The organism is Koromonas soli, assembly GCF_059726265.1.
The window spans coordinates 3,218,380-3,276,050 of record NZ_AP040872.1; the positions used below are offsets into that span (position 1 = coordinate 3,218,380).

46 protein-coding genes (2 of these 46 only partly in view) are annotated in these 57,671 nt (G+C 57.4%); 23 read left to right on the forward strand and 23 right to left on the reverse strand.

All coding sequences use genetic code 11. The annotated features are described in order from the left end of the window. Nucleotides 1-5,254, reverse strand: partial view of a YDG domain-containing protein gene (locus AC6IY8_RS13975; RefSeq protein WP_497775137.1) — the 5' portion only. 5,171 nt of this gene lie to the left of the window's left edge; only the first 5,254 of its 10,425 coding nucleotides appear in the window; its start codon is at nucleotides 5,252-5,254; the stop codon falls past the left edge of the window. Nucleotides 5,255-5,913: 659 nt separating this feature from the next. Here AC6IY8_RS13975 and AC6IY8_RS13980 point away from each other — a divergent pair. Beyond that, nucleotides 5,914-7,578 (forward strand): OmpA family protein, encoded by a 1,665-nt coding sequence (locus tag AC6IY8_RS13980; protein WP_497775138.1) that lies wholly within the window; start codon nucleotides 5,914-5,916, stop codon nucleotides 7,576-7,578. Between the two features lie 77 nt (nucleotides 7,579-7,655). On the opposite strand, the gene AC6IY8_RS13985 is transcribed toward AC6IY8_RS13980, so the two are convergent. From AC6IY8_RS13985 to ggt, 3 genes are all read right to left on the reverse strand, one after another. After that, nucleotides 7,656-8,348, reverse strand: a complete 693-nt coding sequence (locus AC6IY8_RS13985; RefSeq protein WP_497775139.1) for a tetratricopeptide repeat protein — start codon at nucleotides 8,346-8,348, stop codon at nucleotides 7,656-7,658. 302 nt (nucleotides 8,349-8,650) lie between these two features. Then, on the reverse strand, nucleotides 8,651-9,487 hold the full coding sequence (locus AC6IY8_RS13990; protein WP_497775140.1) for a sugar phosphate isomerase/epimerase family protein: 837 nt from the start codon (nucleotides 9,485-9,487) through the stop codon (nucleotides 8,651-8,653). A 78-nt stretch (nucleotides 9,488-9,565) separates the two neighbouring features. Continuing rightward, nucleotides 9,566-11,350, reverse strand: a complete 1,785-nt coding sequence (gene ggt / locus AC6IY8_RS13995; protein WP_497775141.1) for a gamma-glutamyltransferase — start codon at nucleotides 11,348-11,350, stop codon at nucleotides 9,566-9,568. Between the two features lie 214 nt (nucleotides 11,351-11,564). Between ggt and AC6IY8_RS14000 the strand changes: the two genes are divergently transcribed. From AC6IY8_RS14000 to AC6IY8_RS14035, 8 genes are all read left to right on the forward strand, one after another. Continuing rightward, nucleotides 11,565-13,418, forward strand: a complete 1,854-nt coding sequence (locus tag AC6IY8_RS14000) for a PAS domain S-box protein (protein ID WP_497775142.1) — start codon at nucleotides 11,565-11,567, stop codon at nucleotides 13,416-13,418. Further along, a complete protein-coding gene (locus tag AC6IY8_RS14005; protein WP_497775143.1) occupies nucleotides 13,316-13,660 on the forward strand; it encodes a sensor histidine kinase in 345 nt (114 codons plus the stop codon). Before AC6IY8_RS14000 ends, AC6IY8_RS14005 begins: the two co-directional genes overlap by 103 nt. A gap of 223 nt (nucleotides 13,661-13,883) precedes the next feature. Next, the gene (locus tag AC6IY8_RS14010; protein ID WP_497775144.1) at nucleotides 13,884-14,777 is read left to right on the forward strand and encodes an N-acetylneuraminate synthase family protein; all 894 of its coding nucleotides are present in this window, start codon (nucleotides 13,884-13,886) and stop codon (nucleotides 14,775-14,777) included. Beyond that, nucleotides 14,767-15,258, forward strand: coding sequence for a KdsC family phosphatase (locus AC6IY8_RS14015; RefSeq protein WP_497775145.1), 492 nt, complete (start codon nucleotides 14,767-14,769; stop codon nucleotides 15,256-15,258). Before AC6IY8_RS14010 ends, AC6IY8_RS14015 begins: the two co-directional genes overlap by 11 nt. 34 nt (nucleotides 15,259-15,292) lie before the next feature. After that, entirely contained in the window at nucleotides 15,293-16,177 is an 885-nt protein-coding gene (locus tag AC6IY8_RS14020; RefSeq protein WP_497775146.1) for an NAD-dependent epimerase/dehydratase family protein, read from the forward strand. A 4-nt stretch (nucleotides 16,178-16,181) separates the two neighbouring features. After that, nucleotides 16,182-17,171 carry a glycosyltransferase family 2 protein gene (locus AC6IY8_RS14025; protein WP_497775147.1) on the forward strand — a complete coding sequence of 330 codons (990 nt, stop codon included), beginning with the start codon at nucleotides 16,182-16,184 and terminating at the stop codon, nucleotides 17,169-17,171. Between the two features lie 173 nt (nucleotides 17,172-17,344). Further along, nucleotides 17,345-18,448, forward strand: a complete 1,104-nt coding sequence (locus tag AC6IY8_RS14030; protein WP_497775148.1) for a glycosyltransferase family 4 protein — start codon at nucleotides 17,345-17,347, stop codon at nucleotides 18,446-18,448. Then, entirely contained in the window at nucleotides 18,445-19,479 is a 1,035-nt protein-coding gene (locus AC6IY8_RS14035) for a glycosyltransferase family 2 protein (RefSeq protein ID WP_497775149.1), read from the forward strand. The genes AC6IY8_RS14030 and AC6IY8_RS14035 overlap by 4 nt, the downstream gene beginning before the upstream one ends. Nucleotides 19,480-19,519: 40 nt before the next feature. Here the strand turns inward: AC6IY8_RS14035 and AC6IY8_RS14040 are convergent, their stop codons facing one another. The 7 genes from AC6IY8_RS14040 to AC6IY8_RS14070 all read right to left on the reverse strand — a co-directional run bounded on the left by AC6IY8_RS14040 (nucleotide 19,520) and on the right by AC6IY8_RS14070 (nucleotide 26,881). After that, on the reverse strand, nucleotides 19,520-21,052 hold the full coding sequence (locus AC6IY8_RS14040; protein ID WP_497775150.1) for an MATE family efflux transporter: 1,533 nt from the start codon (nucleotides 21,050-21,052) through the stop codon (nucleotides 19,520-19,522). Then, nucleotides 21,042-21,998, reverse strand: coding sequence for an NAD-dependent epimerase/dehydratase family protein (locus AC6IY8_RS14045; RefSeq protein WP_497775151.1), 957 nt, complete (start codon nucleotides 21,996-21,998; stop codon nucleotides 21,042-21,044). Before AC6IY8_RS14045 ends, AC6IY8_RS14040 begins: the two co-directional genes overlap by 11 nt. Continuing rightward, nucleotides 21,995-22,597: a dTDP-4-dehydrorhamnose 3,5-epimerase family protein gene (locus tag AC6IY8_RS14050; protein WP_497775152.1), complete on the reverse strand. Its 603-nt coding sequence runs from the start codon at nucleotides 22,595-22,597 to the stop codon at nucleotides 21,995-21,997. The genes AC6IY8_RS14045 and AC6IY8_RS14050 overlap by 4 nt, the downstream gene beginning before the upstream one ends. 116 nt (nucleotides 22,598-22,713) lie before the next feature. Then, on the reverse strand, nucleotides 22,714-23,715 hold the full coding sequence (locus tag AC6IY8_RS14055; RefSeq protein ID WP_497775153.1) for a glycosyltransferase family 2 protein: 1,002 nt from the start codon (nucleotides 23,713-23,715) through the stop codon (nucleotides 22,714-22,716). 10 nt (nucleotides 23,716-23,725) lie between these two features. Further along, nucleotides 23,726-24,316, reverse strand: coding sequence for a D-sedoheptulose-7-phosphate isomerase (locus AC6IY8_RS14060; protein WP_497775154.1), 591 nt, complete (start codon nucleotides 24,314-24,316; stop codon nucleotides 23,726-23,728). A gap of 382 nt (nucleotides 24,317-24,698) precedes the next feature. Next, on the reverse strand, nucleotides 24,699-25,847 hold the full coding sequence (locus AC6IY8_RS14065; protein WP_497775155.1) for a S1C family serine protease: 1,149 nt from the start codon (nucleotides 25,845-25,847) through the stop codon (nucleotides 24,699-24,701). Nucleotides 25,848-25,939: 92 nt separating this feature from the next. Next, entirely contained in the window at nucleotides 25,940-26,881 is a 942-nt protein-coding gene (locus tag AC6IY8_RS14070) for a bifunctional 5,10-methylenetetrahydrofolate dehydrogenase/5,10-methenyltetrahydrofolate cyclohydrolase (RefSeq protein WP_497775156.1), read from the reverse strand. An 89-nt stretch (nucleotides 26,882-26,970) separates the two neighbouring features. On the opposite strand from AC6IY8_RS14070, the gene AC6IY8_RS14075 reads away from it, so the two are divergent. Further along, nucleotides 26,971-27,138, forward strand: a complete 168-nt coding sequence (locus AC6IY8_RS14075; RefSeq protein ID WP_497775157.1) for a Trm112 family protein — start codon at nucleotides 26,971-26,973, stop codon at nucleotides 27,136-27,138. A 712-nt stretch (nucleotides 27,139-27,850) separates the two neighbouring features. Beyond that, nucleotides 27,851-28,354 (forward strand): hypothetical protein, encoded by a 504-nt coding sequence (locus AC6IY8_RS14080; protein WP_497775158.1) that lies wholly within the window; start codon nucleotides 27,851-27,853, stop codon nucleotides 28,352-28,354. A 415-nt stretch (nucleotides 28,355-28,769) separates the two neighbouring features. Here the strand turns inward: AC6IY8_RS14080 and AC6IY8_RS14085 are convergent, their stop codons facing one another. Next, complete coding sequence (locus tag AC6IY8_RS14085; protein WP_497775159.1) at nucleotides 28,770-31,049, reverse strand: fused MFS/spermidine synthase; 2,280 nt, start codon at nucleotides 31,047-31,049, stop codon at nucleotides 28,770-28,772. Nucleotides 31,050-31,393: 344 nt separating this feature from the next. Between AC6IY8_RS14085 and AC6IY8_RS14090 the strand changes: the two genes are divergently transcribed. Then, nucleotides 31,394-31,624 (forward strand): hypothetical protein, encoded by a 231-nt coding sequence (locus AC6IY8_RS14090; protein ID WP_497775160.1) that lies wholly within the window; start codon nucleotides 31,394-31,396, stop codon nucleotides 31,622-31,624. 74 nt (nucleotides 31,625-31,698) lie between these two features. On the opposite strand, the gene AC6IY8_RS14095 is transcribed toward AC6IY8_RS14090, so the two are convergent. The 4 genes from AC6IY8_RS14095 to queD are packed head-to-tail and all read right to left on the reverse strand — an operon-like array spanning nucleotide 31,699 to nucleotide 34,603. Continuing rightward, nucleotides 31,699-32,757: a tetratricopeptide repeat protein gene (locus tag AC6IY8_RS14095; RefSeq protein WP_497775161.1), complete on the reverse strand. Its 1,059-nt coding sequence runs from the start codon at nucleotides 32,755-32,757 to the stop codon at nucleotides 31,699-31,701. A 58-nt stretch (nucleotides 32,758-32,815) separates the two neighbouring features. After that, nucleotides 32,816-33,505, reverse strand: coding sequence for a 7-cyano-7-deazaguanine synthase QueC (queC, locus tag AC6IY8_RS14100; RefSeq protein ID WP_497775162.1), 690 nt, complete (start codon nucleotides 33,503-33,505; stop codon nucleotides 32,816-32,818). 23 nt (nucleotides 33,506-33,528) lie between these two features. Beyond that, nucleotides 33,529-34,206 (reverse strand): radical SAM protein, encoded by a 678-nt coding sequence (locus AC6IY8_RS14105; RefSeq protein WP_497775163.1) that lies wholly within the window; start codon nucleotides 34,204-34,206, stop codon nucleotides 33,529-33,531. A gap of 19 nt (nucleotides 34,207-34,225) precedes the next feature. Beyond that, a complete protein-coding gene (gene queD / locus AC6IY8_RS14110; RefSeq protein ID WP_497775164.1) occupies nucleotides 34,226-34,603 on the reverse strand; it encodes a 6-carboxytetrahydropterin synthase QueD in 378 nt (125 codons plus the stop codon). Nucleotides 34,604-34,856: 253 nt separating this feature from the next. On the opposite strand from queD, the gene AC6IY8_RS14115 reads away from it, so the two are divergent. Genes AC6IY8_RS14115 through AC6IY8_RS14125 form a run of 3 tightly spaced genes read left to right on the forward strand, consistent with a single transcriptional unit; the run spans nucleotide 34,857 to nucleotide 38,074 of the window. Further along, complete coding sequence (locus AC6IY8_RS14115; RefSeq protein WP_497775165.1) at nucleotides 34,857-36,665, forward strand: thiamine pyrophosphate-binding protein; 1,809 nt, start codon at nucleotides 34,857-34,859, stop codon at nucleotides 36,663-36,665. Between the two features lie 3 nt (nucleotides 36,666-36,668). Next, the gene (locus AC6IY8_RS14120; RefSeq protein WP_497775166.1) at nucleotides 36,669-37,424 is read left to right on the forward strand and encodes an N-acetylneuraminate synthase family protein; all 756 of its coding nucleotides are present in this window, start codon (nucleotides 36,669-36,671) and stop codon (nucleotides 37,422-37,424) included. After that, on the forward strand, nucleotides 37,421-38,074 hold the full coding sequence (locus AC6IY8_RS14125) for an SDR family oxidoreductase (RefSeq protein ID WP_497775167.1): 654 nt from the start codon (nucleotides 37,421-37,423) through the stop codon (nucleotides 38,072-38,074). The genes AC6IY8_RS14120 and AC6IY8_RS14125 overlap by 4 nt, the downstream gene beginning before the upstream one ends. Here AC6IY8_RS14125 and AC6IY8_RS14130 read toward each other — a convergent pair. Further along, nucleotides 38,071-38,547, reverse strand: a complete 477-nt coding sequence (locus AC6IY8_RS14130; RefSeq protein WP_497775168.1) for a GNAT family N-acetyltransferase — start codon at nucleotides 38,545-38,547, stop codon at nucleotides 38,071-38,073. The two genes, AC6IY8_RS14125 and AC6IY8_RS14130, sit on opposite strands and share 4 nt — an antisense overlap. Before the next feature lie 122 nt (nucleotides 38,548-38,669). Between AC6IY8_RS14130 and AC6IY8_RS14135 the strand changes: the two genes are divergently transcribed. From AC6IY8_RS14135 to AC6IY8_RS14145, 3 genes are all read left to right on the forward strand, one after another. Next, on the forward strand, nucleotides 38,670-39,233 hold the full coding sequence (locus AC6IY8_RS14135) for a hypothetical protein (RefSeq protein ID WP_497775169.1): 564 nt from the start codon (nucleotides 38,670-38,672) through the stop codon (nucleotides 39,231-39,233). Nucleotides 39,234-39,335: 102 nt separating this feature from the next. Continuing rightward, nucleotides 39,336-41,186 carry a M3 family oligoendopeptidase gene (locus tag AC6IY8_RS14140; RefSeq protein ID WP_497775170.1) on the forward strand — a complete coding sequence of 617 codons (1,851 nt, stop codon included), beginning with the start codon at nucleotides 39,336-39,338 and terminating at the stop codon, nucleotides 41,184-41,186. 143 nt (nucleotides 41,187-41,329) lie between these two features. Beyond that, on the forward strand, nucleotides 41,330-42,481 hold the full coding sequence (locus AC6IY8_RS14145) for a lactonase family protein (protein WP_497775171.1): 1,152 nt from the start codon (nucleotides 41,330-41,332) through the stop codon (nucleotides 42,479-42,481). Here the strand turns inward: AC6IY8_RS14145 and yoaA are convergent. Beyond that, on the reverse strand, nucleotides 42,478-44,577 hold the full coding sequence (gene yoaA, locus AC6IY8_RS14150) for a DNA repair helicase YoaA (protein WP_497775172.1): 2,100 nt from the start codon (nucleotides 44,575-44,577) through the stop codon (nucleotides 42,478-42,480). The two genes, AC6IY8_RS14145 and yoaA, sit on opposite strands and share 4 nt — an antisense overlap. 210 nt (nucleotides 44,578-44,787) lie before the next feature. Here yoaA and der point away from each other — a divergent pair, with 210 nt between their 5' ends. After that, complete coding sequence (der, locus tag AC6IY8_RS14155) at nucleotides 44,788-46,248, forward strand: ribosome biogenesis GTPase Der (RefSeq protein ID WP_497778636.1); 1,461 nt, start codon at nucleotides 44,788-44,790, stop codon at nucleotides 46,246-46,248. Nucleotides 46,249-46,474: 226 nt separating this feature from the next. Here the strand turns inward: der and AC6IY8_RS14160 are convergent, their stop codons facing one another. The 4 genes from AC6IY8_RS14160 to AC6IY8_RS14175 all read right to left on the reverse strand — a co-directional run bounded on the left by AC6IY8_RS14160 (nucleotide 46,475) and on the right by AC6IY8_RS14175 (nucleotide 51,084). Then, entirely contained in the window at nucleotides 46,475-47,734 is a 1,260-nt protein-coding gene (locus AC6IY8_RS14160) for an ABC transporter permease (RefSeq protein WP_497775173.1), read from the reverse strand. 2 nt (nucleotides 47,735-47,736) lie between these two features. After that, a complete protein-coding gene (locus AC6IY8_RS14165) occupies nucleotides 47,737-48,993 on the reverse strand; it encodes an ABC transporter permease (protein WP_497775174.1) in 1,257 nt (418 codons plus the stop codon). 86 nt (nucleotides 48,994-49,079) lie between these two features. Continuing rightward, complete coding sequence (gene trmFO, locus AC6IY8_RS14170; protein ID WP_497778637.1) at nucleotides 49,080-50,420, reverse strand: methylenetetrahydrofolate--tRNA-(uracil(54)-C(5))-methyltransferase (FADH(2)-oxidizing) TrmFO; 1,341 nt, start codon at nucleotides 50,418-50,420, stop codon at nucleotides 49,080-49,082. Nucleotides 50,421-50,427: 7 nt separating this feature from the next. Continuing rightward, nucleotides 50,428-51,084, reverse strand: a complete 657-nt coding sequence (locus AC6IY8_RS14175; RefSeq protein WP_497775175.1) for a YqaA family protein — start codon at nucleotides 51,082-51,084, stop codon at nucleotides 50,428-50,430. A 215-nt stretch (nucleotides 51,085-51,299) separates the two neighbouring features. Between AC6IY8_RS14175 and ligA the strand changes: the two genes are divergently transcribed. Both ligA and AC6IY8_RS14185 read left to right on the forward strand, forming a co-directional pair. Then, entirely contained in the window at nucleotides 51,300-53,339 is a 2,040-nt protein-coding gene (ligA, locus tag AC6IY8_RS14180) for an NAD-dependent DNA ligase LigA (protein WP_497775176.1), read from the forward strand. A gap of 6 nt (nucleotides 53,340-53,345) precedes the next feature. Continuing rightward, nucleotides 53,346-53,978, forward strand: coding sequence for a 3'-5' exonuclease (locus tag AC6IY8_RS14185; protein WP_497775177.1), 633 nt, complete (start codon nucleotides 53,346-53,348; stop codon nucleotides 53,976-53,978). On the opposite strand, the gene AC6IY8_RS14190 is transcribed toward AC6IY8_RS14185, so the two are convergent. Next, nucleotides 53,975-54,484, reverse strand: coding sequence for an HIT family protein (locus AC6IY8_RS14190; RefSeq protein WP_497775178.1), 510 nt, complete (start codon nucleotides 54,482-54,484; stop codon nucleotides 53,975-53,977). The two genes, AC6IY8_RS14185 and AC6IY8_RS14190, sit on opposite strands and share 4 nt — an antisense overlap. A 368-nt stretch (nucleotides 54,485-54,852) precedes the next feature. Here AC6IY8_RS14190 and AC6IY8_RS14195 point away from each other — a divergent pair, with 368 nt between their 5' ends. Continuing rightward, nucleotides 54,853-56,694: a 30S ribosomal protein S1 gene (locus tag AC6IY8_RS14195; RefSeq protein WP_497775179.1), complete on the forward strand. Its 1,842-nt coding sequence runs from the start codon at nucleotides 54,853-54,855 to the stop codon at nucleotides 56,692-56,694. A gap of 268 nt (nucleotides 56,695-56,962) precedes the next feature. Continuing rightward, nucleotides 56,963-57,671, forward strand: partial view of a carbohydrate binding family 9 domain-containing protein gene (locus AC6IY8_RS14200; protein WP_497775180.1) — the start only. 1,451 nt of this gene lie beyond the right edge of the window; the window shows 709 of its 2,160 coding nt (coding positions 1-709); its start codon is at nucleotides 56,963-56,965; the stop codon falls past the right edge of the window.

Consider the following 57,671-nt stretch of genomic DNA (forward strand, 5'->3'; position numbering starts at 1 on the left):
CATTCCTGTCCGCAAACGTCGCGCTCGCGTAACTTGTGGTTAGCGTGTCACCCGCCTTGCGATTATCACTCAAGGTGACGGTGGCCGTTGCTGTGCCGTCATATGCCTTGTTCACGCCGGCCGCACTCACGCTAAGTGTTGCGGCAGAGATGTTCGCGGTCGTTGTGGCAGAAGTATTGGCCACGTAGTTGGCGGCATCGGTTCCGCTGAGGGTAATACCAGTGACACTTACCTGCTTCGCTGTGCCCACATTCTTATCGGCGAATGTGGCAGTTGAGTACGCCGTCGTCAGCGTATCGCCCGCAAGGCGGTTGTCGCTCAACGTGACACTCGCAGCCGTAGTGCCGTCGTAGGTCTTGTTCGCGGTAGTCGCAGTAATCGCCAGCGCTCGACCGGTAATTACGCCGGTGTTGTTGCTCGCAAACGTTACGCTGTAGTTGCTGCCTCCATTCCCATCGCTCACCGACCCCGTGGGCGTCAGGGTCTTGCCCACACTCACCGCCTTCGTTGCGAAGGTCTGGACGAAGCTGCCGGTGTCGCCGCTCATGAGGCTGCCGCTTGTGATCGTGGGCACGCCCGAAGAGGCCGTTGTTCCATCATATTGCTTGGTGTCTGTCGCTGCCGTAACTGTGATGGCACGTGCCGTGATCACGCCGGTGTTACTGGCAAAAGTTAAGACGTAGTTCGCACCGCCATTCCCGTCAGAGATTGTCCCAGCCGGAGTCAGAGTCTTCGCTCCGACATTCTTGTTATTAAATGTCTGAGTGAAGCTCGCCGCATCGCTTCCCACCAGCGCCGGGCTAACCGTCGGGATGCCCGTCGAAGCTACCGTCCCGTCATACTGCTTTGTATCCGCCGCAGCCGTTACCGTGATCGGCAACGCCGTAATCACACCGGTCGATATCGTCGCCTTCGTAACCGTATAGTTGTTGCCGCTATTCCCGTCACTGATCGTTCCGGCTGGAGTCAAGACATGCGTAGTGCCGACGTTCTTGGTGTCGTACGTTTCCGTCCACGTTGCCGTGTCGCCCGACACTAGCGATCCAGAAGTGATTGTCGGAATGACTGTTGATAGCACGCCGCCGTCATAAGTCTTCGTCGACGCTGCAGCTGTCACCGTGATAGGACGTGCCGTAATCACGCCAGTCGTATTGTTCGCGAACGTGACAGAGTAGTTCGCGCCACCGTTCCCGTCGCTCACAGAACCTGCCGCAGTCAGTGTAAGGTTCGAGCCTACATTCTTGCTTGCATACGTCTCGGTAAAGCTCGCAGTGTCCCCCGAGACCAGACTGCCAGAAGTGATCGTCGGAACCGAAGCGGCCGACGTCGTACCGTCATAAGCCTTCGTGTTCGCAGATGCCGCGACCGTAATCGCACGCGAAGTGATCACGCCGGTGTTGCTGGACACGAAAGTGATTGCGTAGTTCGCACCACCATTCCCGTCCGAAACCAAACCCGCCGGAGTCAGCGTAAGACTCGTGCCCACATTTTTGCTTGAATAGGTTTCAGTGAAACTCGCAGTGTCGCCCGAGACCAGCGCCCCCGATGTGATGCTCGGCACGGCGACTGCCGAGGTCGTACCGTCATAAGGTTTAGTGTTCGCGGAAGCTGTCACCGTGATCGGCAACGCCGTGATTACGCCTGTTGCGATCGCGGCCTTTGTAATGGCATAGTTGTTCCCGTCGTTACCGTCGTTGATCGTTCCCGTCGGCGTCAACACATGAGTCGTACCGAGATTCTTGTTATCGTATGTCTCGGACCATGTTGCAGTGTCACCGGAGGCCAGTGATCCAGAAGTGATCGTTGGTATAGCGGTTGATGTCACGCCGCCGTCATAAGTCTTCGTCGACGCCGCAGCCGTCACCGTGACAGGACGTGCGGTGATCACGCCGGTCGTACTGTTCGCGAACGTAACTGAGTAGTTCGCGCCGCCATTTCCATCTGAAATCGAACCTGCCGGAGTTAGCGTGAGGTTCGTACCTACATTTTTGCTGGCATACGTCTCGACAAAGTTCGCCGTCTCACCAGAGACAAGACTGCCGGAGGTGATTGTCGGAATTGCAGCGGCCGATGTCGTACCGTCATAAGCCTTCGTGTTCGTCGATGCAGTGACCGTAATCGCACGCGCTGTGATCACGCCGGCCGTACTGTTCACGAACGTGACCGAGTAGTTCGCGCCACTGTTCCCATCCGAAACAGAACCTGCCGGAACGAGCGTGAGGTTCGTACCTACGTTTTTGCTGGCATACGTCTCGGTGAAGTTCGCCGTGTCACCAGAAACCAGACTGCCGGAAGTGATCGTCGGAGCAGTTGCTGCAGAAGTTGTTCCGTCATAGGCTTTGGTATTCGCTGCAGCGGTCACAGTGACAGGACGTGCCGTAATGACGCCAGTCGTATTGTTCGCAAAGGTGACCGAGTAGTTCGCACCATTGTTCCCATCCGAAACAGAACCTGCCGGAACGAGCGTGAGATTCGTGCCCACATTCTTGCTTGCATAGCTCTCGGTGAAGGTGGCGCTGTCGCCTGAGATCAGACTTCCCGACGTGATTGTCGGAACCGAAGCCGCCGACGTTGTTCCGTCATATACCTTGCTATTCGCCGCCGCAGTGACGGTAATGGCGCGAGTGGTGATTACACCAGTGCTGATCGTTGCCTTCGTAACCGCGTAATTGTTTCCGCCATTGCCGTCAGTGATCGTGCCTGACGGCGTCAAAACATGGGCCGTACCAACGTTCTTGTTGTCATACGTTTCCGTCCAGGTCGCCGTATCACCTGAAACCAAAGATCCAGAAGTGATGCTCGGAACCGCAGCGGCTGAAGTCGTACCGTCGTATGCTTTGGAGTTTGTAGCCGCGGTAACCGTGATCGGACGAGCCGTGATCTGGCCGGTCGTATTGTTCACGAATGTAACGACGTAGTTATTGCCGCTGTTTCCATCCGAAACAGAGCCGGTAGGCGTCAGCGTCAGGTTCGTGCCCGCGTTCTTTGTTGAATAGGCTTCGGACCACGTTGCCGTATCGCCTGTAGCCAGTGAACCTGAAGTAATCGTCGGCACCGCGCTCGCCGTGGTGGTGCCATCGTAAGCTTTCGTATTCGCTGCTGCGGTAACTGTGATCGATCGAGCTGTGATGTTAGACGAAGCAGTTGGCTCAGTTAGGGTGTAGTTCGCAGAATTGGTGCCGGTGAGTGACTGGCCGGAGATGGACACCGAAATCCCAGTGCCCACATTCTTGCTGGCGAGGGTTCCTGCTGCTGTGCCCGTCAGAGTCACCGTATCGCCAGTGACTACTCCCACGAGCGTTCCAGGCGTCCCCGTAAGTGTCGCGGTTGTCGTTCCGTCGTATGTCTTGTTGCTGGCCGTAATTCCCGAAACCGTCAGCGCCTTCTGATTCACCGTAAGCGCAACTGCCGTGGACGTGCTGCCGTTATAGTCCGCATCACCACCAAATACAGCCGTGATCGAGTGACTGCCGGCAGTCAATTGACGCGCCGTTGTCGTATAAGCAGCGCTGCCGCCGCTAAGCGCTCCTGTACCCAGCGTCGTGGAGCCGTCCATAAAGGTGACCGCGCCCGTGACAGTGCTGGGCGAAACCGTCGCCGTAAACGTCACCAAGTCTCCGTAAGTAGCCGGGCTTTCTGATGGCGAGACCGAGACGGTAGTAGCAGCGCTCCCAGCAATGGTGATCGTGACCGTCTGCGACGTGTTGTCCATCGTGAACTGACAAGTGTTTACCCCTGCGGCACATCCGGAGTTGATCGTGTAGGTGCCTACACTCCAAGCCGTGATCCGGGAGTTCGTTCCCGGGACAACACTCAATGTCACCTGCGTCGTGTTTCCCATGGCCGACGTGCACGTGCCGCTCGCTGTACCCGCGCTGTCTGTACATGAGATTGATCCTGGATTGCTCGTCACAGATGCGCTTCCCGTCCCCGAAAATGCCACGGTCAAACTCTTGTTATCGGTGAACGTATTCTGTGCCTGTGCTCCAGAGGTGGTGCCTACTGCCGTTAGATAGAACCGTGCACCAAGGTCCGTTGAGTCCGGAGCCCACATTCCATACATCACATTGCCGCCCGAATCGGCGACCGTCGTCTGCAATGGCGATACGTTCGCGGTGGACGGAATCACCTGCATATATAGGTTGACTGTTTCATCCGGCTTCCACCCTGTGCCGGTCATAATCACCGGTGTTCCCGGAGCATAGTCGGCCTGATCCGTCTTGATCGTGGCAAATCCGTACAACTCGGCTGTTTTCTGATTGCTTCCGCCAGCGACGAGGAGCTGACCATCAGCCATGGGAAATAGGGCCGCGCCCGTGGCACTTGAGCGCGCGTACGTCATCGTTCCCGTGGCCGCAAACTTCCCACTCCACGGCGTGTACAGCTCAGCAGTTGCCGTATCGGCCCCGTTGAATCGACCACCGACCAGCAGCACCATGTTGTTATTAGGTAGCAGAAACGCCTGATTCCTGGCTCGTGCGTTCACCATGGAGGCAGAGACCGGATTGATTGTTCCTGTTGCCGGATCGAATATCTCAGCCGATCGCAACTCCGCGATGCCGCCATTTGTCGCAGCACCCTCTGGATAACTGCCTCCTGCGATCAGAACCGTTCCGTCCAACAGGGTTGTCGCTGTGGCATTGGCTCGGGGTGTCCCCAGATTCGGTCCTGCGTAGATCGTGCCAACCGCGGGATCATAGATTGCCGTCGAGGCCAAGGTATTTCCGTCTGCATCGGTACCACCTACTAGCAGCACACGCCCATCATGTAGTGCTGCCGCAGCATGAGCTTTCCGTGCAGGCTGCAACGCGCCACCGAATGCGAACTGTCCGCCCGAAAGGCTGAACAACTCCGCAGAGGACAGTACGCCATAGGAGTTTGCGCCTCCGGCTACCAGCACCGAATCTCCGGTCAAGGCTGCGGGGTGCCCCGTTCGAGCTTCGCTCATGGGCACCGTCGCTGACCAAGTGTCCGTGGACGGGTCATATATCTCGGCCGATGACAGTACTACCCCGTTGGCCCCTGTTCCGCCGGTCACAAGTACATATCCACCGGCGCCGCTCACGTTCTTTAAGAACGTCGCCGTGTGGCCACTTCGCGCCTCATTCATCGGGGCGACTGACTTGAACGTGCCGTCCGGAGAGTAGATTTCAGCGCTCGCCAAAACTGAGCCGGCAGCATCCACGCCGCCAGCAACAAGCACCCTTCCATCGCTCAGCGAGGCAGCAGCCGCACCGGTGCGTGCTGCAGACATAGCTCTAGTCTGAGTCCAACGTCCCGTCGCGCTGGGGGTTAGGATGAGCGACTGCGCTTTCGACATCACAGCCAAACTCAAGAACATTATCGCGACAGTGATCAGACCAGACTTGCGCATTCTTAATCCTCCAGATCGAGCAACTTGGGACAGCTAATCGGGCACACTTGGGGCGCGCACTTCTCCTCCGCGCTTCTCACGCGAAAAAGCGAGAGCGACAACAAAAACGACTGATTTTGGGGGAGGAAATCTCTCCGGAACTATTCAGTATTCCTGGTCAGAGACTTACATGTGCAAGTATTACAAGCCTCTAATAAACGGACAACTATCCTTCGGGTGTTACTCGAGGTCATCGAACGCGTTACCTAATGATTCCTGATTCGTTGATCGACACGAATGCTATTCCCATTCGCTCGCGCGTGAGCAGACGCCAAGTTCTCTTGGGCATCACCCATCCTTGAATCGCTAGGCCTGAATATTTCTATGTATCAATTTGATTAAGTCCCGAACCGCCCATTCATGTTGCGTTTTGCGCTGATTCTGAGACAACATAGATTTTCGGCTTACAAGTAAAGCGTCTCTGCCTTAACAGGCACCGCTCAAGCTTGTGCATCCAGAGCTGATTTCTGAGTCCATCGCCATTTCTTGCGGAGATTCCTGTGTCCTTGCGTCGCTTGCTGTCCCTGTTCGTCCTCTCGGTTTTCGCTTCATCCGTTTTGGCTCAGGACGCTAAGCTACCCGAGCGAGTTCAAGTGTTCGCTGGGTACTCTGGCTACAAGCCAGGTGGAAGCATTAGTGGAACCAAGGTGCCAGATTTCAAGTCGGGATGGGCGGGACAGATTGACTTCAATTGCAATCGTTGGGTTCGACTTGCTGTCGATCTCAATGGGCACTACAACAGCTTCGGCTCGGCACACGACTTTGCAGTAGGACCACAATTTGTGTTTCGTTGGAAGCCACTCACCCCATTCATCGAGGTAATGACCGGAGTACAGAACTTCGGACCAAATAATCTCCCGAACCAAAAAGCAGCCACCTACATCCTTGGTGGAGGACTCGACCTTAAGATCACCGGTCGATTCTCGATTCGTCCGTTTCAGGTCGATTACGTCAATACCTATTACACGGCCAATCTTCCGCCTAGCAGCTTGAATCCATTCAATGGATTTCGCGATCAGGCAGGGATCGTTTTCGCGCTCGGCGTGCCGGAATCTCCAAGCTACGCGTCTGCCGCATGCAGTGCGCAGCCAGAGACAGTCGAAGTCGGAACTCCTGTCGCAATATCTCTCACCGCATCCCGATTCAAGCACCATGAGAATCTCAGCTACACGTACACCTCCACCGGGGGGGTAATCACGGCCAATGCTGAAACCGCAAGATTAGACACCGCCGGACTTGCTCCGGGCAATTACACGGTAACGGGTAAGGTGTCCGACAGTCGAAAATCTCATGCCCAAAGCGCGATGTGCCAGGTTTCTGTAACCGTCTATCCGCTGCCCAAACTTGATCCAACGCTGTCGTTGAAAGCCGACCCTGCATCACTCACTTCGGGAAATCCATCGACAATCACGGCATCCGGGAGCAGTCCTGATAATCATCCTCTGAGCTATCAATGCGAGGCGACCGCCGGAAGCCTGAGTGGTAGTGGGTCGAGTTTCGTGCTCGATACGGCTGGCGTGCCGGAAGGATCCGTCGCAGTAAACTGCACTGTAACGGATGATCGCAAGCTGACGGCAAAAGCGACCACTTCGGTTTCCGTGCATATGCCTCCGCCCGTGCCCAGCGCTTCTCAGTTTGCGGTGATTGAGTTCCGGCACGACAGACTGCGCCCCACCCGCGTCGATAACGAAGCCAAGGGCAGTCTCGATCGCTTCGGCGATGCGCTCGCCGCTGCACCCGATACCAAGGGCGTAGTCGTCGGTTATGCCAGTGCCTCCGAAGCTAATGGCAAAAGCAAGCGTTCCGACGTTGCCGCGCAGCGTGCGATGAATACCAAGGATTACCTTGTCCGCTTCAAGGGAATCGATGCGGCGCGCATCGACCCACGCACTGGTAACGCCGAGGATCAGAAAGTGCAGCTCTGGATCGTTCCTTCTGGCGCCGCGTCACCCGCCCCTGACAGCACCGCAGTCGATCAGTCCAAGGTCAAAGGCGTGCCCAGAGTACCGCTGAAGACCCTGCGTCGCGGCAAGATGCAACGCAAGCCTGCGCACGCGCAATTACAGAAACCAACGCATAAATCGCCTCATACTGCGGCGGCTCACACCTCGCACCACGCCGGCGCCCGCAACCACGCGCACACGAAAGCAGCCGCGAAGGGCTAGCATCATCTCCACCCAAAAAACAAAGCCCGCGGCAGTATCCGCGGGCTTTTATCAGCTCAAGATTAAGAATTGCCAAATTACATCGCCGGCTTATCGCTCTTCTGCCCAGGCTTGATATTTGCGTGCTTCTTGGCTTGCGCAATGTACATCTTCACCTGGTTCGCCTGCTCATAATTGGGGTTTTGCTTCAGCAGCGTTTCCCAGTCGTTCACGGCTCCATTGACGTCCATCTTCGCCTGCCACTTCACGATACCGCGATTAAACATGGCATTGCCATTCTTCGGATCATCTTTGAGGGCGCGATCAAACTCCGAAATCGCATGATCAGGCTCATTCGCGTAGAACAGTGCGGTTGCGTAATCGGTGCGCACCGAAGCGTTCTTCGGATCCGCAGCCAGCGATTTCGTGTAGTAGTCAATCGCTGTTGGGAACACCTGAGCGTCGTAATACATATTTCCGATCTGTGCCAGCAGTGCCGGGTCATTCGGCTTCGACTTCAACTGCTCGAGCAGCGGAGCCGCCTGCTTGTCGGCCATGGACTTCATCTGCTCAGGAGTTGGCATCTGCTGTTGTCCCATGCCGCCGCCCATACCGGCCGGAGGCATTCCTGGCTGGGTCGCTGTAGCCGCTGCAGGAGTGCTGCTATTGCTCATTGAGCCACGTAGCAGGTAGCCAACCGCACATCCTACCACCAGGCAAAGCACCGCCATGATATAAGCCTGCGTGCTCGTCCAACTCTGGGAACCCTTCGTCCCGTTTGCTTCTGCCATTGAATTCTTCCTCGAAATAAACTGAAGCGGCTTGGCATGGTGTGTTCCACACCAGCCTTCCACGAAATCTATACTATCCCGTGGCAACTCGCGCGCGTGTGACTTCCATCACGATTTCGCCGGCCGGACGCGTTTGCGAAGAGGCGAACACCCTAGCGCGAGATAGGGTGGTTCAATCCTTTCGTGTCATTTCTCTCTCAGCATTCGTAGCCTATCGCGTTTTCACAGCAAAGGAGGCGGCTCGAAAGCCGCCTCTCTAAGCTATTTTCCCGTAATCCGTACCGCAGCCGGGTGATGCCGATTCACATTTGGAACAGTTCCCAAATATCCGTCATCTTCCCCGGCACGGTCTTTCCGTAATCGGGATTCCCATCCGGATCGCCCGCAATCTCCAGCACTAGCGGAGGCACCTGCGGAGCGGTCTTCAGCAGATCGATCGTAGCTTTCCAGTCGATCGTTCCGCCGCCCGGCCACAGATGTTCATCTTTCGATCCACGGTTGTCGTGCACGTGCACCGACCGGATCGCCGGTCTCAGCATCTCAAATGCCGCCTCCACGCCTGGAGCCAGATGCGCATGCCCCAGGTCCAGGCATACACCGATGTCGTCGTAGTGCAGAGTGTCAATCAGGTGCACCAGTTTTTCCGGCGCGGTCAACTCGTTTGGAATATTCTCCAGCAGCAATTGCACGCCCAGCGGCTTGGCAAAGGCCCGCAGATGCTCAATCGAGGTCAGCGAATGTTCAAACTTGTGCTCATCATAGGTTTCGTCCGACACCCCGATGTGCAGGACCAGCGAGGCGAACGGCATCACTTCCGCCACTTCGATTGCGCGCTTGATCTCATCCATGGCTTCGATGCGGTCCTTGCGTTCGCGCGCGGCAACGTTCAATGTGACCAGCTCCGAGCTGCCCCAATCCGCCCCGGCAAACATCGGCGCATGCAATGACAGCAGCGAGACTCCTTCCTGCGAGCGGAACCATGAAGCGATCTCGCGCACCTGCTGTGAACTCATGTAATCAAAGTGCCCACGCATCGCGAACACCTCGATCCCCTCAACGCCGCCCTTTGCCAGTTTGTCCAGAATCCCAGGATGAAGCCGCTCTTTTATATGCACATATGTCGATATAGCCTTCAGCATCCGTTCACTCCATCTCGCGGGTATAAAAAATCACTGCGGAAACTTTTACGCCTATTTCTAAAGCTCGCGACAGCTCTCCTACCACCCTACCGGCCTGCCACCGTTTCGCCCATCGCTCGCTCCGATGCGCTCTCCGGTTTTCCAATCAATGCCTACGCACTCCGCATCGCCCCAAGACCCGGCTCTCACCACCTTATGACCCATCTTCTCCAGCAGCGAGATGGTATCCGGCGATATCTGCCAGCCTTCCACCTTCAATTCATCCGGCATCCACTGATGATGGAACCGCGGAGCGTTCACCGCCCTTTGCAAGTCCTCGCCGAAATCCACCGCGTTCGTGAGCACGTTTGCCACCGTAGTGATGATCGTCGGACCGCCAGGTGAGCCAAGCACCAGCAGCAATCGTCCGTCTTTCACAACCATTGTAGGAGTCATGGCGCTTAGTGGGCGTTTACTGGGAGCGATCACATTGTTTTCTCCCTGGATCAGCCCGTACATATTCGGCACTCCTACTTTGGATGCGAAGTCGTCCATCTCATCGTTCAGCAAAAATCCCAATCCCGGCAATGTCACCCGCGAGCCAAACGAATCATTCAGCGTCGTCGTTACCGACACGGCGCCCCCTGCCTCATCCACCACCGAATAATGCGTGGTGTTCTGTTTTTCGTGGCCCACAAAAGGAGTCCGCAGGGTTGCCGTTTCATCCAGGCCCGCCATGCTTGGCCTCTGCAATCCAGAGCTCGCCGAAGCCTTGTCCGGATTGATCGTCGTCCGCCACTCCGCGGCATATTTCTTATCAATTAGCTGTGCCACTGGAATGTTCACAAAATCCGGATCGCCCAGGAACACTGCCCTGTCGAAGAACGCACGCCTGTACGCCTCACCTACCAGATGCAGATGCTGTGCCGAATTGCGTTTTGCCGCCCGCAGATCGAAGCCTTCCAGGATGTTCAGCGTCTCGACCAGCGCCACGCCGCCTGAGGATGGTGGCGGCGCGCTGAATATCTCGTATCCGCGATAGGTACCACGAATCGGTACTCGCTCTACAACCTTGTACTCTGCTAGATCCTCGGCCGTGATCAAACCTCCGCCCTTGTGAACCGCCGCTGCGATCTCCCGTGCCAACGCGCCGTGATAAAAGTCTTCCGGATCGCGCGCAATTCGTTCCAGCGTTGCCGCCAGTTCCGGCTGCTTGAACAGCTCTCCCTGCTCATAGAAGTGACCGTTCCGCTGAAAAATTCTTCGCGACACGGCATCGCGCGCCAGATCTCCGTCTCTCATGTTGGCGGCTTCATACTGCGTAATCGCGACCCCATCGCGTGCCAGTTTGATCGCTGGAGACATGACCCGTGCGAGACCCAGCTTCCCCCAACGCCGTTCGGCTTCCACCAACCCTGCTACCGTACCGGGGACGCCCGCCGACCGATACCCGAACTGGCTGTCGTCCGTTACATTTCCCTGCCGGTCCAAATACATATCCCGAGAAGCCGCCTTGGGAGCCTTCTCGCGAAAGTCCAGAAAGTGCATCTCGCCCTTAGCCGTGCGATACAGCAGAAACCCGCCGCCGCCCAAATTCCCTGCAGCAGGATGCACCACTGCCAGCGCGAACCCCACGGCTACCGCAGCATCCACCGAGTTGCCGCCGGCGCGCATCATCTCGGCTCCTACCTTGGAGGCCTCCGGGTGCACGCTCGCAACCATTACATGCCGCGCCCGAACAGGCTGAAATCCTTCACCCCAGAGTTCGCCCGGCAACATCAGGCAGAGATAAGCAACAGCCACAAGCATCCCGAGAGACCGAACGCCGCGATCCGATTGCTTCCATCGCAAGTGCTTGAAGAGGGGTTTCGTCAATTTTTGCATTCGCGATTCTCAACCTAATCTGATTCGTCGCCGAGGGTCAACCCGAGAGTTCCACTCTTGGCAGCAACAAGCTCGCGTCCTCCCCCGCAACGTGCAATTCAGGAAATTCGCCTCAGCGCGACCTTAGCCCTTCCTTCCATTCACGCCCTCTCTCGCATCTACCCTATGGCTGTACTGCCGTCGTCACAACGCCGGGAGAAGGTCGGGCCCCGTAATGGATTCTTCACGCGCCGAGCACGTCACCGATGAACGCCTGCGGGTTAGCTCCGCCGATGCGTCTCAGCCTCTTCCACTCGAGTCGGTCATCATCACCGAAGAGCTTTCCCGTCGCCCCTCGCGCCCGCCTCAACACGACGCAGAAAACCGCGCCCTCATAGCCTTGGCCCATCACATGGCGGAGTCGCCTGAAACGGTGCTCCAGAAGCTCGTCGAACTAGGCCAGGAACTCTGCCACGCGGAATCGGCTGGCATCAGTCTCATCGAGACCATCGATGGTCAGGAGGTTTTTCGCTGGAACGCCGTTTCCGGTAAGCTTCATCCAGCCGTCGGCACCATCATTCCGCGAGACTGGAGCGCCTGTGGGACGGTGGTCGATCGGCGAGCCTCACTTCTCTTCCGACACCCCGAGCAACACTACATCTCCTCCGTCGTCATCGAACCCGCTATCTGCGAGGCGCTGCTCGTTCCTTTCCACCATCACGGCAAGCCGGTTGGCACGCTCTGGGTGCTCACCCACGACGATCAACACAAATTCGACGCCGAAGACCGGCGCATCTTGCACGGCTTGGGAGAATTCGCTGCTTCCGCATGCCAAGTGCTCACGTCACTCCGAGCGCAACAGGAGTCCGAAGCCCGCTATCGCACGCTGTTCGACTCCATCGACGAAGGCTTCTGCATCGTAGAAGTCATCTTTGACAGCGGCAGCCTGCCAATCGATTACCGATTCCTGGAAGTCAATCCCGCCTTCGTTCACCAGACCGGCCTCGCCGATGCCAAGGGCAAACGCATGCGCGAGCTCGCTCCGCTACATGAACAGCATTGGTTTGACAACTACGGACGTGTCGCGCTCACCGGTGAACCCGCTCGTTTCCAGAACCGGGCCGAACAACTGGGCCGCTGGTACGATGTTTATGCCTTCCGCGTGGCGGCTCCTGCAGAGCGGCACGTCGCCATCCTCTTTCACGACATCACCGCACGCAAGCAGACCGAAGAGGCTCTGAGGGAAAGCGAAGACCGCCAGCGTACCGTTATCCAGAACCTGTCCGAGGGGTTGATCGTCATTGACCTACTCAAGGACGAAATGCACTGGAACGAAGCAGCCCTCAAGATGCACGGCTATAACGATCCAGGCCAGGAGCACAAGAAATTTTCCCAGATTGCTCCGCTGTTCGATGTACTCCGGCTCGACGGAACCCCGATTCCGTTTGAGGAATGGCCACTACCCCGCTTGCTGCGCGACGAAGAACTCCGCGACTATGAAGTCATTGTGAAAAGGAAAGCTGACGGTCACGAACGCATCTTCAGCTACACCGGCGCGCTGGTTCAAGACCGGAACGCTAAACCCAGCCTGGGGTTCCTTAATATACGCGACGTCACCGACTTGAAAAAGGCGCAACAACTGTTGATTCAGAATGAAAAGCTGGCTTCAGTCGGTCGCATGGCAGCGACCATCGCTCATGAGATTAACAACCCACTGGCGTCCGCCACCTGGCGTACAACACCCCAGGACTGCCGGACTCCGTTCGTTCCTACATCAACGTCGCGGATAGCGAACTCCGTCGCATCGCTCACATCACCCGCCAGACGCTTGGCTTTTATCGCGAAACGGGCCATCCCGCGACTCTGGGCATCCCGCAGATGCTCGACGGAACTCTGCAGCTGCTGCGGCAAAAACTGCGCAATAAATCCATCAAGGTCGAGCGTCGCTATCGTGGTTCCGGCAAAGCCTATGGAATCGAAGGCGAAGTGCGACAGATTTTCTCCAATCTCATCGCCAACAGCATTGACGCAACCTCTCGCGGCACCATCTACCTGCGCACCGATTCCTGGGATGGCCCTCGTCCCATGATCCGCGTCACCATTGCCGATACCGGACATGGCATTCCCCCTGAGGACCTGGGACGCATCTTCGAGCCGTTCTTCACCACCAAGAAGTCTTTCGGCACCGGCCTTGGCCTCTGGGTCGCCAGCGAACTGGTCAAGAAACACGAAGGCTCCATCCGCGTCCGCAGCCGAGTCGGCAAAGGCACTGTCTTCTCCATCTGGCTCCCCGGCGAGCGCCGAGGCGACCACCGCACCTCCTTCGCCTAGTAAACTGCAGAGTTTTCGCCCTGATGCGGAAAAAACCGCGATCCGCAGGGTCTTATGACGCTACCCAGCTGATAAGAATAGAAATCTCAGGCCAAAACCATATACTAGGATGGAACTTAGATTGCTAATTTTATCTAGTACCGTGCTCAAATCAACGCACGACTTCGAGAATCCAGCTCCGGTTGGATTGCGAGGTACTTGGTACCAGAGCGGAGGGCGAGTCATGTCAGAAGCAACGCAGGGAGTTCACATCGGGAAGAAGCCAGTGGGCAGTGGCCATCCCTGCTACGTGATCGCCGAGATCGGAATCAATCACAACGGTGACGTAGATCTTGCCAAGCGATTGATCAGCGTCGCAGTGGCGGCTGGATGCGATGCCGTAAAATTTCAAAAACGCACGGTGGAGATCGTGTACTCAGCCGAGGAGTTGAGCCGCCCCCGTGAGAGTCCATTCGGCAACACGAATGGCGACCTGAAGCGAGGACTCGAGTTCGGCTACGAAGAGTATCAGGAGATCGATCAATACTGCCGCGCAGTGAACATGACGTGGTTTGCGTCCTGCTGGGATGAACCGTCCGTTGACCTTATCAATCGTTTTGACGTCCCTTGCTTCAAAATCGCTTCTGCATCGCTGACGGATGACAATCTTCTTCGGCACACCCGGGCGACGGGCAAGCCGATTCTGCTCTCAACGGGCATGAGCACGCTGGAGGAAATCGACCATGCGGTGGATGTCCTTGGCAAGGAGAACCTCGTTCTCCTCCACGCCTGCAGCACCTATCCTGCTTACTACGAAGAATTGAACCTCAAGGCAATCAAAACGCTTGAGGAGCGCTATGGCATTCCAGTCGGTTATTCCGGGCATGAAACCGGATTGCCAGCTTCACTCGCAGCAGTGGCTATGGGCGCTTGTATCATGGAGCGGCACATAACGACGGACCGCGCGATGTGGGGCTCAGATCATGCTGCATCTCTCGAACCAAATGGCATCACCAAGCTTGTGAGCTATATCCGTTTGGCGGAGCGTTCCATGGGAGACGGCGTGAAGCGCGTGCTTGAACGTGAACAACCGATTATCAAGAAGCTTCGCCGCGTGGGAGCCGGCAGTGCTCATTAAACTGATCGCGATGGATGTGGATGGAGTTCTCACCGATGGTTCGTTCTGGTGGGGCCCGAACGGCGAGGAATGGAAGCGCTTCCACTTTGCCGACATCATGGGGCTGTCTCGCGCACGCAAGGCCGGAATTCGACTTGCATTGATCTCCGGAGAGGACAGTCCTCTGATCGACCGTCTCGCAACAAAGATGCAGATCGACGACGTCGAGAAGAACTGCAAGGACAAAGCGCGAGCACTTCGCGAAATCGCATCCAGGCACGGCCTCACGTTCGATGAGATATGTTTCATTGGCGATGACGTAAATGATTTGCCTGCACTGGAACTCGCTGGGTTATCCGCTGCGCCGGCCGATGCTCAGCCAAATATCCGCGAGGTGTGTGACTTCGTCGCTTCTGCAAAGGGCGGGAATGGTGCGGTACGAGAATTGATAGAAAAGGTTCTCTGCGAATACACCGTCTGCTCTGCTGCGAAGCACGGATAATGCCTATGAACGAGCTCGAGATCAGGAAAACAGCATGAAGATCCTGCTGACGGGCGGCTCAGGATTCATCGGCAAAAATCTCGTTGACAACCTAGCAGACCGATACTCAATCTGTGCCCCGACATCATCTGAGCTGAACCTGCTGGATGAGCACGCGGTGAGACAGTTCTTGCGTGTCGGCAAGTTCGATGTCGTTGTGCATTCTGCAACGACTCGATCCAATCGACGCATTGGCGCTCCGACAGACATGCTCGATCGCAATTGCCGTATGTTCTTCAACATCGTGCGCAACGCATCTCTGTTCGGCAAGATGTTGCATTTCGGGTCCGGCGCAGAATATGGGCGCGAGGGATGTCCGGCACAGATCAACGAAGACTCTTTCGATACGCGAGTGCCAAACGATCCTTACGGCTTTTCGAAGTACATTTGCTCAAAATATGCAGAGAAGATCAGCAACGTCTTCGTGCTTCGACTATTCGGTGTCTTCGGAAACTACGAGGATTGGGACGTTCGCTTTATTTCGAATGCCTGCGCCAGGGTAGTGAAAGGCCTGCCCATCGTTATAAGGCAGAACGTCGCGTTCGACTACCTGCACGTCGCGGATTTGGCTGAGCTCACATCATGGTTCATTGAACACACACCGCGTCACAAGGCGTATAACGTGTGCCGTGGGCGTATTTACTTCCTTCGTGAGTTGGCGGAGATGGTAGCAGTTGCTTCTGGTGTCAGCCCTGACATTGTGGTTCGCAATGGCGGCACAGGCGCAGAGTACAGCGGTGACAATTCACGCATGCTGCAAGAGATTGGATCATTCCAGTTTCGCGACATGAATGAATGCGTAAAGGAACTCTACAATTGGTATCAATCGCACTCGGAGATGATTGATCCGAAGTTGCTAAGGTTTGACGAGTCGGAGTGAACCGGTGAAAACGCTAAGCATCGTGACACCTTGCTACAACGAAGAACTCAATGTGCGCGAACTGTATGAGCGTGTGCGCGCAGCAATCGCGTCGCTGGGCAACTATCGCTACGAACACATCTTCATCGACAACGCCTCGACCGACAATACGCTCGGCGTGCTGAAGGTGCTTGCGGCGATGGACAAGAATGTGAAGGTGATACGGAATACCCGCAATTTTGGCCACATTCGCTCACCTATTCACGCGTTCCATCAGGCGACGGGAGATGCTGTGATCGGCTTGGCGGCTGATCTGCAGGACCCGCCAGAGATGATCGTGGACATGGTGCGGCACTGGGAAGCTGGGATTCCTGTGGTGATTTGCGTGAAGACACAGAGCGACGAAAACAGACTGATGTTCTGGATACGCAAGCGCTATTACCGCATGGTGAATCGGCTGTCGGGAATCGAGACGTACGAGAATTTCACGGGGTTTGGTTTGTATGACCGGAAGGTTGCGGACCTGATTAAATCGTTCGATGATCCGTATCCATACTTTCGTGGAATCATTGCGGAGCTAGGTTTTCCGCGGGTCGAACTGCCATTTCACCAACCGGTGCGCGTGCGTGGAGTGACGGCGAATAACTTCTATACGCTGTACGACATGGCGATGCTGGGCATCACGAATTTGTCGAAAGTGCCGCTGAGGATCGCTGTTTTCGCGGGTTTCGCAGGGGCGGCGGTTTCGGTGGTGACATCGTCTTTGTACCTGCTGTACAAGCTGCTTTTCTGGAAGAGCTTCCAGGTTGGCGTGGCTCCAATACTGATCGGGTTCTTCTTTGTGGCCTCGATAAACCTGCTGTTTTTGGGCATTTTAGGCGAATATGTGGGCGCGGTTCATACTCTGGTTCAGAAAAGGCCACTGGCCATTGAGCAGGAGAGAATCAATTTTGAGTACGGTGCGGGCGAACCTCTTGTGCCGGAAAAATTGCATTCGAGCCAGCATGGATCGTAGTGCTTCGAAAGCACTGTAAAGCAGTTTTCGATGAGCTTGGAGTAAATAGCAGTGAATCGATGCTGTGGATTAACCGGGCAGTACACAGTTTTCGCGATTCCGTTTGAACTTGAGCAATGGGATCGGATTCGGAGCGCAGTTGGCCCGTTGCGACGACTGATGACAGAGATTTTATGAAAATCACTTTTCTTCTTCCGAGCGCGTCGAGATATCCCATTGGTGGATACAAGGTGGTGTTTGAGTACGCCAACCATCTGAGCGCGAGGGGGCACACGGTCAGCATTGTTCATCCGGCGCTGGAAGATGTGAAGGTCTCGCTACCGGAGAAGATACTGCATGCGACGCGTTATGTTGTGAGAGGCGCAACGCGCAGGTTCGGGCCGGAGAAATGGTTCAAGTTGCGGCCGGAGGTAAAGCTGCTATGGGTCCCCTCGTTGCGAGAGGCACATATTCCTGAAGGCGACGCGGTCGTTGCGACGGGTTGGCCCACGGCAGAGCATGCGGCTCGGTACTCGGCAGCAAAGGGGCGGAAGTTCTATCTGCTCCAGCATTACGAGACGTGGTGGGGACCGGAAGAGCGCGTAAGAGCTACATGGAAGCTGCCGCTACACAAGATTGTGATCGCACGCTGGCTGGAGAAGATCGCTACGGAGATGGGCGAGAGTGCGAGCTACATTCCAAATGGACTCGACTTTCAGGCGTTCGGCTGCGACGTCCCAGTGCGAGAGCGGCACAGACCACGTGTTGCAATGCTGTATCACCAATATGAGTGGAAGGGATCAGCGGACGGACTGAAGGCAATGGAACTGGCTAGAGAGGCTGTTCCAGAGCTGACGGCGACTTTGTTCGGAGTGAATCCAAAGCCCGACAATCTTCCGAGCTGGATCACATACGTACAGAAGCCTCCGCAAAAGCAGCTGCGAGCGATCTATAACGAGGCGACAGTTTTCCTTGCACCGAGTTGGACGGAAGGATGGGGACTTACAGCGTCTGAGGCGATGATGTGCGGCGCCGGCTTGATATGCACTGATATCAATGGCCATCGAGAATTCGCGATCAATGAGCGCAACGCTCTGATGTCTTCGGCCAGGTCTCCCGAATCGCTTGCTGCCACGCTAGTACGGATGCTAAGTGATCAGACGTTGCGATTTGCACTCGCGGAGACCGCCCTGAACGATATTCGCCGATTTACGTGGGAGTCAGCGGCGGACGGTTTTGAAGCTGTGCTCATGAGCCGGCCCGGCCTTGGAGTTCGGGTGGTGGAGTGTACGAAATGACTCAAGCAAAGATCACCATCGGCATCCCGACTCGCAATCGCTCCGCGATGGTGTGCAAGGTTATTCAGCAATGCATGTCTCAGACGCAGACTCCGTTCCAAGTCGTGGTTTCGGACAACGCATCAGACGATGACACGTTCGAGCGACTGAGGGAATTCTCGCATCCGTGCCTAAAGGTCATTCGCCAAGAAACAAACATTGGGATGATTGGCAACTGGAACGCCTGTCTGAAAGAAGCTCAGGGCGACTGGTTTGTTCTTCTGTCGGATGACGACTCAATCGAGCCGGATTTTGTTGAATGCATAGACAAGGCGCTCGCGATATCTCCTGACGTCGACATCGTCGTCATGCGTTGCCGACTGTTTTATACACAAACAGGCATAGTGGACGAGAACAAAGCGCCGATTGATACCCGTGGGAAAGTAGATGTCTTGGAACATCTTTTCCCGGCGTGGCTTGATGGCTCCTTCACATTACCGTTCCCCGGTATTGTATTCCGCGCTTCACAACTGCTGAAAAATGGTGGCTTTTCCGATGATTGCCCGTTCGCTTCAGACGCAGCCGCTTGGCTGCCAATGGCACTTCAAGGAGGCTGCGCGTTTTGGCCTGACGCGAAGGCTGACTACATTGTGCATACCAACATGGCCACAAATTCTTATCCCCTCCAAATGCTGATTGATGACGCAATCACGATTGGCAACATGGTTTCGGAAGAAGTCAGCAAGCTCTCCATTGATCCAGAGAAAAAGAGGAGAATGGAGAAGCTCTCAAAAGAATTTGTGCATCGGACGTTTGCCGAAACAATGAACCGGGCGATGCGAAGAAATGTGTCCAAACGTGTGATTTGGAGCACATGGGCACACTCAGCCAGGAGACTGCCACGCTTTGGTTTCAGCCCGCTGGCAATTGCCTCTGCGGTGTTCTCGCCGGGCTTGCTCGATGTAATTGGCGGGCCGTACCGGAGATGGGCTGCGCGGAGAAAAGCTCAGACTCTTCGCTCACACTTGTCGGCTTCGTCTCAAAGCCAGTGAATCCGCCCGCACCACTGTAGGCAGTCGTGCTGCGGCACACTTAGATCGAGCGGCTGAGCCTTGTTCTTAGCTGCTGGACGAGGTAGGTCTTCTCGCTTTGCGATAGCAGGAACAGCGCCGCAGCAAACACTCCCACGACGCCCACGCCGCAAGCTGCGGTAAGCAGCACGATCAACGGCGGCAGAGAGAACAATACACTCCGCAGGGCATATCCCAGCCCAAGAGAAATGACGAGAAGGGCCAGAAGCGGCGCGACGATCTGACGCAGGTGGTCAGAAAGCCGGAGATGGAAGAGGCGCATGGTGTACCAAGGCGCGTACCAGTTGTTGGTGATGATCTGCGCGCAGAAGGTTCCGAGAGCTACACCGAGCAGTCCAAGGTGACGCGCAAGCAGGATGGAAAAGAGAATGTTCAGGACTCCGGCGAGAAGCGCGGGCACAAGGAACACGATTTTTCCTGTGGCCATGGTGGCGTTGGCCATGGCGACGTGGTGCGTCTCGAGCAGCATCATGATGAGCAGCGCCCAGACAACGCCAAAGCCAACGAAGTGTCCGGGACCGAGCCAGACAGCAATCACGTAGTCGGCAAAACACGCGATAACGCTGCCGAGAATGACCATGGTGGCGAGCGAAACCTTGAGATTGCGATGAAGCAGGCGCTTGATTTCAGCAAAATCCTGCTGGGAATAGGCCTGAGACAGGAATGGTGTGGTGGAAACGATGAGCATGGTGGACAGAGTCATGAGCGTCATGACCAGTTTGGAAACGGCCTGATAGTCGGGAATGAAAGCATTGCCGAACATGGACGCGATGACCAGATTGTCAGTCTGCAGAATAAGAATGGCACCAAGCGTGGTGGCGGCGTACTTGATGCTTGGGCCAGCCATCCGACGGATGAGAGAAAAGTCGAAATGCCCGAGCCGGAAAAGATCATATTGACCCAGACGAAGCGCGCGCCTGGCCTGGAGGATGGTGAACACGGCCTGGATGACGGAGGCAACCGCAAGACCGGGAAGTCCAAGATGAAACCAGAGCGCGGCAGCTAAGAGAACGATCCCGACCACCTGCCCGATGGATCGGAGAAGGTTTTCGGTGAAGACCCTTCCCATGCCGTAGATGCCGGCAAACCATCCCTGACCAATCAGAGTAATGGCTGTGCTGATGACGTAGATATTCCAGGCTATGTGAGCAGAGGAAGCCAGGGAAGGCACAATCGTAGTTCGAACGTAAGACCAACCGCCGGTGAGAGCAAGCAAGGTTACGGGAATCGCAAGAACTGCAGTGGTCACGGCACAAGTGCGGATCAGAGTTCCAATTCGCAGAGCGCGTTGCTGTTCGGCAAGATCGGTTTCGGCGACGCTAAAGCTGATTTCGCGGCCAAGAGTGGGGCCAAGACCCATGTCAAAAAGAACGCCGTAGCTGCCAATGCTGAGAAACAACAACCAGACGCCTGCCTGTTCGCTGGGAAGAAAATGAAGCAGAAGACGCAGCTGAAGAAACGCAACAATGATGTTGATGGCCGTCAGGCCGAGACTGCCGACGAATCCCTGAAAGATGTGGCGATCATTGCTCATCTTGACCTGGCTCAGTCACGTGTTTGGACATGCCCGGCGCTGAATGCTGCGGTGCGCAGTCGGAGCCAATCAACATCTTGAATCCGGCAACCAAACTGACTTGAGGTTGCCAGCCGGGAAGCTCTGGCCCAACCCATGGAAGCATGACTTCACGATCTCGATAAGGGAGCACACCGAATTGAATGGGCAGAGTGCGCCCGGATGCTTCCTCAAAAGTGGCGACGACCTCGCGCAATGTACGACGCTCGCCCCCACTGAGGGCATACACCTGTGCACCGGCATGGTGGGGAACAAGCTGGGCGGCGCGGAGGAAGGCACGACAGATGTCATCCACGTGAACCAGATCGAGCACCTGATCTCCGGGAGACATGGAGAGCGGCTGTCCGGTGCGAAGACAGTCGAGAAGCAGGCGCGGCAGTTTGCGACGCTTGTCTCCAGGGCCATAGCTGTCGTAAAGACGCAATGTGACGGAGCGAATTCCCGCAGCGTTGACGTAGTAGCTCAGGAGATCCTCAAAGGCCTGCTTCGTGGCGGCGTAGAGATTCACCGGATTGTAGGACTCACTGGCGAAGTTCTGCCATGCGGTTCCGGCATTGACAAGGCAGGGAGTGCCAGCCATGCGCATGGCTTCGAGAAGCCGAGCGCCAAAGAGAATGTTGGAAGTGATGAGCGGCTCAACTTGCGAACTGTTGTGAGAGGCAAGAAAAAGCGATGCCAGATGAAACACAACATCGGGACGGAATTCACTGACGTCGCGGATGAGTTGCTCAATGTCTCCGGTATCGGCGTACACCTTCTCAAGGGCATGATTGCCTGCAAGAGAGGCAGCGGAAGCAGGGCGAGCAAGCGCTGCAACGGACCATCCCTCACGCTGCAAATGCCCTAGCAGGTGGGACCCGATGAAACCTGTGGCTCCGGTGATGAGGGCACGCCGGGATATGGTCATCGGCTGAGCCCTGAGCCGTCAAAGGTGAACGGGCTCTTGAAATCGGCCAATGTCGGCAAGGTCCGGTCACGTTCAGAAAGGATTGGGTCCACGATAGGCCAAGGAATGTTGGCCGAATCCCAACGCACACCGCTATCGTGATCGGGCGAGTAGACGGTCGAGACCTTGTAATAGAGAAATGCCTCGCAGCCTGTGACACAGAATCCGTGCGCAACTCCGGCAGGCAGGTAGAACGCGTTGGCCATTGTGTCGGAAAGATCGATGCAGACGTGTTGACCATAAGCGGGAGAACCAACACGGAGGTCGAGCGCAACATCGGTGGCACGGCCGCGGAGGCAGATCACAACCTTATGGTGCTGCATGGGCGGCGTTTGAAAATGAAGGCCGCGCAGAGTTCCAGGCATAGATCGGGTGACGTACTCTTCGGCAAAGTCGGTACAAAGCCCCAACTCCTCCCACAGTGGCCGATGGAAGATCTTGGCGAAGAATCCGCGAGCATCACCCAGAATGTTGGGACGCAACTCAAAACAGCCAGGAATTCGGGTGGGGATTACTTCGATCTTGGGTCGCGGAAGCCCGACTGGGTTGGAGACATACATGTTAAGAACTCGACTGAATGTGTCAATCTACGCGTGCCAGCAGTAAATGCCAGTTCAGTATAGTGCAGCTTCTCTGAAACTGTATGGATGAATCGAATGCGGAACAGCATGGCAGATTACAAGACAAGATCCTTCGCAATGCTCTTGAGACCCTCGGAGTAGAGGAAGTAATCGCGATTGAGAATTTGGCGCAGTATGGTTGGGATGCGGCGAAGGCGGGAGGTCGGCATGGCGGCGCGGATTTGCATGTGTCGGATCTTGCCTTCGAGTTGCTCGAACTGGCGATGGAAGTCTTGACGACCAGAGCGTTGCCGGATGCGGTCGCGGACGGTGGCGAACTGATCTGCCATGTTGAGGTATTCGGCTGCACCAATCTGCCGCGCGTTGGCCAGGGATTCCCGGAGATTGTAGTAGAGGACGCCGATCTGCTGGTGCGAGTGCTTACGATACTGGATGGCACAGGCGGGAAGCAGCGCGACTTCAGAAACAACGGACAGGATGAGAGCGATCCAGAGATCGTGAACGGTCTTCTCGGGGATGGGGAGAAGAAGGTCGCGGAACTGGGAGCGAAAGGCCATGGTCGCTCCGCAGGCGACGTTGTGGCGAAGAAAAAGATGGAACGCGCGCCCACGCTGGATTTGGCGAACCCATGCCGAGTTGCACCCGCAGCTCTTGAGATAGCGGGCACCCAGGGGGCGTGAGTTTTCGTCCATGAGGTCGGCATCGGAGAACACCATGCCGAGAGATGGACGAGCAGAGAAGGCTTCGTCGACCATGGCGAGGCGGTTGGGATACCAGCGGTCATCCTGATCCGAAAGAACGATTACATCGCCTTCGCAGAGCCGGATGGCTTGTTCGAAATTGCGGGTGGAGCCAAGCCGGACCTGGTTATTTACCATCCGCACGGGAAAGCTTGCCGATTGCGCGAAGCGGGTGACGATCTCGATGGTGCTGTCGGTCGAACCGTCATCACAGATCACAACGTCACTGGGTGGACGGGACTGCGCGAGGATGCTTTGCAGCTGTTCGTCGAGGTAGCGTTCGCCGTTGTAGGTGCAGAGCGCGACGGATATCCGCAGAGGGGAGGAGCCGGGGCGAGTGGGGTTCGGGTGGGGCATGGGAATCGCGCTAAGTTCGCGGGAACAACTCGCGCTCGATGATTTCGCAGAGGATATGGCCGGTGAGGATGTGGGCTTCCTGGATGCGAGGGGTGCAGTCGGAGGGGATGGCGAGAGCGTGGTCAACCACGGCGGGGAGTTTTCCGGCGCGTCCGCTGAGGCCGATGGTGGTCAGTTGCTTTGCGTGGGCTACTTCGAGGGCGCGGAGGACGTTGGGGGAGTTTCCGCTGGTACTGATGCCGAAGGCGATGTCTCCGGGAGCGCCGAGGGCAGAGAGCGGGCGGGAGAAGACTTCGTCGAAGCCATAGTCGTTGCCAATGGCGGTGAGCGAAGAAGTATTGGTCGTGAGCGCGACTGCGGGAAGGCTTCGACGCTCGAGCAGGAAGCGTCCGGTGAACTCGGCCGCGAGGTGCTGAGCGTCGGCGGCACTGCCTCCGTTGCCAAAGAACAGGACTTTGTTGCCTCGACGCAGGGCTTCAGCGATGGCGGAGGCTGCGGAGGAGACGGCATCCTGAAAGGCGGCGTCCTCAAGAAGTGCGCTCATCACGGCAATGTGGTCGGCGATGCGGCTGCGGACGAACGGCTGATGCGTGGACGACATGACGGTCTCCTGAGGTGCGCGAGAGCAAAAGCCATTATGGCGCGGTGAGGTGGTTGGAGGAAAGAGGGGAACTGGAAGGCAAAGCGAAAGCAAGAGCAACAACAAGGGCGACATCTTGGGGCGCGCGAGGCGCGCTTTGATTCCACCTACGCTTTCGCTTTCAAAAGAGGCAAGCATGTATGGGGCACCCGCGGCGCTTGGAGGAGCGGAGGCGCACGCTGTGTTGCCCTCTAAGGCAGGAGCTCTAAGGAACGCGGAACCGTACGCTGTTCTGCCCAGTGGGGGAACGACCAATGCAATAGTCCGCGTGGCGCGAAGCTTATTTGGAGATTAGGCGCAGAGAAAGGGGGCGCGGAAGGGTACACCTTCCGCGCAGGTTGAGCTAGGCGCCTCGGGAGCCGACGCGGGCTTCGTCGAGTTGCACGCGAGCGGTTTGGCGCTTGTGGCCGTGGTAGTACACGATGCTGACCGTGTCGCCAGAGCGATGGTTGTTCATGATGTGCGCGAGGTCTTGCACATCTTTTACCTGCTGGCCGTCGATCTCGACGATGAGGTCACCGCCGATGATGATCTCGTAGTTTCCGTAATAGACACGCTGGTTGCCGCCCTGAATTCCGGCGCGTGCTGCGGCGGAACCGGGAACGATCTGCATGACAAGAACTCCACTGTCGATGGGCAGGTCGAGTTGCTCGGCTAGCTCGCGGTTCATTGGGACGGGCAGCGGACGGATGCCAAGCGTCGGACGGCGAACGCGTCCGTACTGAACGAGGTCGTTGAGGACCGCTTTGGCTGCGTTGATAGGAATGGCAAAGCCGACGCCGGAATTGCCGCCGGAGGCGGAGGCGATCATGGTATTGATGCCGATGACCTCGCCTCGGGAGTTGAGCAATGGCCCGCCGGAGTTGCCGGGGTTAATGGCGGCGTCGGTCTGGATGGCTTCGTCGATGTAGGCGCCGTCGGGCTCCTGCACCTGGCGGATGGAGCTGACGATGCCGCGCGTCATCGTTCCGTTGAAGATGCCGAAGGGGTTGCCGATGGCCAAGACCTTCTGACCAACCTGCAGGCCGGAGCTGCTGCCTAGCACGGCGGGTTGAAGGTTGGGGGCCTTGATCTGGATGACGGCGAGGTCGTGAGACTTATCTCCGCCTACGACGGTGGCAGGATAGTGCTTCTTGTTCTCGAGAATGACCTCGAGCTTACGGGCTCCCTCAACCACGTGGTAGTTGGTAAGGATGTGTCCCTCTTTGTCGATGATGAAGCCGGAGCCGGCACCCTGCTGCGCTTGCGGCCCAAAGAAGAAGTCGTAGGAAACCGAGGTCGAGGTGATATTCACGACCGACGGTACGACCCGCTTGTAAACGTCCACATTGTTCTGCTCTTCACCGTCGAGCGCAGGAGCTGCCTGCGCCTCGGTGATGTGGACGGGATCGCGTGTGATCCACGAAGCCGCGGGGCCAAAGCGGTGAGTTGTGTACAGGAAGAAGGCTGCGGCGAGCAGCACTCCTAAAACAAAAGGTCTGAGAGCTTTCATAATCGATGCCTGTTTCACTGGCATAAGTATAGACGCGCCACCCGTGGGAAAGTTGCGCGGTCGAGGGCAACCGAGTCCCGGAATGGGGCTGATTAACCCTCGACGGCAGTTTCGAGTTTGGCGCCGCGGCGCAGTTTGGCAGCCTTAACGGTGTTGCTCATGAGCATGGCGATGGTCAGCTTGCCGACTCCGCCAGGAACCGGGGTGCAGGCTCCGGCGACGCGGGTGACACGCGGATCGCAGTCTCCCATGATGATGCTGCCCTTTTCGGCAAACTGCTTTTCGCGCTTCTCATCGCCTTTAAAAAAACGCTCGAAGAGAACCGGATCGGTAATGTGGTTGATGCCCACGTCAAGGATGGTTGCGCCGTGCTTAACAAATTCGGTGGTGATGAAGCCGGGGCGTCCGATGGCAGCAACGAGGATGTCTCCGCGACGGCAGACGGAAGGGAGATCTCGGGTGCGCGAATGGCAGATGGTCACGGTGGCGTTGGCATTGGTCAGCAGCATGGCGATCGGCTTGCCAACGATGTCACTGCGTCCGACGATGACGGCTTCCTGGCCCTCGATGGGGATGTTGGCGCGGCGAAGGATTTCCATGCATCCGGCGGGAGTGCAGGGGATGAGGCCGGGGCGTTGCGTGCTGAGATTGCCGACATTGACCGGGTGGAATCCGTCCACGTCCTTATCGGGCGAGACGGCGAGCAGGACGCGCTTGGCATCGACATGCGCGGGCAGGGGAAGCTGCACCAGGATGCCGTCGATTTCGTCGCGGCGATTGAGCTGCTCGACAAGGGAAACGAGTTCCTCGGTAGTGACCGTTTCAGGCGGGGTAATGAGTTCGCTGTAAATGCCCAACTGCTCGCAGGTGCGAACCTTGCTGCGGACGTAGGTCTGTGAGGCAGGATCGCTGCCTACGAGAACCGCCGCCAGGCCGGGACGAACGTCGGCGAGAGTCATGCGCTTGACCTCTTCGACGAGCTCGGCCTTGATTTGGGACGAATACAGATTTCCATCGAGTACGATTGCGGGCATAGATGCGGTGTCCCCCAAAAAAAGGAAGGGATGAATTGATCTTAGTGTACCGGGATTGCGGCGAGGATGCGAGAGGGGCCCCGGTTACAATGGGAACCATGGTCCCCGCAAAGCTTGTAAAAACTGTGGTTTGCCCCATTTGCCATGGGACATTGCGATTCAACGCCGATTTCACCAGCTTGCGCTGCACGCAGTGCGACAAACGTTACCGGGTACAGGACGAGATTCCGGTGTTGCTGCCGCAGGAAGCAGAGTAGCAGTTGAGTATGGGGTTTACGCGAGCGACGGAAGCGGTGTTCGCAAAATACTGAACAAGTTTCTGCTATTTGGAATAGGTGGATGCTTGGCCTGTAATGTTCAACAAACATGGAACTCAGTTGGGATTTGGCATACAGTGTTGGCCGTTGAACGACGCGATCCTCAGATTAGTCGAATTTCGAAGGCGGTGACGTCCTGAACTTCGGACTGGCGGCTACAAATGCCTCAATGGCTTTATCTCATTTTGATCCTGCTTCTAACTGTGCTTCAGGTTAGGGCATTGCTACGTTGGGCGGATGCCTTCAAATACGAAAGTCAGCATACCGACAATCGTTTCATGCACATTTGGTGGCCGCCGCGGATGAGTAATTTTCTCATTCTGTTGGGTGTCGGCTTGTATTTACATGACTGTCTGCGGCATGCTCCGTTCGGTTCTTCCAGGGCATCCGTCGCGCGTTGCTTTTGGATCGTTTTGATCGGGTCCTTCTGCCGGAACTGGGAGGAATGACCAATGGTTTCAGGACGCTCGGCTTCGCACTCGCGACAAGATTTAGATAGACAGTTGCCCGAAGTTAAATTCATTGACGCTCAACCGTAAGAGCATTTCACGCGCCCCCCCAAATGCAAAGGAGATACACGTCGTCGAATTCATAGCCGCTGTCGTGATCTTCACACTACGGTGCGCGACGGGACATTCCGCTCGGAGGGTAGGTGCGTACCGTCGGATTTGGCCGACGAAGGGCTGTTCCTAGTGATTCTCAACCAACGATGAATCGCCAAGGCTTGCTATCGCCAGCAGCAGAATTTGAGAAGGAAGGCAAAATGATAACTGTCGATGCAGGAATGACTGTGGCTGACCTCACTCTATGGCTGCTTGTTGATACAGCGCCCAGCTTCCTTGAACTTCGACGCGCTTTATCTCTCTTGTCCACTGGAGACGTTGAGACATTTGACTGTCGCAAAAACAAGGAGTTCCGATTTGCGCAGGACGTTACAAATCTGCGGCTGCTGCTTGCTTCCACGCATTTGAAAGGGAGCGTTGAAATCCGGCGGTCTGGGGAAGGATTGTCTTTCGATTGGATCGGAAGTCGAAATGATTGGGCAGATGTTGGCTTCTTCTTAGATGGATTGAAGCCAAGTTCTCACCAATATTTTGATTACCCAAACGTCACAGTTGAAGTTTCTCTGCTCGAGAAGCTAAAGCTACGGCGATAGTTGGCTATGCGTCGCCGAGGCACTCACTATCCTTGCCGCAATCTCCTCGCGATTAGAGGGACAAGGCGCGGAAGGAAAATGACACAGAAGATAATCAGTCCGATATCGTATGTTTGCGAGCCGAGCCGATGCACGCCCCACATCCACAACGCGAGTGTGGGAAGCGCGATTGCGACTGTGAGCGTCCGACTTGCTTTCGGCATCGAAACATTTCTTTGCTCATGACGGGCATTATACGACTGGCGAGAGTCGAGCATTTGAAGTTAGAAAACAGTGCCATCTTCGATAATGCGCAAAGAGCCCCAGAGTTGGAAAATCGCCAACTCTAGACCACCCTCGCAGAAGTGAGGTACTCCGGAAGGTGCAAAGCTGGGGCATCGGCCTCTCTGCTATGAGGGGCGTGCTGAATCGGAGATTAGTGGGCTGAATGGGTCCGCCACTCTACGCCCATGTTGTCGTCTGTGATAATCCGAGAGCCTTTGAACCTTGCCAGAATGCTTTCACGAGGCTCCAGATGCTTGTATTCCTCTGTCACGCGCGGATCGTGCAAAGTGTCGGCGAGTGCGAGCAGTTGATCGAAGGCTGCACGATGCGCCGGATTGGATAGATCAAATACCGGCTTCCCTTCCATTTTGTAATCTGAGAGAGAAGCTCTCCATCGCTCCTTATTGAACTCAATCGGGCTGTCGCTCACGGCCAGAAAGTTTCCGACGCGAAGGGCATAAGGAAACACGCTTGCGCCGGTCAACTGAGCCTCACCAGATGAGGTTGTGTTGTAGTAATGAATGCCGCCGGGCTTGAGGTGCTTTCGGATCAATCTCAGGAAATCCACGGAAAGTAGATTGGAACTGTGGTCGAGCCAGTGCTGAGTGGTGTTCATGACCACAGTGTCGAACTGACTATCGGGATGTGCGATCAGCCATCGTCGTCCATCGTCGATGACGATATTGACCTTTGGATTCCTCAGCAAACTCGCCACTTCCGGGTGCTGCGGGATGATCTGAAGGTATCCGGGATTGATCTCGACGACGGTGATGTGCTGCACGCGAGGATTGTTGGCAAGAACCTGCGTCCAGGCGCCTGCCGAGAGACCTACAACCAAAACATTGGCTGGATGCGAGTGCAGAGCATCGAGCGCAAAAGCGCGGAAGATCATGTTGGAGTCATCCACAAGGTCGGTGCTGATTCTGCCGTCGTAGACTCCTCCACCAAACACAACGTTGTCCGGCGTGACGGCGATTACTCCGTCGCGGTTTTCGACGAGTTGCTGGAACACCATGGCCTTGGTGTACAAGGTCTTCATAAGCAAGCGTTCATAAAGCTGCGGGTAGATGGGCCATGACGCGCAGAGTGCAATGACAGCGACCATCATTGCAGCGCAAAAAGGCAGGGTAAAGATTCTGCTCTTCGCCGCAAGATTCATGAATATGCCTATGGCGGATCCCATCAAGAGCAAGGCCACTGACACACCGCGGGTGGAAAGGTGATCCATGGCAAGGAATCCGACGACATAGCTGCCGACAGTACAGCCGATGATGTTGCTGAGATATAGAAAGCTCAGTTTGGAACCAGCTTTTCCGGTGGCGGGATCGATGGAAACGTGGGAAATAAGGGGAAACGCCGCGCCGAGAAGCGCTGCTGAAATGAAAACCAATGGCAAGGTGACTTCCCAGGACGCGATGTGTGTCAAGGTCACGGCAAGCGACGGCCCTGCCAAAAATCCTATGGCGCTTCCCCAGATCACTACGTGGGAGATCCCCTTCAGGATGGCTGTATGGTCTGAGGCTCGGCACCGACATGCATCTCGGGCGACGAGAGAGCCATATGCCAAGCCAGCCAGGTACCACCCCAGAAGAAGCGCAAAACAGCGCGCCGAGCGCCCAGAAGCAAATGAATACAGGCGATACCACAGCATTTCATAGCCCAGTGCGATGAAACCAACTGCTCCGCAGACGATAGTACTGACATAAAAAGGAAGTACTTTCCGAGTTGGTTCATTGGAGCCGCTGTTGCTGGGGTTCAGGATTGGGCGCGGGTTCGAAGAGGTGAAATTCAGGACCAGCGCCGCTGTAGCCACGCTGGCGTTGATCGCCGCAGCAAGTCTCACTGCCCCCGATTGCCCAAGAGCATCCATCAACAGGTACGCAGCCGCGAAACAGGCCACAGCCGATCCGAGAGTGTTTACGCAGTAGAGAACGCCGACCGACTCTCCAACGTTGTTGTTGCTCCTGACCAGATGGGCGACGAGTAAGGGAAGCGTGCTGCCCATTAGCAAAGTGGGAATCAGCAGGAGAACGAATGTGACGATTCCTGTGCCGAGGGGTGATGCTCCGGCGGTAAAGGTCGAGGCGAAATGAAATATGCGGAGCGAAAGCAGACCAAATATGGCGATACCGAATTCGATAAGGCTGAAAACCGCAAGAAGCGGTATGTTGGGTAACTTCGAGAGCCTGCCACCAACGAGGCTGCCTAGGCCGAGCCCGAGCATGAACATGGTGACAATGATGGTGACGGACTCGATATTTACTCCGTAAATGGTGAACAACACCCGCTGCCAGACAATCTGGTACAGCAAGGCTGGGAAACCGGAAAAGAAAAAGAGGACGTAATACTTCTGAAAGCCTCGAGGCGAGATCGCAGAACTAATGGACCCGATGTTATTGAGCTGGGTCGTGAGTGATGCCTGAGTGGACACGTTCTGTACCCTCCTGCGAAACCCGAGATATTCAGAGCAGGAGGATACTATGGGCTCGCGGAATGTCATAGTTAAGTTCGCCCACGCATCGAAATGCTAGCGGATAGCGGCCGTCAAGAGCGGGATTTCTCATGGTTTTGATACGAATGGAACTGATGTTCGGGGCAAGCTATGCCGATGGGATGGAATGACCCCGCGTAGAGAACCGAGCGGGGGATGCAAGATTATTAACTCCCGGTAAAAGCAGATTGGTCTGAACGGGGGATCGGTGGCCACGAATGTCTGCACCCGGGCGCGACCTTTTTCCATCCAATGGGTTACAAGTGGAGTGTGGAGGTGACCCGATGAACGTCGAAAAGTTCTCGCTACTGGAGATTGCGGAGTTGCGCAGCGAGCTGTTGCATAGCGGGCTGGATGCCCGCGACGCGGCTGAGTTGATGCAGACGTTTCTGGCAGGGCGGGGCTATGGGGTCTCTCCAGAAGCGGCGCGCGCGGCGGCATTTACCGTGGAGGGTTCGGGCTGCTCGCTGGAAGTAATGCAACGCGAACTGGACCGGATCGCCATGGTTCAATAATCAGACGGCAACTAGAAATGAAAAGGGCGGCCTTGAGTGGCCGCCCTTCACGTCTGCGCTGATGTTGACTGAAGCTACTTCTTGCCCTTCTTAGAACTGCCGAAGGTGGTCTGTACGGTAGCACCTAGCGAGGCAAGCAGATCCTTGGCGGCCTGAGCAAATTTGCCATCCGGAGCAAGCTCGAGATACTTGTTGAGAGCTTCGGTGGTGCCGGGAACCGGAACCATCTTGCCATCCTTCAAGCTCGCCTTGGACAACAGATTTACACCCTTGTGATAGTACGGATCGGGACGGTTGGGATCGGCGGCAATCGCTTTGTCGAATGCCTTATTGGCATCATCCGTCTTTCCCTGGTTGGTAAGGACCGCGCCCTCGTTGAAGTAGTACATGCCAGCATTGGCGGGATCAAGCTGCGCAGCCTTGTCGAACTCGGCCATGGCAGGCTCGGTCTTTCCTTCCTTCAACAGAGCGGAGGCAAGGCCGTTGTGGTAGACGCCGATGGATTTCGAGGTCGGAGGTGCGAGTTCGATCGCCTTGTTATAGGCGGTTTCGGCTTCGGGGAATTTCTTTGCGCCGAGATAGGCATCGGCAAGCGAGCCGTAAACGACATCGTGAGTCTGGTCCTGGGCTACTGCCTGTTCCAGAACGGTGACGGCTTCGTCATACTTGCCCTGCTTCTTCAAATCAGTGGCTTGGACAAGAAGAGCGTTGATGCCCTTGATCTTTTCGTTTTCCTTCCTGGCCTTCTCCATCTCTTTGCGCTGAGCTTCGCTTACGCCGGTGGTCTTAGCGGATTCAGCGGCGATCTTGGCGAGATCGAAGTCGATAACGTTGTCGCCCGATGCTGAAACGACGACGTTGTTATAGAAGTAGAGCTGCTTTCCATCGGCACCGTTGAGGGTGACCTTGTACTTGCCCGAGGTGATGCCCATGGTGAAGTAGTCGCCACGATCATTGGTCTTCACGGTCATCTTGTGACCGTTTTCAATGTTCATGTACTCGACGGTGCCGCCGACGATGGGCTTGCCTTCTGTGTCTTTGCAGTTGCCTTTTACCGAGGTGGTGAACTGCGCGAACGCTGCAACGGTAGAAAGCATGATTGCCAGGAGTAGGAGTGCTATGCGTTTTGTCATTTCCCGCCTCCAGCGGAGAAAAGTTCTGGTTGCCACGCGCACCCTAATGGCTTGCCTGTTAACTGACAGGCGCCAGATAAGGAATGGGATCCGATGTACCGGCAGCTTCAAAGGCGCGCAGACGCAGAGCGCAGCTCTCACAGATACCGCAGGCACGATCTTCCCGGCTGTAGCACGACCATGTTAGCTCGAAGGGCGCATGTAGTTCCAGACCCAGCTTGACGATCTCGACCTTCTTCAAGGCGATCAAAGGCGTTTTGATTGTGATGGTTCCCTCTTTGGTCCCAGCCTGGATAAGGCGATTGAAGGCCTCGTAGTACTCGGGACGGCAGTCAGGATAGCCGGAACTGTCCTGGGCAACAGCTCCGATGTAGATATCCTGAGCTCCTACGACCTCGGCCCAGCTCACGGCTACGGAGAGGAAATGGGCGTTGCGGAAAGGAACATAGGTGATTGGTACGTGGGCACCGATCTCCGGGCCAGCGTCAGGCACGGCTAAGGACGAGTCGGTGAGAGCCGATCCGCCGATCTGGCTGAGAGCCTGGTTGCGCACCATGAGACGGCGCTGAATGCCGAGGCGGTCACAGATTTCCTGGAAAGCACGCTGCTCGCGAGCCTCGGTGCGCTGGCCGTAGGAGACATGCAGGGCGGCAACGTGCTCGGCTCCGCGGTCGCGGACAGCAAGAGTGGCGCAAACGGTGGAATCCATGCCTCCGGAGAGGGTGACAACGGTCTTGATATCGCTCATGTCTCTGTCCTTCGCTGAAATCTTTAAACGCCTTTGAGCTGGGGCTCCCAGATGAACTTATGGATCTGCAATCCGAGCCGCGCGTGGATGTTGTCGGCCAGCATCCAGTCGGCAAGCTGGCGCGGGTCGAGCAGGCAGTTTTCGGTGCTGCGCGAGCCAGTGGCCCCTTTGCGGAATGCTGGGGAGAAGATGATGCTGGCGGATTCGAGATGGTGGCGGCGAATGAGATCGCGCGCGTACTCGTAGTCTTCGCGTGAGGCCAGGACGAACTTGAGCTCATCGCGCGGCGTGAGAGTCGCGAGGTTTTCAGTGCGGAAGCGCAGGTGCTCGCCGCTGCCGGGGCACTTCACATCTACGATCTTGTGAACCTCGGCGGGAACCGACTCGAGCGGACGCTCACCACTGGTCTCGATCAGCAATTCATAGCCGAGAGCCAGGAGGCGATGCATGAACGGCACGAGTTCGCGCTCCTGCAGCATGGGCTCGCCGCCGGTGATCTCTACCAAGCCGCCAGCGGGCGAAAGGCGCTGCACCTCCGCTACGATCTCGTCTTCGGACATGCGATGGCCGCCCGAGAAGGTGTACTCCGAATCGCACCAGGCGCAGCGGAGATTGCATCCGGCGAGGCGCACGAAAATGCACGGAAGCCCCGTAAATGAGCTCTCGCCCTGCAGCGATTTATATATCTCGATAATGTGCATGTGGCTCGTGACGCGCTCGCTACTCGTAGTAGGTCGCGATGGACGTGTCGGTCTCCCAAATGGTGACCTGCTTGACGCTGACGCGGCCCGAGGTGGTCTTCTTGAGACCGGTATTGCACTCGTCAAAGAAATACTTGGCGATGTTCTCGGCCGTGGGATTGAGACGCGTAAAGGGCTCGATGTCGTTGATCATCTTGTGATCGAGGTAATCGACGACAGGCTTCATCACGAGCTTCAATTCCTTGAAGTCGAGCAGCAGTCCGGCGGCATCGAGCTCGGCGCCCTGCAGAGTGACGCGAACACGGTAGTTGTGTCCGTGCGGGTTCTCGCACTTGCCTTTGTAGTTGCGCAGGTAGTGGCCGGACGAAAAAGTGTCTTGCACAGTAACTTCGAACATGAATCTCCAAACAGGATGCGGGGCACCCTTCTCCCTTGACGTTGCACCGGGGCGCCCTCGGCATGAGAGGGACACAGCGCAGGTCTCAAGGGGGCGGAACTGATTTCATTATAATGGCGAAACCAATACGCGTTCAAAGCGGCGATTCCAGCGCAAATTAGTGAGAGGTCGTGCGATATGATCAGGACTGCTCGCGCAACTGCCTGAAGTGAGCGCGATTGAGACAGTTGAGGCGAATGGAGCGCGGGTCCTGATGAAGCTTTCCGACTACGTCGTGAGGTTTGTTGCCGATCTGGGAGTAAAGCACGTATTCCTGGTTACGGGCGGCGGGGCGATGCACCTGAATGATTCCCTTGCCCGGTGTGAACGTCTTCAATTCATTTGTAATCACCACGAACAAGCTTCGGCCATCGGAGCGGAGAACTACGCCAAGGCGACAAACGATCTTGGCGTCGCGATGGTGACGACTGGCCCGGGTGGGACGAACGCAATCACAGGATTGGCTGGCGCTTGGCTGGATTCGACTCCGTGCCTCTTCTTGTCAGGGCAGGTGAAGCGAGCCGACCGGATGTATGACGAGGACGGAACTTCGCTTGGGGTGAGGCAGCGTGGCCCGCAGGAACTGGACATTATTTCGGTTGTGAAGCCGCTGACGAAATATGCGGTGACGGTGACGGACCCGGCTTCGATTCGCATGCATCTGGAAAAGGCCGTTCATCTGGCAAAGAGCGGAAGGCCGGGACCGGTGTGGATCGATTTGCCGCTGGATGTGCAGGCTGCGACCATCGATGAAAGCTCGCTCGAAGGTTATACACCTGAAGCAGCGGACGAAAACGCATCAGAGTTGCGCGAACAGGTACGTAAGCTCATCGAGCAGTTGAATCGCGCGGAGCGACCCTTTGTACTCGTGGGCAATGGAGTACGACTGGCGCATGCCGAAAGCGAGTTTCGCGAATTGGCAGCGCTACTGGATGCTCCTGTGGGTACGACGTGGGTCGCAATGGATGTGTTTGGCGAGGAGAATCCGCTGTGCATGGGATGCCCGGGAACGCTAGCGTCGCGGGCGGTAAACTTCGCAATGCAGAATTCTGATTTTTTGCTGACGGTGGGCGCGCGCATGGACGTTCCGCTGGCGGGGTGGAACAGCAAGGAATGGGCTCGCGGCGCATTCAAGGCAATGGTCGATGTGGACGCGGCGGAACTGCGAAAGCTGGAGAGCGTCGTGCAATTGCCGATTCGGTCGGATGCAGGACGGTTCTTGCGCGAACTGCTGGCAAAGAAATCATCGATTGAGAAGAAGGATCGCAGCGCGTGGAAACGACGCTGCCAGGAATGGAAGAAGCAGTATCCGATCATAACGGCGGAGCACAGGGCGAAGGGTCCGGTGAGCGTGTATCACCTCGCAGAAGTGATATCGCAGTTGGCCGAGGCGGAAGACCAGATCGTATCGGGAAGCGCTGGAGTCGGAATCGAGATTTTCCTGTTTGCGTATCCGGCAAAGACTGGGCAGCGAGTTTTTCATACAGCGGGACTGGGAGCGATGGGGTGCGGCATTGCCGCAAGCACGGCGGTGAGCCTTGCAGCCGGGAGCCGTCGAACGATCTGCGTGGATGGCGATGGCGGGTTCCAGATGAACATCCAAGAACTGGCAACGGTTGCGCATCATCGGCTTCCGATTAAGTTTTTCGTGCTGAACAATGGCGGGTACTCGTCGATCCGGACATCGCAGCAAAGCTTCTTTGGAGCTCCCAATATTGGATGCGACCCGAAGACGGGGCTCACGCTGCCGGACGTCTGCGAGGTGGCACGGGCCTATGGGTTGAGCACGGCGCGGATTGAGGATCAGACAGATCTGGCGACGGAAGTGAAACGAGTGCTGGATATGCCCGGCCCGGTGGTTTGCGATGTGAGGGTGATACCGGGAGAGATGCGCGCGCCGCGAATGACCTCGAAGCAGCGTGCCGATGGGACGTTTGTTTCGAAACCTCTCGAGGATCTATGGCCATTTCTGGAGCGAGAGGAATTTTTGAAAAACATGATTGTCGAACCGCTGAAGGATTAGAACATGTTCATAGTTACCGAGATTGGCATGAATCACATGGGCGACCGGAGTTATGCGGATGCCTACCTGGATGCACTGACCGCGGCGCGGCCGGATGGAATCACGTTTCAGGTTCGGGAGGAGGCGTACTACGCCAAGCAGCCAGCGGGCGAATCGCCTTACCTGGAACCGGATTACTACCGCGAAGCTCGAAGCCGCATGCAAAGAGAGAGGATCGCGTTTGGTGTGGGACTTTGCGACATTAACATGGTTGATTTCTTCGCCGGGATCGGGACGGATTTCTACAAGATTCTGAGCAAGGACATCAACAACCGGGCGCTCATCGCGGCGGTGGTTGCGACCGGGAAGCCGGTTTACGTCTCGACAGGAATGTCGGACGAAGATGAGATTGGGCAGTTCCTTGCGACCACGTCGAATGTCCAATCGCAGGTGTCGCTGATCCATACCCAGCTCTCGTATGAGGACGCGGATACGAACCTGCGGGCAATTGCACGATTGCGCGAGCGCTTTGGGATTCCTGTGGCATTTGGATCGCACAGCACGGATGTGAATGTGCTGTATGCCGCGATGGGTTTCGATCCGGCTGCTGTGTACTTCTATGTGAAAGGCGAAAGAGATATCCAGCATAAAGACGAGGATCATGCCGTCGGGCTGGCGCAGACTGCAGAGGTGATTCGGGAGATGAGGCGACTGCAGACGATGCTGGGAGATGGCTTCAAACGCAAGATGTCGAATCGGATAGCGGCTCAACGCATATGACAGAAAAGAAAGCACTGGTGCTAGGAAGCTCTCGCGGTGTGGGCGCAGCGATCGCAACTGAGTTGCGTGCGGCGGGCATGACGGTTCCCACGCTATCGAGCAAAGAGATTGATACGTCGAATGCAGCATCGGTGGCGGCGTTTGCAAAAGAAAACCCGCAGACCGACGTGCTTGTGCTCAACACGGGCGGGCCGCCGAAGAAGGACTTCTTCGAGATCACAGAAGATGAGTGGGCGAAATATCATCAGCAGCTCTTTGTGAGTTTTGCGACGCTGGTGCAGAGGGTGGAAGTGTGCGAGGGCGGATACATCTTCCTGATTTCGTCGCACCTGGTTACGGAACCGACGGAGAAGATGATTCTCTCCGCCTCCTACCGGATCGCAAGCTGGGCGATGCTGAAGGCGCTTACGAAACATTTTGCAAAGCGTCAGATTAGCTGCATTAATATCGCACTCGGCCCGATACTGACCGACAGGCTGCGGAAGCTCAACCCCGATCTGGGAAAGCTGGAGAATGGGCTTCCCCTGAAGAGAGCAGGCAGACCGGATGAGGTTGGGAAATTCGTGCGCTCGATCGTGGAGAACGACATCAAGTATCTGACAGGCGTGAGCCTCACGTTTGACGGCGGAATCAGCAACTACCTGCTTTAACGAACGGCTGGAGGCTGCAAGCGCTTGCGCATGAAGATGGTGGCCTGGGGATTGTTGTTGTAGCGGGGGCAGTGCTCGTATCCGGTGCTGAGGTAGAAGTGGATGGCGGCGTGGAGGTCGTCTTTGGTGTCGAGATAAATCCACTCAATACCTGTGCGGCGAGCGTGATCCTCTAAAGCTTGCATGAGGGCGTGGGCGAGGCGGTGACCTCGAAATTGCGGGCGCACGTAGAGGCGCTTGACCTCGGCGGCATTGGGGATTTCAGGCAGAGGACGCAGCATGACAACTCCGGCAGGGGCGGCGTCCACGAGTGCGATCCAAATGAACGCGTCGGGGCTGGCGAGGTAGTGTTCGAGCGCGGCGCGCTCGTCGCGAACAACTACGTCGACGGCGTCGTAGTATTCCTCGATCAAGTCGAAGGCAGTGTCGGCTTCAACGGCGGTGGCGCGCTGGATGGTAATAGCTGGGCTCATACGGATTCCAAGTTCGCGAAAAGCAATGTTAGCTCAAGCGGCGGATACTTCGACAACATGCACGAAGGTGAGAACCTGCCTAGGTCACACATTTCCCTTGCTCGCCAATTAGAATGACTGCAATGAATGAACAACGATGGAAGCTGGGGACGGTGCGTGCGGGTGAGGACGTAGCGTGGAGCTATGAGCCGAGCTTTGCGCGTCAGGTAGTGGGCGGAATGGAACGGCTGGTGATCGCTCCGGGTGCGGAGCCGGTGGCGCTGTTGCGTGAGTTGCTGCCGTTGCTGCCGGAGCCGCTCTGGGTTCTATATGTGCTGATTACGCCGCGGACGGACGCTCCGGCGGGACGGTATCAGTCAGCGACGCAGCACACGCGCGAAGAAGTATTGGCGATGCTCGATCGCTACGAGGATTATCTGGGGCGCGATGGGCGGCACAATTTGTGGCTGGCGGCGCCTCCTGCAGGGCAGTTGGTGTTTGATCGGCATGACGTGATCTATGCCTATGGACCGACGTCGGAGATTGGCACGCTGCTCAGAGAGAAGCAGTTTGCGGAAACAGAGATGATTCGCGTTCCGGTGCCGCACTCGCATCACTTTCACGAAGAACTGGACACCGACGAGCACGCGATCCTGGCGCACTGGCCGTGGGTGCATTCGGAGTTGCAGGAGACGGACGATCTGTAGCAACTCCGGCGAATGCTGCACCCGCGCATGCGGGAGCAGCATCTCACCCTGTAGGGTTTGTTAGAATCGGTGGTTACTTCAAGCCCTTTCGAGCTCACAATCATGACAACTACAAGCACCGTAGATAGCAGCCTTCGTTGGGATTTGACCTCCATTTACTCTGGCATCAGCGATCCGCAGATGGATGCCGATATCGCAGAGTTCAGCAAGCAGGCAGAGCAGTTCCATCAAGACTTCAAAGGCAAGCTGGAAGAGAAGCTTGGGCCGGCGATTGCTGCGTACTCGGAACTGGATATGCTGGGCGGCAAGATACTGGTGTATCTGTCGCTGCAGCAGAGCCTCGACGTTACCGACGAAGCAGTGAAGTCGAAGGTGGCAGAAGCGCAGCAGATCATGAGCCAGGTACAGGGCGAGTATCTGACGTTCTTCGATCTGGAGTTGGTCGCCCTTAGCGACGAGACGCTGGAGAAGTGGTATGCGAAGGACGAGGTGGCGCGCAAGCATCGTCCGTGGATCGAGCAGCAGCGCATCTTTAAGCCGCACTTCCTGAGCGAGCCGGTGGAGGCGGCGCTGACGAAGCGCGCGCCGTTTGGACCGAGTTCGTGGGACGAGTTCTTTGACGAGTGCGAGGCCGATCTGCGTTTTGACTACAACGGCAATGGCACGCCGGAGAAGAAGAACCTGACGGAGATGCTCGACATTCTGGGCAACTCGAAAGACGCAGCACTGCGCGCCGAGGTGATGAAGTCGATCAACGACGGTCTGGGCGGGTACTTCGCGAAGTATTCGGCGCAGACGCTTTGGGTGATTGTGGGCAAGGGCGCGGTGGAGCGCAAGGAACGCCACTACCGACATGCAATGGAGCCGCGCAACAAGGAGAATCGCATTCCGGGCGAAGTGGTGGATGCACTGCACAATGCAGTGATGCACGTGGCTGGTCCGCTGGCGCGGCGCTACTACAAGCTGAAGGCCGAGCTGCTGGGAATGAAGACCTTGAAGTGGAGCGACCGCAACGCGCCGATGCCGTTTACGGATACGACGGTGGTGCCGTATGAAAATGCAATGTCCACGGTGCTGGCAGCGTATGAGAGCTTCAGCCCGACGCTGACGGGGATCATTCGCGAGTTCATTGAGGCGCGGCAGATCGACGTTCCGGCGGCGACAGGCAAGCGCGGAGGGGCTTTCAATTGCTCGTTTGTGTTGCCGGGAAACCGTCCGCAGTCATTCACGTTCCTGAATTACCTGGGGTCGAATCACGATGTGATGACCTTGGCGCATGAGCTTGGTCATGGGGTGCATGGCATTCTGGCGGGCAAGGAGCAGGGACCGCTGATGTATCATCCGCCGATTGCGTATTGCGAGACGGCATCGGTGTTCGGCGAGATGACGACGTTCAATTTCCTGAAGAGCCAGATGCTCGAGAGCGGAGACCGCACGGCACTGCTGGCGCTGATTACGCAGAAGATCGAAGGGATGCTGAATACCGTCGTTCGGCAGATTGGGTTTTCGAATTTCGAGCGGCGTATGCATGGCATGGATGCGACGTATTCGCGCTGGGAGGAGCCGAAGAAGCTCTCGGCGGAGGAACTCGACAACCTGTGGCTGACGACGGCGAAGGAGATGTATGGCGAGGATGGCGAGGTGTTTACGTATGAGAACACGAGCCATCTGTGGACTTACGTGTCGCACTTCCACAGGCCTTTCTATGTGTATGGCTACGCGTTTGGCGAATTGCTGACGCAAAGCCTGTATGCGCAGAAAGAGCGGCTGGGAAGCGAGTTCGAACCGCTCTATCTGGACCTGCTGCGTTCGGGCGCGACGAAGAGCATCTTCGAGTTGCTGGCGCCGTTTGGGCTTGATCCGGCGAACGAGACCTTCTGGGCGGACGGGATTCGCGTGAGTCTGGAGGCAATGATTGCCGAGGCGGAAAAGCTTAGCTCGGTGCGGCAGTAAGAAGTAGAAGCCGGTAGGACGATAAGAGCAAAAGCAAGAACAACGGCAAAGGCCCCACTCAACGAAAAGAACGTTGAATGGGGCACCAAGAGACAAGAGCAGATGCGGCACCTGAACGGGGCACCTGGGATCAGGGGAAGCGAGTGACTGAGGAAGAGATTCGGCGGGATCGACGAAAGTTTCTAGCGGGAATGATGGCTGCCGGTGCGATGTATGCCGCGCAGCCTTTTTCTTTGCTCGCAGCCGGGAGCGAGGCAAGGGGACTGCTGGTGGGAACGGGGACTTCCGAAGGCATTCTGCGTTATCACTGGAATGCCGAGACCGGAGAGTTAACGGAGGGCGCGGTGGCAGCGGCCATTCGGAACCCGGTGTGGATTGCGCTCTCACCCGACAGGCATTTCCTGTATGCGGCGTGCGAGGTGCCGAACTTCGACGGCAAGCCAAGCGGAGGGGTCGCGAGTTTTCGATTACATGGGAGCGAGTTGGAACCGCTGTCGCACGCGGCATCGGCAGGGCCGGGGACGTGTCATGTGGCTGTCGATGAGACCGGACGAGTGCTGATCGCGGCAGATTACGGCGGAGGCAGCGCAGCGAGTTTCCTGTGCGAGCAGGGCAGGATTGGGCAGCATGTGTGGAGCGAAACGTACTCGGGGTCGGGTCCGATGAAATCAAGACAGGAGAGGGCGCATGCGCATTTTGCGAGCTTCTCGCCGGATGGACGCTTTGCGTATGTCAACGACCTGGGCGGGGATTGCATTCACATCTATGCCGTGGATGTGCCGACGGCGAAGCTGAAGAGTGCGGGCATGTTTCATTCGCATGCTGGCGCGGGGCCGCGCACGCTGCACTTTCATCCGAACGGGCACACGGGCTACGTGGTGAACGAGTTGGACTCGACGGTGGACGTGTTGGAATTGGATCGGGCGAGCGGGGCGCTGAAGCAGATGCAGGAGATCACTCTGCTGCCGGAGGGATACACGGGGCCGACGCGCGCGTGCGATACGGTGATTACGCGGGATGGACGCCATGTGTATTTTGTGAATCGAGACAATGATTTTCTCTATGCATTTCGTGCGAATGTAAGCGACGGACGACTGACGCCGATTGCGCGCACTCCGGCGGGAGGGCGCACGCCTCGTCACTTTGCGCTTGATCCCACGGAGCGATGGATGCTCGTAGCGAACCAGGATTCGAACTACATTACGGTGTTTGCACGGAATCCGCAGACGGGCGCGCTGGCGAGCGAAGGGAGGAATTTTGCGGCAAAGGCACCGATGAGCCTGGTGTTTGTCTAGTCTTCGTGGGTGCAGCCGAAGAACTCTTCGACCTTGCGGATGTCGGTGGTGCGAGTGTAGGCGGGAAGGCTCTGCACGAATACTTTTCCATAGCGCATCTTGATGATGCGATTGTCGAGCAGCACGAGCACGCCGCGGTCGCTGAGGGAACGGATGAGGCGTCCGAAGCCCTGCTTCAAGGTGATGACAGCGGCTGGAACCGAGTAGTCGAAGAAGCTATTTCCGCCATCGTCGTCGATGGCGCGGCCACGCGCCTGCACGATGGGATCGCTGGGGACGGCGAATGGAATTTTGTCGATGATGACGCAGCTTAGCTGCTCGCCCTGTACATCGACTCCCTGCCAAAAAGATGACGTAGCAAAGAGCACCGCGTTAGGCGTGGAGCGGAACTGCTCGATGAGCGCAGTCTTCGGGGCCGAGCCCTGCAACAGCATGGGATAGTCGAGCTGTCCGAGAAGAGCGTCGTGCACTTGCTGCATTTGCGCAAAGCTGGTGAAAAGGCAGAAGGCACGGCCACGCGTTATTTCGAGAATCTGGCGAATGCGCACCGTGGCCTTGGCCGTGAAGTTGGCATCGCGCGGGTCGGGCATGTCGGGCGGCACGTAGAAGATGGCCTGCGATTCGTAGTCGAAATGCGAGTTAACGATGAGCTCGCGCGCATTCTCAAGCCCGAGACGGCCCTTGATGTATTCGAATCCTCCGGCAACGGCCAGCGTGGCCGAGGTGAGCACGATGGAGTCGAAGCGATCAAACAGCGACTGGCGCAGGATGGCCGAGACATCGATGGGCGTGGCCTGGAGAAAGACGTTTTCGACTTTGGTAAGGCGAGCTGCATCGCGCGCTGCGCCGCGCTGGCGGGTGCCGGAGCTGGAGCGGCCGCCGCGGCGCTCAATCCAGTACACGGTGTTTTTGTCGTGGCTCTCCATGAGGAATGAAAGCTGCGCGTGCAGTTCATCGGTGCGGCGAATGAGGTTGAAGATTTCGTCGGGCTTGCCGGGGATGGCCTGCAACTCGGAGTGAAGCTGGCGCAGGACATTCTTGAGGCCGAGAAACTCGGAGCCGCACTCTTCGAGAAACTCTTCGCGATTGGTGAACGCGAAGCGGCCATCACCCTCGGGCAGCAGGGAGAAGAAGAACTGCGAGCGTTCGCGCACACGGGAGGAAAGCTGAAGCAAATCGGTCGAGACGACCTTCTTGTCCTTGATGGTGAACTCGAGGTCGCGCAGAAGATCGTCAACCTTGAGATTTGATACTGAGATACCAAAGTAGCTGGTGGCGACGTCTTCGAGTTCGTGAGCTTCGTCGAAGACTACGCAAGCGGCGGAGGGAAGTATGCCTACGTCGGGCGCGCCTTCGGCGGCGAGCTTGACGGAGAGATCAGCGAAGAAGAGATGGTGGTTGACGATAATGATGTCGCTCTCGGCCGCCTTGCGACGCATCTCGGTGATGAAGCAACGCTCGAACTCGGCACACTTGCTGCCGACGCAATGATCGGCACTGGCGTTGAGCTTGCCCCAGAGCGGGGTGGTTTCCGGCAGAGTGCTGAGCTCGGCGCGGTCGCCGGTGAGGGTTTCCTTGTCCCAGTCGAGCAGGGTGCGGAACTCATTGATCTCCTCAAGGCCGTTGAGAATGGGCGCGTCGGTGAGTTCGTAGAGCTTTTTGCGGCAAAGGTAGTTCTGCCGCCCTTTCATATAGCAGACTTTCAGCCGCGGCTCGCCCTCGATGGATTCGCCGAAGAGTGCGCGCTCGAGGAAGGGAACATCCTTGAAGAACAGCTGCTCCTGGAGGTTCTTTGTACCCGTGGAGACGATGACGCGCTTGCCGCTCTTGATGATGGGCAGGAGATAGGCGAGGGTTTTGCCTGTGCCGGTGCCGGCCTCGACGATGAGGTGGCGCTTTTCCTCGATTGCTTCCTCGACGGCGGTGGCCATGGAAACCTGCCCGCGACGGAATTCGTAGGCGGGATGGCGCTGAGAGAGTACTCCGGAGGGGCCGAAGAACTGAAAGAGCGAAAGGCGCGAGAGATCAACCGGCGGCGTTGATTTGGCCGCGGGCGAAGAGGCTGCGGTGGCGGCGGATTGGGGAGGCTCGGGCACTGCCCCTATAATAGACGGAGCGGCAGCAGCGACGGCAAAGAACCGGGGCGTCGTGATGACTCAGGGCCAAACTGCCGATGGCCGGCTCCGGAATCCGGGCAATTTCAATTCAGGAACAATATAGTGGCGAACCTTTTGCAAGACCAACACGAGGGCCTGCTGGCGATCGTGGGACGGCCCAACGTGGGCAAATCAACACTTTTCAACAAGATGGTGGGACGCCGTCGCGCCATCGTGGGCGACGAACCTGGTATTACGCGCGACCGCCTCTACGGCACCGTGCGATGGAACGGAAGACAGTTCCGCGTGGTGGACACGGGCGGTATTGTGCCCGAAGACAAAGACCTGATTCCGTCGGAAATCTTCCGGCAGGCGCGGGTGGCTCTGGAAGAGGCTGCGGCCATTGTGATGGTCACGGACGTGAGAACCGAGCTGACCGGACCCGACATGGAGCTGGCGCGACTGCTGCAAAAGCTCGGGAAGCCTTTGTACCTAGCGGTGAACAAGGTCGATGATCCGAAGTTTGAGGCAGAGGCGGAGAATTTCCGTCGGCTGGGAATCAAGAACTTGTGGGCGATTTCGGCTGAGCACTCGACGGGAGTGGCAGAGCTGATTGAAGAGCTGATGCAGGTGATTCCTACGGTTGCAGAGACCGAGGACGAAAAGCGGCTGAACAACTTCGCTCGGCGGATATTGCCGGTGAAGGATATCGACGGCGACATTGAGGAACTGACGGACGAGGATGAAGAATCGTCCGATGCATTTGAACCTGCGGACGAGGACGCACTGGAAGACCAACTGCTCGAGGCGATGCCATCCGAAATAAAGGTGGCGATCATCGGGCGTCCGAACGTAGGCAAGAGCACGCTATTGAATCAGTTGACGGAGAGCGATCGGGCGATTGTGTCTTCGATTGCGGGGACCACCCGCGACGCCATCGATGAAGTCGTGGAGCACGGAGAAAAGCGATACCGCTTCATTGATACAGCGGGAATCCGACGCAAGGGCAAGACGCACCTGATGGCGGAGAAGCTGAGCGTGGTGATGGCGCGTAAGCATCTGGAAGAAGCGGATGTGGCGCTGCTGGTGATCGATGCCGTGGAAGGCGTCTCGGCGCTGGATGCGAATATCGCTGGCTATGCGCACGAGTCGGGGCGCTCGGTGGTGATCGTGGTGAACAAGTGGGACCTGGTCACGACGGCACGCAAGGATGGTAAGCCTCCGGCGGATAGCCGACTGTACGAAGAACAACTGCGGCGCACACTGAAGTTTCTGGAATATGCTCCGGTGATTTTCATCAGCGCAATGAATGGCAAGAATGTAAAGCGCGTGTTTGAAACCGTGGAACGAGTAGCGCGCGAACGCTGGCGCAGGATTACGACAGGCGAAATGAATCGGTTCCTGAAGACCGTGGATTTCGAGCGGGCCTCGGTGCCAGCGCGCAATAAGGTGAGGATCTATTACATGACGCAGGCGGCGGTGGCTCCGCCGACATTCATCCTGTTTACGGATAAGGACGTGAAGCTGCACTTCTCGTATCAGCGATTTTTGGAGAACCAGATCAGAGACGTATTTGGGTTTGAGGGAACGCCGATCTGGATCAAGGTAAGAGCGAGAAAGCGCAGAGACTTTGTGCCGAATCCGGAGAAAGCATCGAAGAAAGGCAGATAAGACGAGTTCGGCGCTAGTCGGGCGGTGCGCTCAGGGGTATAGTTCGGCGCATGAAACGACTGGCTTGGGGAGTCTTGTTTGTTGCCGCATTTCTGACTGCGCTCGGAATTGGATTTCTATTGCGAGATCCCATTCTGGGCGCGTTGCTTTTTGCTGCAGGCGTAACCTTAACCGCGCAGTTAGTGGTTGGGTTTATCGAAGGCCGACGTCTGTAAAAAAACAACTTCTACTCGTAGCGCAGGGCCTCTACCGGATCGAGGCGAGAGGCTTTCATGGCGGGCGCCATGCCGCTGATAAGTCCCACGACGAACAGAACAGCAGTGGAGCCCAGCACCGTAAGGGCGGAGATGTGCATGTGGATGTCTGCTTTGCCCGACGTGTCTTTGTACAGCGGGCCGAGCAGAGGAAGCGTGCCGACGGCTTTGGTCATGAGCCAGGCGAGAAGGATTCCGGCGGCTCCGCCGAGGAACATGAGTACGAAGGTTTCGGCGAAGAGCTGGAGCTTGATGTAACGCCGGCGAGCACCAAGCGCGCGGCGCAGGCCAATCTCGCGAATGCGCTCATCGACGGACACAAGCATGATGTTCATTACACCAACGCCGCCGATGCCGAGCGTGAGAGTTCCGATGAAGAGCAACAATGCCTGAAGGCCGATGGTGATGCCGTCGATGATGGGTCGGGTTTCATCGCGCCCAAACATGAGTACGGCTTTCTCGTCGGTGGGCGAGAAGCCCTGGCGGGCGGCGAGTCCGGCAACGAACTGCTTTTTGGCAATGCTCTCCATCGAGGGCTTCACGGGAGCGAAGATAAACACCGGGGCGTTCTTGGTGTCATAGAGATCGCCGGCGGTTGAGAACGGAATCCAGGTGGATTTGTCGTCGCTGGTGAAGTAATTCGAGAGCTGAATCTTCTTATCCATCACACCGATAACTTCGAAGCGCATGCCGCGAACGAGCACGGTTTCTCCGATGGCGTTGCGGCTACCGAAGAGCTGATGCTTGATTTTGTCGCCGAGAAAGATGACGCGGCGGCGCTCGACGATATCCATGGGCGTGAGCCAACGGCCAGCGGATGGGACCTCGTTGCGCATGTCCCCGTATTCGGCGCAGACTCCGCGCACGGCAGCGTTGACGTACTGCTCGTTGTACTGAATGGGCAACCACTTGTTGCTTTCGCGGCAGATGGTTTTGATGGCGGGAGAGGTGGCCTTGATGTAGTCGAGGTCCTCCTGCTCGAAGCGAACCTGCCTTCCGGCGCGCTGTCCGCCGGCTTGCTGACTGGTCTGCTGCGCCCAGGCGACGACAGCGGTCTTACCGAACGAGTCGAAGGCCGTGACGAGCACGGAGCGGAAGCTGGAACCGTAGGCGATGAGTAGCGTGACCGAAGCGATTCCCCAGACGATGCCGAGCATGGTGAGCAGCGAGCGCGTGCGGTTCTTGAGGAGCGCGGCCATAGCTTCGCTGAATATGTCTTGAAGCAGTCCCATGATTAGCCTCCTGCCTCGAAGCGCAGCGCTTCAATGGGCTCAATGCGAGCGGCCTGGCGCGCGGGATACAGTGCGGCGCAGAACGCAACGGTGCCAAGCAGCACGATGGCGAGCGTTCCAGATTGCCACGTGGGAAGCAATCCGGCGAAGAACGGTGGCATGGGGAAGCTATCGACAAAGGCGCACAGGCCGTAGGCGATGCCGAGTCCGATGCCTCCGCTGAAGAAAACGACAATCATCGTCTCAAGGAAGAACTGGCGCATGATGCTTTGTGCGGGCGCGCCAAGTGCTTTGCGCACGCCGATTTCGCGGGTGCGCTCACGGACGGCAACCAGCATGACGTTCATGACGCCAATGCCGCCGAGAAAGAGCGTGGTGACACCGACGGCTCCGAGGAAGTACTTCATGCCGTCGGTCATGGTGGCGAAGGCGGCGGCTTCCTCGAGGGTGTCCCAGTTGGAAATGGCTTCCTTATCGTCGGGATCGAAGTTGTGCAGGTGCGCAAGGGCAAGCGTGAGCTGATGCTTGCAATTCTCGTGCTCGGCGGTGCTCTGGGGCTGGATCAGGAGGCGATCGACGCTGTGCGCGGTTTGTGGAGGCTTGTTGGGAAGGTCCTGCTGAAGTACGGGAAACGGCACGAAGACTTTGTTTACATCCCAGCCGTCGTAGCTGGAGTTCTGCTTCTTGTCGCGCATGACGCCGACGACGACGTAGGGCACGCCCTTGATGTAAATGTTTTGTCCGATGGAGCCGCCTTCGGGGAAAAGTTGCTTATTGATTTCGCTGCCGAGAAAGGCGACACGGCGACCTTCGTGCACGTCCTGCCAGGTGTAGAAGTTGCCTTGCGCGACGTCAACGGCGCGAATCTCAGCAAAGGGCGGGAACGATCCGGCGACGGTGGGATGCGCGCTGTTGTAGTTGCTGCGAACTGACGTTTCGTTGCCGAGCTCGGGAACAACGTATTTGCAGGAGGGGGACTGCTCGGCTACATACTGCGCGTCGGAGTCTTCGAAGCGAATGGCTCGCCCGGCACGTGCGCCGCCAGCTTGCATGCTGGTGCGTCCGGCGAAAACGATCATGAGGTCGCGCGCGAAGGTTTGCTGCTGTTTGAGTTGGCCCACGCGCATACCTTCTCCGGCGGCGACCATGAGCACGATGGAGACAATGCCCCAGGCGATGCCGAACATGGTGAGGAAGGTCCGCAGTTTGTTGGACCAGAGCGTCGTGAAGACATCCACAAACAGATCGCGCAGGGACATAAACTACTCCGGCCGATGAGCCGAAAGAAATTTGCTGCGAGCTAAAACTCGCGCAAGAGTAGATACGCCGCCGAGGGGCGCAAAGTTCAGCGCGTGGGAAGTATTTCTGAGATCTGCGAGAGCCAACCAGAGAAGGCGGCAAAGGCACGCTCGCAAACCATCTGGTGCCGGACCTTTTTGTCGCGAACCTTCTTCTTTGTGATGTCGTCGAGTTGCTCAAGAAGATCGAAGGTGATGTTGGCTGGCTGGAAATCTTTCGCGTCGGCTCCGCAGATGTAGTTCACAAGCGAGCCGTGGGCCGAGGCGCGAGGTACAGGGACCGGTTCGACGCCGGTTGCGAGCGCGGAGGCCGTGACGCCAGCGAGCAGACCGGTGGCTATGGATTCGACGTAGCCCTCGACGCCGGAGATTTGTCCGGCGAACAAGATGCTCGGGTGCTGCTTCATCTGCAGGGTGGGCGTGAGCAGCGAAGGCGCGTTGATGTAGGTGTTGCGGTGGATCTGGCCGTAGCGCAAGAACTTCGCGTTCTCAAGGCCGGGGATCATGCGCAGGACGCGGGCCTGTTCGCCGAATTTAAGATGGTTCTGGAAGCCGACGAGATTGTAGGAGTCAGCGCGAAGGTTTTCCTGACGCAGTTGTACCACGGCGTGGGGAGTCTTGCCGGTTCGGGGATCGCGAAGGCCGACGGGTTTCATGGGGCCGAACCGCAAGGTGTCGGGACCGCGGCGGGCGATCTCTTCGATAGGCAGGCAGCCCTCAAAGTACTGCGCCTTGTCCCAGTCATGGCCGTCAACGCGCTGTGCCTCGGAAAGGGCGGCGATGAAGGCCTCGTATTCCTCGCGTGTCATGGGGCAGTTGATGTAATCGGCTGTTCCCTTGTCGTAGCGCGCGGCCATGTAAACCTTCGAGTGGTCGATGGAGTCGGCCTCTACGATGGGCGAGATGGAATCGTAGAAGAACAGGCGCTGGGTGCCAGAGAGCTGTTGAATCTCGGAGGCCAAGGCATCGGAGGTCAGCGGGCCGGTGGCGATGATGGTCACGCCATCGTAGCCGGCAAGCGAAGTGAGTTCCTGGCGCACAAGACGGATGAGCGGCTCGGACGCGATTGCCGATGTGACCATGCGGCTGAACTCGAGGCGATCGACGGCGAGCGCGTGTCCGGCGGGAACGGCGGTGGCATGGGCCATCTGCATGAGAAGCGAGTTGGCGTGGCGCATCTCGTGCTTGAGCAGCCAGGGCGCGGTATTTTCGCTATCGCTTTTGAGCGAGTTGGAGCAGACGAGTTCGGCGAGCAGATCAGTTTCGTGCGCGGGAGTGTTGCGCGTGGGCCGCATCTCGTAAAGATCGACACGAACTCCGCGGCGGGCACACTGCCACGCTGCTTCAGGCCCGGCAAGGCCCGCGCCAATAATGCGAACCGGTGCGATCTGCTGATTAGGCGACACTGATGGTTGTTTCCGATCCGGGGGCTCTGCGCGATTTCGCCATGCGCATGATGAGCACGATGGCGGCGGCAATAGTGGCGATAGCCGTGAGGGTGAGCGAACGATGCTGCTTGAGCAACGAGGTCGTGAGGTCGATGATCTCCGGCCCGAACTTGATGGTGAGCGCGCCAAGCAAGAGGAACCGGGTGAGGCGTCCGGTGAAGATGGCGAGCAGGAAATGCAGGTAGGGCATTTCGGCTACTCCGGCGCCGAAGACAAAAAGCTTGAACGGGAAGCCGGGCGGCATCATGGCGGGAACGATCAGTGCAAGATCGCCGTACTTGTCGGAGGCGGCACGCACGCGGGCGTACTTCTTTTCGCCGACACGGCGAACGATGAGCGCTTCGCCGCCTTTGTATCCAATTAGGTACGGAACTGTGCTGCCGATGGCGGAGCCCAGAGAGCCAACGAGGGCATAGATGAGCGCGCGGCGGGGATCGACGTGAACGTAATAGGCCACGATGGGGTCGAGTGGAATGCCGAAGGCCGCCGCATCAAGCACGGCGATGATGAGGACCGCCCAAATGCCGCCCAAGGGGGCAAGCACGGCCATGATCCACTTTTTGTAACTCGCGAAGAAATGTTTGATTGCGTTCAATAGGGTCAACTGACCGCGCCAGCTCCGGCGAACGAGGGCCACATAGACCCCGAAGACGGCGGCAATCCTGCGCTAAGAATTTATAAATCGATTGTATCAAGATGAAGCTTTCAAAACGGGGAGCCCTGCGAACAATTCTGCATTTTCCTTACGGCCCTGGCACTTAGAGCTTAGGGTACTCAATTTCAGGCCGTTCGTATGCTGGCCATATAATCTCCTGCTGTATGACTACGCACCTTTCGCCCGCAGAGCGCGCTGAAGAATTACGCGAAAAGATCAGGCATCACGAACACGCCTATTTCGTGCTGGACGCGCCGGAGATCACCGATGCCGAATTCGACAAGCTGGTGAATGAGCTGAAGAAGATCGAGCGCGAGCATCCAGAGCTGGTGACGCCGGATTCGCCGACGCAGCGGGTGGGCGGCAAGCCGCGTGAGGGCTTTGTAAAGGTTCCGCACTCGGTGCAGATGCTCTCGCTGGACAACGCCTACAACGAAGGCGAGCTGCGTGACTGGACACGGCGGGTGGTGGAACTGGCGGGCACGCGCGACGTGGAATATGAGTGCGAGTACAAGCTGGATGGGCTGTCGATGGCTCTGCACTATGAGGCGAACGGCGATCGCGGGGCGCGATTTGCAAGGGGCATCACGCGCGGAGACGGAACAACGGGCGAGGACGTCACAGCCAATCTGCGCACGATTCGGTCGATTCCGCTGACGGTGGGACATGAGCAGTTGGCGAAGGCTGGGCTGAAGACGCCGTTCGAGGTGCGCGGCGAGGTGCTAATGCCAACGAGATCCTTCGTCGCGATGAATGAGCAACGGGAGGAGGAGGGGTTGGCGCGATTTGCCAACCCGCGGAATGCAGCTGCGGGGGCGGTGCGCGTGCTGGAGCCAAACATTACGGCACAACGCAAGCTGGATTTCTACTCGTACTTCCTGTTGCAGGATGGCAGGCAGGTTTGCGCCAGTCAGTCGGAGGCGCTCGATGCGCTGAGGGCCGCTGGATTCAAGGTGAACCCGCATCGCAAGGTGGCGCGCACGTTTGAAGAGATTTGGAAATTTGTGAGCGCGACGGAGGAGGCTCGCGACACGCTGCCTTACGAGATCGATGGCGTGGTGGTGAAGGTGAATACCATCGCGATGTGGCAGCGGCTCGGCTTTACGGGCAAGGCCCCGCGGTGGGCAATTGCGTATAAGTTTGCGGCGCGGGCGGGTGTGACCGTGGTGGAGGACATCCTGATCCAGGTGGGTCGCACCGGGAAACTGACGCCGGTGGCGGCGCTGCGTCCGGTGCCGATTGGAGGCACGACCGTATCGAGGGCCACGCTGCACAACGAAGACGAAGTGAAGCGACTCGGCGTGCGCATCGGCGACTGGGTAATGGTGGAGCGCGGCGGAGATGTAATTCCGAAGGTGACGCGGGTTCTCGATGAGGGCGAGCACAAGCGTCCGGCGGACACGCGAGAGTTTCACATGCCGGAGACCTGTCCGGAGTGCGGCAGTCACGTGGTTAGGGCAGAGGGTGAGGCGAATTCGTTCTGCGTCAACGTGAACTGTCCGGCAAAGCTGCGCGAGTCGCTGCTGCACTTTGCATCGCGGCATGTGATGAACATTGAAGGCATGGGCGACGCCCTGGTGGATCAACTGCTCACGCGCGGGATGGTGCACGATGTCGCGGATCTCTATTCACTGAGTGAGGCCGATCTGCTGCAACTGGAGCGCATGGGCAAAAAGAGCGCGGACAACGTGTTGCGCGAAATTGAAGATTCGAAGCGGCTCCCACTGGAGAGAGTGATATTTGGGCTGGGAATTCGCATGGTGGGGGAACGGACGGCGGAGTTTCTGGCAGAGCACTTTGGATCAATGGACCGCCTGATGGAGGCGAGCGAGGAAGAACTGCTCGAAGTGAACGAGGTTGGCCCACGGATCGCGGCTAGCATCCGCGAGTTCTTTGCCGAGGAGAAGAATCGCAAGCTGATCGAACGGCTGCGCGCGGCAGGGTTGACCTTTACGGGTGAGCGCAAAGTGCGCGGGACAAAACTGAACGGAATGACGTTTGTGCTGACCGGCACGCTGCCGACGTATTCGCGGGACGACGTGAAAAAGATGATCGAAGACGCCGGGGGCAAGGTCAGCGGATCGGTAAGCAAGAAGACGACCTATGTTGTGGCCGGAGAAGAGGCGGGGTCGAAGCTCGATAAGGCGCAGTCGCTCGGGGTGAAAGTGATCAGCGAGGCCGACCTGTTGGAGATGTTAGGCTAGGGCACGATGAGGTTTGCCGCCATTGATTTTGAGACCGCAAGCGCAGGGCGCATCAGTGCCTGTGCGCTGGGAATTGCGGTGGTCGAAAACGGCGCAATTACGTATCGGCGCGAGTGGCTGATAAGGCCGCCGTCGCTGTATTTCAGCCCCGCGGGAATTGACGTGCACGGCATTACACCGGAGATGGTGGCCGACGCGCCACGCTTCGATCAGCTCTGGCCTGAGATGGAACGCGCAATTGGCGACCGTCCTCTGGTGGCGCACAACTCGGGCTTCGATATGCCGGTGTTGCAGGCCGTGCTGGCGCATTATGAAATCTGGTCGGTGAAGATGCCGTTTCTGTGCAGTTGTTCTCTGGCAAGAAGGGCGTGGCCGGAGATGGAGAGTCACTCACTGGCGGCGCTGGCGGACCGATTCGGCATCGTCTTTCGGCATCACCATGCGGGTGAGGATGCAATGGCTGCGGCAAGGATCGTGCTGCAGGCGGCACTGGAAGCTGGCTGCAACTCGCTGGAAGAGCTTGCGGCAAGCGCGCGGTTGCGCATGGGCGAAGTCTCTCCCGGCAAGTATGTTTCCTGCCGCTCGATCGCGAAAAAACGTTCCCGCAAACTCACCTACGAGCCGATCGAGGCGATCTAGCGCAGACTCTGACGCGAGAGCGCCTCTCTCATGCGCTGCGCGGTGATTTCCAGAGATTCGGGCAATACGCGTGTTTCTCCAACTACGGACATGAAGTTTGCGTCTGCTACCCAGCGCGGCAGGACGTGCATGTGGATGTGTCCGGCGACTCCGGCTCCGGCGGCCTTGCCGATATTCATACCGAGGTTGACGCCGTCGGGATGGTAGAGCTCGCGCAGGGCAGTCTCGACGCGCTGGGCAAGAGAGATCATCTCCATGGCTGCGGGGGCGGGCAGCTTATCGAGCTGGTCGAGGTGCGAGTAGGGCACGATCATGACGTGTCCCGAGGTGTAGGGGAAGGCGTTGGCAATGATGAAACAGTGCTCGCCGCGATGGATGACGAGATTTTGCTCGTCTTTGTCGCAGTTCACGTTGGGCGCAGGGGCGCGGTCGCAGAAGATGCAGGAGGGAGCGCGGTCAGCGGTGGTGATGTAGGAATAGCGCCAGGGTGTAAAGATGTGGTCCATACAGGGCAGGGTACCAGAGTGAACTGCCCTTGATCATGTGCGAAATCGGCGTGGAGTATTCGCGATTCATCCGCGTCTGAAACAGGACAGCATGGGCGAGCGGAGCACTTGCAGGGCCAACTCCGAAAAAGTGCTGATATCTTGATTAATTCTTTGCGATATCGCGCCTGCTGCGTTTGACTCCAAACTTAGCCATTGCTATAGTCAGAACAGTCTCCCTGTTCCGGGCATCTACGCAGGGAGGTCCGGCCGCTGGTTTGTTTTAAGCCTGTGCAAGCAGGTTCCATTCCAATCAAGAATGCACCAGCTGTCCGTATTTCCAGAAGCCTCGGGAGTGCTTCCCGCACACTGAGGCAGACGCGAATTTAATGGCTTTCGACGATATCCGCGACGACTCTACACATTACGAGCAGCCTCAGGACACCGGTTTGCCAACGGACAACAATCAGCCAGCCGAGCAACAAAGCCCCATCTCAAAAACGGTGCTGGAGAAGCCTGCCGAGGGCGGCTCCCGCAACACAAAAAACGAAAACATGACGGAAGATTTCGCAACAGCACTCGAGTCGTTCGAGCAGGAGCAAGCCGAACTCGCCGCTAACGAAGACCGCGTCCTCAAAGGCACGGTGGTTAGCATCAACAGCAACTACCTGGTAGTGGACATTGGCCTCAAGTCCGAGGGCGTAGTGCCTCTGGATGAAGCCAAGGATCACGAAGGGAACGTCAAGTTCCAACCCGGCGACGCTATCGACGTGATGGTCGAGAAGGGCCACACGGAAGAGGGATACGTGAATCTCTCTTACCAGAAGGCGCAGCGTCTGCACGCCTGGGACGAGATCGAAAAGGCTCATAACGAAAAGGCTTCCGTCAAAGCTCGCGTGATTGACCGCATCAAGGGCGGTCTCACGGTTGACATTCTCGGCGCTCGTGCGTTCCTGCCCGGTTCCCAGGTCGATATCCGCCCGGTACGCAACCTGGATGCCCTCAAGGGTCAGGAGCTGGATGTTCGCGTTATCAAGGTGAACAAGAAGCGCGGCAACATCGTCGTGAGCCGCAAGCAGATTCTGGACGAAGAGATCTCGGCCAAGCGTGACGTCACGATGGCGCACCTGGAAGAGAACGCGGTGCTGACCGGCACGGTGAAGAACCTGACCGATTACGGCGCGTTTGTGGACCTGGGCGGCATCGACGGCCTGCTCCACATCACCGACATGAGCTGGGGCCGCCTGACGCATCCGCGCGACCTGGTCAACGTCGGCGACCAGATTCAAGTAAAAGTTCTGAAGTTTGACCGTGACAAGCAGCGCGTTTCGCTGGGCTTCAAGCAGTTGACGCCTGACCCGTGGCTTGACGCCGCCGAGCGTTACCCGATCGGCGCACGCGTCCATGGCCGCGTGATCAGCGTGACAGACTACGGCGCGTTCATCGAGCTCGAACAGGGCATCGAAGGCCTGGTGCACGTGAGCGAGATGACGTGGTCCAAGCGCATGAAGCATCCCTCGAAGCTGGTGAACGTGGGCGACCAGGTGGAAGCCGTGGTCCTGAACGTGAACCCGCAAGAGCGCCGCATTTCGCTGGGCCTGAAGCAGCTTGAGATGAACCCGTGGGAGAGCCTGCACGAGAAGTTCCCGGTCGGCTCCACGGTGGAAGGCAAGGTTCGTAACCTGACTGACTTCGGCGCCTTCATCGAAATCGAAGATGGCATCGATGGACTGGTTCACGTGAGCAACCTGAGCTGGACCAAGCGCGTGAAGCATCCTTCGGAAGTTCTAAAGAAGGGTGACAAGGTAAAGGCGATCGTTCTGGCGATTGAGCCGGAAAATCGTCGCCTGTCGCTCGGCGTCAAGCAGTTGCAGCCCGACGTCTGGGAGAGCTTCTTCGAACAGCATCGCGTGGGCGACGTGCTCAAGGGCAAGATTCTGCGCCTTGCGAGCTTCGGAGCTTTTGTCGAACTCGCGGACGGAGTCGAAGGCCTGTGCCACAACTCCGAGGCGGTGGACGCCAATGGCCAGCAGATTGCCATGGAGCCGGGCCAGGAGTTCGAGTTCAAGATCATCAAGATGAATCCGGACGAGAAGAAGGTGGGCTTGAGCATTCGCGCAGTGGGCGAGGAAGCAACTCGCGCCGACGTGGAAGCCTACAAGCATCCGCAGTCTTCGCCGGGCACCTCGACGATCGGCGAACTGCTCGACTGGAAGCGCTCGGGCGAGTAAGTCGCAACAATCGTTTTGAGAAACACCTCCTTCGGGAGGTGTTTCTTTTTGTGTTCGGAACTAATCTCTGCCGGGCTACGTACCACGGCTCATGCTTTGGGCCAAGTTTCTGAAGTGCGCGTTCCGTCTGCTCGGATCTGCACTCGTTTTTCTGCTGTTCATCCCCGACGCGGCGCATGCTAGCGGCAGCGCCAGGATTCCGCGCGTCAGCAGACCGCCTCGGCTGGAGGATTTTTCGTTCGAAGATTCCGCGGCCGCAGCTGTGGGAATGCTCAAGACGGACGCGTTCACGCAGAACTTTCCTGCCGACGGCGTGCCTCCGACCGAAGCGACAGACGCATATCTTGGCCATGACGATACAAACCTATATGTCGTATTTGTGTGCCATGACAGCCATCGCGACGTACGCGCCAGCATGATCAATCGCGAGCCTGCGACTCCGTTCGATTCTGATGACTACGTGGAGATCGATCTCGACACATTTCACGATCAGCGGCACGCGTTTGTGTTCGACGTGAATCCGCGCGGGGTGCAGGCCGATGGGTTGCGCACGGAAGGGCAAGGCACCGATTACTCGTGGGATACGCTCTGGAACTCGCGCGCCCGCATCACCGAACACGGCTACGTCGTGCTGGTTTCGATTCCCTTCCGCAGTCTGCGATTTCACAAGCAGGACGTGAACGGCTGGGGCATCACACTGATGCGATATGTCGCTCGTAATGCCGAGCAGGACTACTGGCCAGCGGTGAGCGCAAAGATTTCGGGAATTCTGAACCAGGAGGCGACGGTGTCGGGATTCGAGGGAATCTCACCGGGGCGCAATTTGCAGTTCATTCCTTATGTTGAAAGCCGCAGCTTCCGCGCGCTGAACACGAACGATCCGCTGAACCCGTACTACAACCGCGCGACTTTTCGTGGACGCGCGGGACTGGATGGTAAGTATGTCTTCCACGACAGCCTGGTGCTGGACGGCACGA

Excerpts from the sequence above, each read along its gene's own strand:
- AC6IY8_RS13985 (WP_497775139.1), bottom strand. The coding sequence starts at position 8,348 with ATGGCAGAAGCAAACGGGACGAAGGGTTCCCAGAGTTGGACGAGCACG.
- AC6IY8_RS13990 (WP_497775140.1), bottom strand. The coding sequence starts at position 9,487 with ATGCTGAAGGCTATATCGACATATGTGCATATAAAAGAGCGGCTTCAT.
- ggt (WP_497775141.1), bottom strand. The coding sequence starts at position 11,350 with ATGCAAAAATTGACGAAACCCCTCTTCAAGCACTTGCGATGGAAGCAA.
- AC6IY8_RS14000 (WP_497775142.1), top strand. The coding sequence starts at position 11,565 with ATGGATTCTTCACGCGCCGAGCACGTCACCGATGAACGCCTGCGGGTT.
- AC6IY8_RS14010 (WP_497775144.1), top strand. The coding sequence starts at position 13,884 with ATGTCAGAAGCAACGCAGGGAGTTCACATCGGGAAGAAGCCAGTGGGC.
- AC6IY8_RS14020 (WP_497775146.1), top strand. The coding sequence starts at position 15,293 with ATGAAGATCCTGCTGACGGGCGGCTCAGGATTCATCGGCAAAAATCTC.
- AC6IY8_RS14030 (WP_497775148.1), top strand. The coding sequence starts at position 17,345 with ATGAAAATCACTTTTCTTCTTCCGAGCGCGTCGAGATATCCCATTGGT.
- AC6IY8_RS14035 (WP_497775149.1), top strand. The coding sequence starts at position 18,445 with ATGACTCAAGCAAAGATCACCATCGGCATCCCGACTCGCAATCGCTCC.
- AC6IY8_RS14040 (WP_497775150.1), bottom strand. The coding sequence starts at position 21,052 with ATGAGCAATGATCGCCACATCTTTCAGGGATTCGTCGGCAGTCTCGGC.
- AC6IY8_RS14045 (WP_497775151.1), bottom strand. The coding sequence starts at position 21,998 with ATGACCATATCCCGGCGTGCCCTCATCACCGGAGCCACAGGTTTCATC.
- AC6IY8_RS14050 (WP_497775152.1), bottom strand. The coding sequence starts at position 22,597 with ATGTATGTCTCCAACCCAGTCGGGCTTCCGCGACCCAAGATCGAAGTA.
- AC6IY8_RS14055 (WP_497775153.1), bottom strand. The coding sequence starts at position 23,715 with ATGCCCCACCCGAACCCCACTCGCCCCGGCTCCTCCCCTCTGCGGATA.
- AC6IY8_RS14060 (WP_497775154.1), bottom strand. The coding sequence starts at position 24,316 with ATGTCGTCCACGCATCAGCCGTTCGTCCGCAGCCGCATCGCCGACCAC.
- AC6IY8_RS14065 (WP_497775155.1), bottom strand. The coding sequence starts at position 25,847 with ATGAAAGCTCTCAGACCTTTTGTTTTAGGAGTGCTGCTCGCCGCAGCC.
- AC6IY8_RS14070 (WP_497775156.1), bottom strand. The coding sequence starts at position 26,881 with ATGCCCGCAATCGTACTCGATGGAAATCTGTATTCGTCCCAAATCAAG.
- AC6IY8_RS14075 (WP_497775157.1), top strand. The coding sequence starts at position 26,971 with ATGGGAACCATGGTCCCCGCAAAGCTTGTAAAAACTGTGGTTTGCCCC.
- AC6IY8_RS14090 (WP_497775160.1), top strand. The coding sequence starts at position 31,394 with ATGAACGTCGAAAAGTTCTCGCTACTGGAGATTGCGGAGTTGCGCAGC.
- AC6IY8_RS14095 (WP_497775161.1), bottom strand. The coding sequence starts at position 32,757 with ATGACAAAACGCATAGCACTCCTACTCCTGGCAATCATGCTTTCTACC.
- queC (WP_497775162.1), bottom strand. The coding sequence starts at position 33,505 with ATGAGCGATATCAAGACCGTTGTCACCCTCTCCGGAGGCATGGATTCC.
- AC6IY8_RS14105 (WP_497775163.1), bottom strand. The coding sequence starts at position 34,206 with ATGCACATTATCGAGATATATAAATCGCTGCAGGGCGAGAGCTCATTT.
- queD (WP_497775164.1), bottom strand. The coding sequence starts at position 34,603 with ATGTTCGAAGTTACTGTGCAAGACACTTTTTCGTCCGGCCACTACCTG.
- AC6IY8_RS14115 (WP_497775165.1), top strand. The coding sequence starts at position 34,857 with ATGAAGCTTTCCGACTACGTCGTGAGGTTTGTTGCCGATCTGGGAGTA.
- AC6IY8_RS14120 (WP_497775166.1), top strand. The coding sequence starts at position 36,669 with ATGTTCATAGTTACCGAGATTGGCATGAATCACATGGGCGACCGGAGT.
- AC6IY8_RS14125 (WP_497775167.1), top strand. The coding sequence starts at position 37,421 with ATGACAGAAAAGAAAGCACTGGTGCTAGGAAGCTCTCGCGGTGTGGGC.
- AC6IY8_RS14130 (WP_497775168.1), bottom strand. The coding sequence starts at position 38,547 with ATGAGCCCAGCTATTACCATCCAGCGCGCCACCGCCGTTGAAGCCGAC.
- AC6IY8_RS14135 (WP_497775169.1), top strand. The coding sequence starts at position 38,670 with ATGAATGAACAACGATGGAAGCTGGGGACGGTGCGTGCGGGTGAGGAC.
- AC6IY8_RS14140 (WP_497775170.1), top strand. The coding sequence starts at position 39,336 with ATGACAACTACAAGCACCGTAGATAGCAGCCTTCGTTGGGATTTGACC.
- der (WP_497778636.1), top strand. The coding sequence starts at position 44,788 with ATGGTGGGACGCCGTCGCGCCATCGTGGGCGACGAACCTGGTATTACG.
- AC6IY8_RS14160 (WP_497775173.1), bottom strand. The coding sequence starts at position 47,734 with ATGGGACTGCTTCAAGACATATTCAGCGAAGCTATGGCCGCGCTCCTC.
- AC6IY8_RS14165 (WP_497775174.1), bottom strand. The coding sequence starts at position 48,993 with ATGTCCCTGCGCGATCTGTTTGTGGATGTCTTCACGACGCTCTGGTCC.
- ligA (WP_497775176.1), top strand. The coding sequence starts at position 51,300 with ATGACTACGCACCTTTCGCCCGCAGAGCGCGCTGAAGAATTACGCGAA.
- AC6IY8_RS14185 (WP_497775177.1), top strand. The coding sequence starts at position 53,346 with ATGAGGTTTGCCGCCATTGATTTTGAGACCGCAAGCGCAGGGCGCATC.
- AC6IY8_RS14190 (WP_497775178.1), bottom strand. The coding sequence starts at position 54,484 with ATGGACCACATCTTTACACCCTGGCGCTATTCCTACATCACCACCGCT.
- AC6IY8_RS14195 (WP_497775179.1), top strand. The coding sequence starts at position 54,853 with ATGGCTTTCGACGATATCCGCGACGACTCTACACATTACGAGCAGCCT.